Origin of the sequence: Mesorhizobium sp. RIZ17 (genome assembly GCF_051127865.1) — a bacterium.
In the GTDB taxonomy this organism is placed as follows: domain Bacteria; phylum Pseudomonadota; class Alphaproteobacteria; order Rhizobiales; family Rhizobiaceae; genus Mesorhizobium; species Mesorhizobium humile.
Genome location: NZ_CP147861.1, coordinates 1,077,819 through 1,132,750 on the forward strand (window position 1 = coordinate 1,077,819; position 54,932 = coordinate 1,132,750).

Sequence of the window (54,932 nt, forward strand, 5' to 3'; positions counted from 1 at the left end):
CACGCTTTATGAAGGCGTCGGCACGGTCGATGCCATCGACACCGCCATGCGGCTCGGCGCCAACCATCCGATGGGACCGCTGCAGCTTGCCGACTTCATCGGCCTCGACACCTGCCTGTCGATCATGCAGGTGCTGCATGAGGGCCTGTCGGATTCGAAATACCGCCCCTGCCCGCTCCTGGTGAAATATGTCGAAGCCGGCTGGCTCGGCCGCAAGACCGGCCGCGGCTTCTACGACTATCGCGGCGACCATCCGGTGCCGACGCGCTGATCTTGCCCGGCTGAAGGCTTTCGGCGCGGCTCAGGACGCCGCGGCGAGCGCCAGAGGCGGCACTTCTTTCGAAATTTCGTCGGGCAAAGCTTCGTCGGGCGCGGCGGAAACGCAGCCGCGGCCGGCCGCTTTGGCGGCATAGCAGGCGGCGTCGGCGCGGGCGATGATCTCGTCCACTTCGCCGCAACCGGCGCGGATCGGCGCGAGCCCGATGCTGGCGCCGATCGAATGCGAGCGCCCGTCCCAGCTGAAATTGAGGTTGCGGATGGCGTCGATGACTGAGCGCGCCGCGATCGGCCCGCGCGCCGCGGCGCCCGATTTGAGGATGACGGCGAACTCGTCGCCGCCGAGCCGCGCGACGATGTCTTCCGGGCCGAGCACGTTGCGCAAGGTATCGGCCACGCTCTTGAGCAGCGCATCGCCCGCGGCATGGCCGCCGGTGTCGTTGACCGCCTTGAAGTGATCGAGGTCGACGAACATGAACTGATGCTCGCCGCCATTGCGGCGGCACTGGTCGACCAGCTCCTCCATGGTGCGGATGAAGCTCGAGCGGTTGGCGAGCCCGGTCAGCGCGTCATGGGTGGCGGCGTAGGCCAATTGGCGCTGCAGGGCGCGCGCGTCGGTGAAATCCTGGAAGACGATGACGAGACCGCAGAACTCCTCGCGGTCGTTCATGATCGGCGACACCACCTGGCGGATGCTGCAGCGCGTGTCGTCGCGCCGCACAAGAACCGCGCGTGTGTTCTGGTCGCAGTGCGGGCGTTCGCTCGCCGAAGGACGCGTCAGGCCGATCCTCTGCCCGCTTTCCTCGTCGACGGCCCAATAGACATGGCCGAGCACCTTGCCCATGGCCTCGCCGACCTCGACCCCGGTGAGTTTTTCGGCGACCGGGTTCATGAAGGTGACGCGGTTGGCGGCATCGGTGCAGATCACCGCGTCGCCGATCGACTGCAACGTTACCCTGAGACGCTCTTTCTCGTCGGCCAGCATTGCCGCCGAAACCATCAGCCGCGCTTCGGCCTCCTTGCGCTCGGTGATATCGGTCAGGCTGCCGATGGCCCGGACCAGACGGCCCTGGCCGTCGCGCTCGATCGCCTTGCCGCGGTCGAGGATCCAGACCCAGTGGCCGTCCTTGTGCCGCATCCGGAACTCCGCCTCGAAGAAGGCCGTCTCACCGGCAAGATGCGCGCGATCCGCCTCGGCGACGCGTTCGCGATCGTCGGGATGGATCATCGCCAGCCAGCGGTCGGGATCGCCGTCGAGCTCGCCGTCGGCATAGCCCAACATCTTCACCCAGGTTTCGGAATAGGTCGTGCCACCGTTGCGCATGTCGAGGCTCCAGATGCCTTGTCCGGCACTGGTGAGCGCGAAATTCCATCGGGTCTCGGCCTCGGCGATGCGCGCCTCGGCCTGCTTGCGCGCGTCGATGTCCTCGATCTGCGATACCAGGTAAAGCGGCTTGCCGGTGTCCTCGTCGCGGATGACCGAGCCGGCAAGCTGCGCCCAGACCGGGGTCCCGTCTTTCCTGAGGTAGCGCTTTTCGAAATGGTAGGAGCTGATCCGGCCTTCCCGCACATTCATCATCGTCTCGCGACCGATCGAAAGATCGTCCGGATGCGTGATCTGCGGAAAGGACAGCGCCTCGATCTCCCCGCGGCTGTAGCCCAGCATCGCGGCGAAGGCTGGATTGGCCTGCTTGATGCGCCCGTCGAGACCGACGATGGCGACGCCGATCGCCGAATCCTCCATGGCGCGGCGGAAGCGCTGCTCGCTCTCGGCGATCTGACGGCGGTCATCGACGATGCGGTGAATGAACAGCGCCGACAAAAACAGCGTCGCGGCGGTGATGGCGACGGATATCTGCAGGCAGAGCCTCAGCGCGTCGGCGCCCAATTCAAGGCGCGGCAGCAGGATCGACGCGGCGGTGACAACCATGCCGACCGCCAGCAGACCTTGCGCAGCGTGCCCGTCGGCACGGAGCCCTTTCCAGTTCAACCACGCCACAATGCGATCCCACCCAATACGCACGTTCCCACAACCCTGGCGGATCGGTTTTAAGGAATGGTTGCGTGGACGGCGGCGATCCCTCCGCTAACCGGCAAACAATTGCCGGCATGATTAAGGTACCGTTTCCAAACCGTACCAAAGGATCGGTGCGCGTCGGCTACCAGCGCACGAAAAGCCGCCCGCCGATGGCCCCGAGCAGCGTGAGGAAGGCGATCGCGATCGTATACCAGGTGGCGACGAAGAGCGGCGAATCGTCGAAGCAATGCGCGGCATAGAAGGTTGCCGCGAGCCCGCCTGCAAGCAGGCCGGCGACCGCCCCCGCAAGCACCGGCCGGGTCGGCGCGCCATAGCGCAGCATGCCGAGGAAGATCGCCAGCGGACCGATGCCGATCAGCGGGATGAAGGTCATGCAGATCATCATGTTCGAGCCGACGAGCCGCTTGCCCCAATCAGCCTGGGGCACGACAAACAGCTCAAGGACCACCGCCAGCACGACCAAGAGCGGCGCGGCAATCATCCAGGCCATCGCCCGCCTGGTCGAAGCACCCGGCATCGACAGCGCGCGGATCAGCGCGAAGGCGCTGACGGCGAGCACCAGCGTGAACACGAATTTGGACATGAAGCGCATCGTGTGCATGGCCGGCATGATGTCGGGACGCGGCCCGATGGTGGCAAAGAAGACCGCCGCCGCGATCGTCACGGCCACGCCGACCGCCAGCCACCAGGCCTTGCCCATCGGCATCGCCTTGTCGCGGGCATCGGCGTCGAGCGCCTTGATGAGATCCTCGGTCCTCATGTCACTGTCGTCCAAATCTTTTGGCGATCGCGGCGAGGCCGCGATGCAGCGACACCCGCACCGCCGTCTCGCTGATGCCGAGCTTGGCCGCCGTCTCGCCGATCGACTGCCCGTCGACCGAGATCGAGGAGACCACAGAGCGCTGCGCCGCCGGCAACCCGTCGAGCGCCCGGTTGATGTCGCGCTCGCTGACCGTTTCCGTCTCCGGCTCGGCGAAGGTTTCGGCGATCTCGTCGATCTCGACCTCGATGCGCCGCCCGCGCCGGCGGAACGCGTCGATCAGCTTGAAGCGGGCGATCGCATAGACCCAGGGCAACACCGGCGCATCCGACCGCCAGGTGTGGCGTTTGACATGAATGGCCAGCAAGGTTTCCTGCACGACATCCTCGGGGTCGACTCCGCCCTGAACGATCTTGCGCCGGACAAAGCCGCGAACGAGGGCGGCGATCCGGTGCAGAAAGTCGGCATAAGCCCTTTCGTCTCCCGCGATCGCGGCCCTGAGCAGCCGGGAAAGCTCGGCCTCGTCCTTGCCGGTCACAAGAGTTCACCCCCGATGTTCGCGTCTCGGCCCTGGTTTGTTACGTGGCCGACGAAATAATGTCCAAGCCAAACTACCGCAAAATCACGAAAGTTTGCGGCACGGCGACCGATTGAAGCAGGGTCACAATGTTGACTACAATAATCAGGTATTGATAGGTGCAGCCGTGCCCGAAACCCTGTCTCCAGATTTGAGGACGATGCCCATGAAGATTGCCCTTTCCACGCTCGCCGGCGCCGCGCTGGCGCTCGGCCTGATTTCCGCCCCGGCCATGGCCGAGGAGCAAGGCATCATCGTCTACAATGCCCAGCATGAGAGCCTCGCCAAGGAATGGGCCGCGGGCTTCACCAAGGAAACCGGCATCAAGGTCACGCTGCGCAACGGCGGCGACAGCGATTTCTCCAACCAGATCGTCGCAGAGGGCGCGGCCTCGCCGGCCGATGTGTTCCTGACCGAGAACTCGCCGGCCATGGCGCTGGTCGAGGCGGCCGGCCTGTTCGCGCCGGTCGACGCCGATACGCTGGCCCAGGTTCCGCAGGAATACCAGCCGTCGAGCGGCAAGTGGGTCGGCGTCGCCGCCCGCAGCACCGTCTTTGCCTACAACAAGGACAAGCTCAAGGAAGACCAACTGCCGAAGTCGCTGCTCGATCTTGCCGATCCGGGCTGGAAGGGCCGCTGGGCCGCCTCGCCGTCCGGCGCCGATTTCCAGGCGATCGTCAGCGCGCTCCTTCAGATCAAGGGCGAAGCCGCCACCGCCGACTGGCTGAAGGCGATGAAGGCGAACTTCACCGCCTATAAGGGCAACTCGACGGTTATGAAGGCGGTCAATGCCGGCGAGATCGAAGGTGGCGTGATCTACCACTATTACTATATCGGCGATCAGGCCAAGACCGGCGAGAACAGCAAGAATGTCGGCCTGCACTATTTCAAGAACCAGGATCCGGGCGCGTTCGTCTCGGTGTCGGGCGGCGGCGTGCTGGCTTCCAGCAAGCATCCGAAGGAAGCCCAGGCGTTCCTGAAGTGGGTGACCGGCAAGGGCGGCCAGGACGTGCTGAAGACCGGCACCTCGTATGAATATGCCGTCGGCAAGGGCGACGAGTCCAACCCGAAGCTGGTGCCGTTGGCCGACCTGCAGGCGCCGAAAGTCGATCCGGCGACGCTGAATTCCAAGAAGGTCATCGACCTGATGACGCAAGCCGGCTTGCTTTAGTTCACGTTCGTCCTAAAAGGGCGAACGACCGTGCTCCCGCGGCAATTCGCCTTCCGCGGGAGCGTTTTTGTTTGGAGATCGCTGCGTCGAATGACGATCGGCTGCGCCTCGAGCCGCTTACGCGGCTTATCAGATCGCTTCCGCCATGCGGCGCCGGCGACATGGTGGCGCGCCTGATGCAGTCGGCGATAGACATGATGCCGGCAAGACTGCCTGCGGCCGGGATGAAGAAGCGCCGGTCCACCTCTTGGATCACGCTCGCCGCCGCCCTGGTCGCGCTTATCGCGCTGCTGCCGCTCGCCTTCATCGTCTGGGTCGCGATCCAGACCGGCTGGGACACCGTGGTGGCGCTGATCTTGCGGCCGCGCGTCGGCGAATTGCTGGTCAACACCGTGCTCCTCGTCGCCGTCACCGTGCCGATCGCCATCGTGCTCTCGGTGGCGCTGGCCTGGCTGACCGAACGCAGCGACCTGCCGGGCAACCGCTGGTGGTCTTGGCTTTCGGTCGCGCCGCTCGCCATCCCTGCTTTCGTTCACAGCTATGCTTGGATCAGCTTCGTTCCGGGCCTGCACGGGCTGTGGGCCGGCGTGCTGGTCTCCGTCATCGCCTATTTCCCGTTCCTCTATCTGCCGATCGCCGCCGCGCTGCGTCGGCTCGATCCGGCGCTGGAGGATGCGGCCGCGGCGCTTGGTCTTGATCCGTGGCGGGTTTTCGCGCGGGTCGTGCTGCCGCAGCTCAGGCTCGCCATCTGCGGCGGCTCGCTGCTGGTCGGCCTGCATCTTCTGGCCGAATACGGCCTCTATGTCTTCATCCGCTTCGACACCTTCACCACCGCGATCGTCGACCAGTTCCAGTCGACCTTCAATGGCCCTGCCGCCAATATGCTGGCCGCCGTGCTTGTGGTCTGCTGCCTTTTCCTGCTCGCCCTCGAGGTGATGATCCGCGGCGAGGAACGCTATGCCCGCGTCGGTTCCGGCGCCGCGCGCCAGCAGCAGCGCGCTCGCCTCGGCCGCGCCACCTTGCCTTGCCTGCTTTTGCCGGCGGGCGTCGCGCTGCTGTCGCTCGGCGTACCCTTCGTCACGGTCGGCCGCTGGCTGCTCGCCGGCGGCACCGATGTCTGGCGTTGGGACGAGATCGGCCTGGCGCTCGGCCAGACGCTGTTCCTCGCCATTGCCGGCGCGGTGCTTGCAACGCTGGCCGCCATGCCGATGGCCTGGATCTCGATCCGCGCGCCGGGGCCGCTGCAGCGCCTGCTCGAGAGCTGCAACTATATCGTCGGCGCGTTGCCGGGCGTGGTCATCGCGCTGGCGCTGGTGACGATCACCGTGCGCGTCGCGCTGCCGCTCTATCAGACGCTGTTCACCATCCTGTTCGGTTACGCGCTGATGTTCCTGCCACGGGCGCTGATCAGCCTGCGCGCCTCGATCGCACAGGCGCCGGTGGAGCTGGAACGCGCCGCTTCCAGCCTCGGCCGGTCGCCGGTCAAGGCGCTGTGGTCGACGACCATCCGCCTGTCGGCGCCGGGCGCGGCGGCCGGCATGGCGATGGTGGCGCTCGGCATCACCAACGAGCTCACCGCCACCCAGATGCTGGCGCCCAACGGCACCCGCACCCTGGCGATGGCCTTCTGGTCCTACAGCGGCGAGATCGACTACGCCTCAGCCGCCCCTTACGCGCTGATCATGGTGGCGATGTCGTTGCCGATGACCTGGTGGCTCTACGTCCAATCGAAGCGGATGGCTGGACGATGAGCTTTCTCGAACTCAGCGGCGTCGCGAAAAACTATGGCCCGGTGGCGGCGCTCGCCGGCGTCGACCTTAAGGTGGAAAGCGGCAGCCGCACCGCGATCGTCGGACCGTCCGGCTGCGGCAAGACCACCTTGCTCCGGCTGATCGCCGGCTTCGAGGCGCCGGACCGCGGCCGTATCGCGCTCGACGGCAAGGTGCTCGCCAATGGTGGCGCGGCTGTGCCGGCGCATCGCCGCGGCATCGGCGTGGTGGCACAGGACGGCGCCCTGTTCCCGCATCTCAGCATCGCCGACAATATCGGTTTCGGCATGGCCCGCAGCGAGGACAAGCGCATGGAGCGCATCGTCGAGCTCGCCTACATCGTCGGGCTGGACAAGGCGATCCTGAAGCGGCGGCCGCACGAGCTTTCCGGCGGCCAGCAGCAGCGCGTGGCGCTTGCCCGCGCCATGGCGATGAAGCCCAGGCTGATGCTGCTCGACGAGCCGTTCTCGGCGCTCGACACCGGGCTTCGCGCCTCGATGCGCAAGGCGGTGGCCGAGCTTCTGGAAGAGGCAGGCATCACCACCATTCTGGTCACGCACGACCAGGCCGAGGCGCTGTCCTTCGCCAGCCAGGTGGCGGTGATGCGCGAAGGCCTGTTCTCGCAGGTCGGCACGCCGCGCGAGCTCTATTTCCAGCCCAGGGACAGGATGGTCGCCGAGTTCCTCGGCGACGCCATCATCGTGCCGGCCAGGATCGCGGACGGCTTTGCCGTATCGCGGCTCGGCCGCATCGCGGTCGACACCAAGGAACGGCGCGATGTTGCGCGCATCATGCTGCGGCCCGAGCAGGTCCTGCTCAAGCGGACCTCGCGCGAAGGCATGTCCGGCACGCCGGACATGCTGTTCGGCGAAGTGACGGACTGCGAGTTCGCGGGCTCGGTCTGCACCGTCGCCGTGCGGCTGCTCAACAGCCCGGATCCGCCCGATGCCGCCGCCATCGGCAACACGCCGCTCGTCCTGCGCCGGACAGGCATGGACGCGCCTGCTGTCGGCGAGATCGTGCGCCTCACCGTCACCGGCAAGGCGCATGTGTTTGCTTGATCTCCGTCTTGAGAATAATGCAATTATGCATTATTTTTAGCGCTAGAGCAATTCCTGGAAAAGTGTGAGCGGTTAAGTTCGGCGTCTTCGCCGTAACCTTCCGTCAGGAATTGCGTCAAAACAGGAGATAGAGTGGTTCGCCGTTTCCGTGAAACGGTGAACCGCTCTAGCAGGCCACATCATGACGACATTGACGGTTACAGCACGAGGCCAGGTCACATTCCGGAAGGACGTGCTCAAGCACCTCGGCATCCAGCCCGGCGACAAGATCAGGCTTGATCTTCTACCCGGTGGGCGAGCGGAGCTGAAAGCTGACCAGGGCAAGGGCTCCTGGCAAGAGCTGAGCGGAATGCTCAAGGGCAAAACGAACGGCGCACGGCTTTCGATCGAGGAGATCAACGATGCGATCGCCGACGCCGGCGCTTTGGGCGGGATGCGCGGTATCGAGCGCAAGTGAAGATCAGCCTCGACACCAACGTGCTGTTGCGCCTTGTCGTCGGGGATGACCCAACGCAGCAACAGAAAGCAGCCCAGGCCCTGGAGGGGGCCGAATTGGTCGCGATCAGCGTTCAAGCGCTCTGCGAGTTTGTTTGGGTGCTGGATAGAAGTTACCGGGTTGCACGGCCTGATATATCCGCCTCGATCCGCCGCATCCTCGACATGCGCAACGTCGTGGCCAACCGCCCAACGATCGAAGCGGGCCTGGCCGTGCTCGACGCCGGTGGAGATTTCGCCGATGGCGTGATCGCGTTCGACGGTCAGTGGCTCGGTGGCGAAACCTTCGTGTCTTTCGATAGGAAAGCGATCAAGCTGGTCGAAGGACAGGGAACGCCCACACTGTTGCTTGAGTGATCTACCGCACCCGCTGCCCCGTCGCCGGCGACCACAGCGGCCATTGCTCCAGGAAATCGTGGCTGTGGATGACGACGCGAGTGCCGTCGATCAGGATGATCGAATAGGCGGGCGGCGCCTGCTCGACCACCTCATCGCCGACCAGGTCGAGCATGAAGCGGGCATGCAGGCCGCGCTGCACCGAGAACGGAATGCCGGCGACGGTGCCGGCGATATCGCGGTGGACATGGCCGAAGAAGATGTAGCGGACATTGCCGTGGCGGGTCAGCACATCGAGGAGCCGCTGCGGCTGTTCGAGGCCCAGCGGGTCGAGCAATGTAAGCCCGAGCTCGACCGGCGGATGATGCAGGAAGATATAAGCCGCCTTGCCCGCCGTCTCGCCAAGCCGTGCATCGAGCCAGCCAAGTCGGTTGTCGCACAACTCGCCGGTGACGCGGCCCTCCGCCAGGCTGTCGAGAAAAACCAGGCGCCCTTCCGGCGTGTCGAAAACCGACTGCGCGAAGCCGTTGCCATCGGTTCCATTCTCGGGAAAGGCGGCGATGAGATTGGCGCGCCGGTCGTGGTTTCCGGGCAATAGACGGTAAGGCACGGTGAGCCGGCTCAGCGCCCCCTTCAGGTCGGCATAGCTCTCGGCCTCTCCGTCATCGGTCAGGTCGCCGGTGAAGATGCACAGCGTGGCATCTCCATGCCGCGCATTGATATGATCGATGCATCGATCGAGTCGCTCATTCAGGTTCGCGCCGTAGCGCATCTCGCGCCGACGACCGAGATGGACGTCGGTGACGTGGATGATTTTCATTGCATGAACCCTCAAATCAAATTCACAACGTCGCCGGGGCCGGTTCCGGCACCGAAGCCTTGAACACGTCGAGCCTGCCACCCGTCTCCGAGGAGAAGAAGTGCAGGTCCGATTCGGCGAACTGCAGGCCGACCGTGCTGCCCGGTTCGGGGTGGACGGTCTCCGACGTCACGATGGAGAACGGCGCACCGTCGAGATCGACATAGATGACGCGGCCGGCGCCCAACTCCTCGATGAGGTCGACGGTCGCCGTGAGCGCCCCCGGCGTGCCCGGCGCCACCATGCGTACCGCCTCCGGCCGGACGCCGACCGCGACTTTCGCGCCGACGGGCAGGCCCGTGCGCGACACGTTGAGCTTGCGGCTGTCGCCCAGCAATGACAGGCCGTCGAGCGTGACGGTCCCTTCGAGCATGTTCATCGCCGGCGCGCCGACGAAGGTGGCGACGAAGCGGCTTGCCGGCCGGCTGTAGACTTCCGCCGGCGTGCCGACCTGCTCGACGCGGCCGCCATTCATCACCACCAGCCGGTCGGCCAGCGTCATCGCCTCGACCTGGTCATGCGTGACGAAGACCGAAGTGGCGCTGAGGCGCCGGTGCAGCTTGCGGATCTCGGAGCGCATCTGCACCCGCAGCTTGGCGTCAAGATTGGAGAGCGGCTCGTCGAAGAGGAACACCTTCGGCTCGCGGATCATGGCGCGGCCCATGGCGACGCGCTGGCGCTGGCCGCCGGACAGTGCCATCGGCTTGCGGTCGAGCAGGTGCTCCAGCTCCAGGACGCGCGCCACCGCCTGGATGCGCTGGGTGCGCTCGGCCGACGCAACTCCGGCCACCTTCAGCGAATAGCCGATGTTCTGCGCCACGCTCATATGCGGATAGAGCGCGTAGTTCTGGAACACCATGGCGCAACCGCGCTCACGCGGCTCGAGCTTGTTGACCACCGTGCCGTCGATCGCGATCGTGCCGTCGGAAATCTCTTCCAGCCCCGCGATCATCCTGAGCAGCGTGGACTTGCCGCAACCGGACGGACCCAGGATGACGACGAACTCGCCCGAGGCGAAGTCGAGGTCGACGCCGTGCACGACCTGCGTCTTGGCGTAGTTCTTCTTGACGCCGCGAATGGTTATGGAGGCCATTTTTGTCTCCCTATTTTTCGGTAGCGATCAGGCCGCGCACGAACCAGCGCTGCATCAGCACCACGACGATCAGCGGCGGCAGCATGATGATCAGCGTGCCGGCCATGGCGATATGCCATTCCGGCGCGCCGCCGACATTCGGGATGAGCTGCTTCAGCTCGGTCACCGCCATCGCGTGCGACTGGTCCGTGGTGATAAGCAGCGGCCACAGATACTGGTTCCAGGCCCACAGGAACATGATGGTGCCGAGCGCCGCCATGTTGTTGCGCGACAGTGGCAGAAGGATATCGACGAAGAAGCGCAGCGCGCCGGCGCCGTCCATGCGCGCGGCCTCGGTCAATTCGTCCGGCACGGTCAGGAAGAACTGCCGGTAAAGGAAGGTGCCGGTGGCGGTCGCAATCAACGGCAGGATCAGGCCGCTATAGGAATTGAGCAGTCCCAGGCTGAGCTGGACCTGAACGCCGGACACCTTCTCGATCACCCAGGACAGCCCTGTCAGGTCCATGATCGTCTGATAAGGCTCGAGCACGTTGGCGACCACCGCGTAGGTCGGCACGATGCGCACTTCCAGCGGCAGCATCAGCGTGATGAAGATCAGCCAGAAGATCAGCATGCGGCCGGGGTAGCGGAAATAGACGATCGAGAAGGCGGTCAACGCCGAGATGATCACTTTGCCGGCGGCAACGCCGAACGCCATGATGAAACTGTTCAGCAGCTTCGGGCCGAGATCCGCGGTCGTCCACGCTGTCTTGACGTTGACCCAGAAATCGCTGCCCGGCAGCAGCGACATCGGCACGTCGTTGACGTCCTTCAGATTGTGCGAGGCGGCAATCGCCACGATGACGAACGGCGCCACGCAGAATACAAAGCCGACGAACAGGATGAGATGCGTGAAGAAGTTGAGGATCGGGGTGCGTTCGACCATGGCCCGCCTCAACGATAGTGCACGCGCCGCTCGATGAAGCGGAACTGGACGATGGTGAGAGCGATGATGAGCAGCATCAGGATGATGCTCTGCGCGGCCGCGCCTGAATAATCCAGGCCTTTGAAGCCGTCGGAATAGATCTTGTAGACCATCAGATTGGTGGCGTTGGCCGGCCCGCCGGCGGTCATGATGTCGACGATGCCGAAGGAATCCTGAAAACTCTCGGTGATGTTGATGACCAGCAGGAAGAAGATCGTCGGCGTGATCAGCGGGAACTGGATATCCCAGAAACGCCTGATGACGCCGGAGCCGTCCATCGCCGCCGCCTCGATCAGCGAACGCGGGATCGCCTGGAAGGCGGCGAGGAAGAAGATGAAATTATAGCCGACATATTTCCAGGAGAAGGCGATGATGACGGAGGCCATCGCGTCGGCGCCGTCGAGACCGGGATCCCAGAAGCCCGGCCAAACCTTATTGACGACGGCCATGAAGCCGGCTTCCGGCGCCAGGATGAAACGAAAGGCCAGCGCCAAAGCGGGCGCGGCGATGCCGTAGGGCCAGATCAGCACCACGCGATAGAGCCATGAGCCGGCAAGTTGCCGGTCGGTCAGGGCGGCGAGCACCAGCGCGATGACCATCGCAAGGCCCGTGCTGATGCCGGCGAAGATCATGCTGGCGGTGATGGAATTCCAGTAGTCGGCGTTGGACAGGATCGAGCGGAAATTGTCGAGCCCGACCCAGATGTTGCCGCCGCCCCAGGGCTGCTGCAGCGTCAGCGACCAGTAGACCGCCTGGCCGGCCGGCCAGTAGAAGAAGGTGAAGATCAGCAACAACTGCGGCACCGCAAACAGGATGCCGATCGTCCATCTGCCGAAAGTGACGCGTTTTTCCATCGATCCGCCGATGCAGTGGAACCATCAGCCCGCCTTCGCGGGACAAACTAGATATGAAATGGCCGCCCGTCGAATCTCGACGGGCGGCCGTTCCGCTATCCGGGATCAGGGCAGGGTCTTACCCGGATAGGTCTGCTGGAAGCGCTCGAGGATCGCGTCGCCATTCTTGACCAGAGTGTCGAGGCCTTCCTGCACGCTGACCTTGTTGGCGAAGATCGCCTGCATCTGCGTGCCGAACTCGGCGCGGATCTGGGTGAAGTTGCCGAGGCGGACGCCGCGGGTGATCTCGGTCGGCTCCGACGCGGTCAGGCTCTCGATCGCGACTTCACGGCCCTTGTAGGGGGCCTTGTCGTAGAAGCCGTTGGACTTCATGAACTCGAAACCCGACTTCGTCACCGGAATGTAACCGGTGTTGGTCGACCAGAACAAAGCGGTCTTGGGGTCGTGGATGAAGTTGAGGAAGGCCGCCGCGCCCTTGTATTCGGCGTCCGACTTGCCCGACAGCACCCACAGCGAAGCGCCGCCGACCAGCGAGTTCTTGCGCTCGGTGCCGGCATAGACCGGCAGCTCGGCGACGTCCCAGTTCATGCCTTCCTTCTGGGTGCGGCCGACCGTGCCGTGATCGCCGACCGAGGTCAGGATGAGCTGGCAGGTGCCGGTGGCGAAGGCCTGCACCATATCCTGGCCGAGGTCCTTCGACTTGATCTTGACCAGGCCGGCGTCATACCACTTCTTGAGGTCGGTGACGTACTGGACGAACTTGGTCTTGTTGACTTCGAGGCGCGCGTCGAGACCGTCATAGCCGTTGTTCTTGGTGGCGACCGGCTGGTTGTGCAGCGCCGAGAACTGCTCCATCAGCTGCCAGCTTTCATTGGCCGAGATGTTGATCGCCATCGGGCAATCATAGCCTGCGTCCTTCAAAGCCTTGAGGTCGGCGCCGACGTCTTCCCAGGTCTTGGGCGCTTCGGTCTTGCCGATCTTGGCGAAGGCGTCCTTGTTCCAGTACATCAGCGCCGTCGATGAGTTGAACGGGAAGGACAGCATCTCGCCCTTCGAGGTCGCGTAGTAGCGCGCGATGCCGGGGAAATAGTCGCTGTAGTCGATCTTGTAGCCGTTCTCTTCCATCAGCTTGTCGGCGGGCTTGTAGGCGCCCGACAGCATCATGGTGGCGGTGCCGACGTCATAGACCTGGACGACGGTGGGCTGCTTGCCGGCCCGGAAAGCGGCGATCGTGTTCTGCAGCGTGGCGTCGTAGTTGCCCTGGCTGGTGCAGACGACTTCGTAGTCCTTCTGGGAGCCGTTGAAGTTCTTGCACAGCGTATCGACGACGCGGGCGAGATCGCCCGAAAGACCGAACCAGAAGTCGAATTTGACCGGCTCCGCAAAAGCAGGAACCGCAAGCGCGGTGCTGAGCGCGCCGGCGGCAAGGGCAGCGAAGCCCCGCTTGATGATCGTCATGGTTTTTCCCTCTTGAATGGCAGTGTGACAAGGGTTTTGCGCAAGTCCTTGCCCGCTCTCATAGAGAAGGTATGTGACAGTTCTGTTGTGCCCCCTGGATCGGCAGGCGGCCACTGTGGACAGCCAGTCTCTCCTCCCCTGGCAGCGGTCGCGCCGGCATGAAAACGTCACATCGGCGCTCTAGGAAGCTAGGGCGCCTCGAAGCGGCGAAAAGACCTTCCGTGATTAACCGGCTAAATGGATGACAAGAGACATGCTGGTCCCGCAGCTCACGCACGTGCCCGTCGCCGCCCGCAACGCCATGCGGGACGGGCCCCGCGACAGCGCCACCCATCTGCGCCACGCCGCCGCCGTTCCCGCCCTCGGTGAAATCGAGATCGGCGGCCAGGCGTCGCGTGGGAGCGCCGGCGAGAGCCTGACCGTCCTGGCCTGGAACGTCGAGCGGCTGCGTCATGTCGATGCCATCGCCGCAACGATCGCCGGCCGGGCGCCGGACGTCGTGCTGCTGTCGGAGGTCGACAAGGGCATGGCGCGCTCCGGCAACGGCCATCTGTTGAGCCGGCTTGCCGATCGCCTAGCTCATTCCTACGCCTATGGCGTCGAGTTCCTGGAACTCGGCACCGGCAACGAGACGGAGCAGGCGGCAAATGGCAGCGCTGAGAACAGCGAGGGCTTCCACGGCAATGCCGTAACCAGCGCCGTTCCGCTGCTGCGGCCTTTTCTCATTCGCCTGGACGCCGCCGGCGCCTGGTTCCTGCCGGAGCACGGCCAGCCGCGCATCGGCGGCCGCATGGCGCTTGGCGGCCAGGTGATGGTCGGCGACCATCGGGTCACCGTCGCTTCGGTGCATCTCGAAAACCGCACGACGCCAGCCGGCCGCGCCGACCAGACGCGCCATCTGCTCGACGCCATCGACAGATATGACGCGGATGCGCCGGTCCTCATCGGCGGCGATTTCAATACGCTGACCGCCACCTATCCGGAACGCAATGACGATCCCGCCGCTTGGCTAGAGCGCGTCGCCGCCGAGCCGGACCGGCTGATGGATCCGGAGCGCCATGAGCCTTTGTTCGCGGTGTTTGCCGAGCATGGCTACGACTGGAAGACAGCCAATGCTTTCGACAAGCCCACCCAGCGGCGCGCGGCCGGCGACTTGACACCTGCCGGTCATATCGACTGGTTTTTCACCCGCGGCCTCGCGGCAAGCGCGCCGGCGACGCTGCCGGCGGTGTTGCCGGACGGCAGCCCGAGCGCCGATCACGAGGCGTTGGTGGTGACGGTGCGGGTGAAGTAACGGTCATCGGATGGGCACCGACCCGGCGGTCACGGTCCCACGGCCGCTTCCACCAGCCGCTTGGCGTCGGGGCTCGACCATTCGGCCGGGCCGTTCATATGCGCGATCAGGCAGCCTTCGCCATCGATCAGCATGGTGACCGGAAGCCCGAGCGCCAGCCCGCGCGTCTTCACTTCATTGAACAGCGCGATCGTCGGATCCCGGTAGAAGCCGAGCGTCTCGACGCCGATCTCCTTGAGGAACTTCTTCGGCTTCGTGTCGTCGCCGGTATCGACATTGACCGCGACGACCTCGAAGGCATTGCCGCCCTTTTCCTTCTGCAGCGCATCAAGGGCGGGCATCTCGGCGCGGCACGGCGCGCACCATGTCGCCCACAGATTGAGCAGCACCGTCTTGCCGGCATGATCGGCCAGCGTCATCGGCTTGCCGTCGGGGCCGTTGAAGGCCAGGCTCTTCAGCGATTGCGGCGGGTCGGCCGGCTGCAGGGCCGCGACCTGGCCGACGGCCTTCGCGGCGACCTGCTTGGCGCGCCCGGCCTTGGCCGCGCAGGCGGCATCGTCCTTGCCGGCGGCCGCGGCGACCGTCCCGGAGGCAGCGTTGTTGCCAGAACCGCTCTCGCTGACATATACCGCGACCGCGCCGGCCAGCACGCCCGCCACCAAAGCGGCAAGGATGAGGCGCGTAGCCGGAAAAAAGAATCTCTTGCCGTCTGCCATTTTCAAAACTGCTCCGGAGCACGGGTTATAGCGATGAGCGACAAGAAGGCCAGCAACCAGATGTGGGGCGGACGTTTTGCCTCGGGTCCGGCCGCGATCATGGAAGCCATCAACGCGTCGATCGGCTTCGACCGCAAGCTCTATGCGCAGGACATAGGCGGATCGATCGCCCATAGCCAGATGTTGGCTGAAACGGGCATTATTTCGGCGGCAGATCAAGAAAAAATCGCTCACGGGCTGAACACGATCCTGAAAGAGATCGAGGCTGGCACGTTCGAATTCTCGACCAAGCTGGAAGACATCCACATGAATGTCGAGGCCCGCCTTGCCGACCTGATCGGCGCGGCGGCCGGACGCCTGCACACCGCCCGCTCGCGCAACGACCAGGTTGCTGTCGACCTGAGGCTCTGGGTCAAGCAGGAGTGCCAGCGCGTCGCCCAGGCGTTGAAGGATCTGATCGCCGCGCTCCTGGAACGCGCCGAGGAGCATGCGGCGACCGTCATGCCCGGCTTCACCCATATGCAGGCCGCGCAGCCCGTGACTTTCGGCCACCATTGCATGGCCTATGTCGAAATGTTCGGCCGCGACCTCTCGCGCGTCAACGACGCCATCGAGCGCATGGACGAAAGCCCGCTGGGCGCGGCGGCCCTTGCAGGCACCAGTTTCGGCATTGACCGCCACATGACCGCCAAGGCGCTGGGCTTCCGCGAGCCGACGCGCAATTCCCTCGACAGCGTCTCGGATCGCGATTTCGCGCTCGAATTCCTGAGCCTCGCCGCGATCTGCGCGACGCACCTCTCTAGGCTCGCCGAGGAGATCATCATCTGGTCGACGCCGCAATTCGGCTTCATCCGCCTGTCGGATTCCTTCTCCACCGGCTCCTCGATCATGCCGCAGAAGAAGAACCCGGACGCCGCCGAACTGGTGCGCGGCAAGACCGGCCGCGTCAACGGCCATCTCATCGGCCTGCTGACCGTGATGAAGGGCATGCCACTGACCTACGGCAAGGACATGCAGGAAGACAAGGAAGCGGTTTTCGACGCCGCCGAGACGCTCGACCTGATGCTGGCGGCGACCGCCGGCATGGTGCGCGACATGACCGTCAACGCCGCCGCCATGAAGAAGGCCGCCGGCGCCGGTCACGCCACCGCGACCGACCTTGCCGACTGGCTGGTGCGCAATCTGGGCCTGCCCTTCCGCGAGGCTCATCATGTCACCGGCCGCGCCGTGGCGCTCGCCGAGGAGAAGAAGGTCGGGTTGGAAAAGCTCTCGCTGGAGGACCTGCGTTCGATCCATCCCGGCATCACTGACGGCATCTTCTCGGTGCTTGCCGTGCAGAATTCGGTGAAGAGCCGCACGAGCTTCGGCGGCACCGCGCCGTCGGAAGTACGAAAGCAGGTCCGCTACTGGAAAAAGCGGCTCGACAAGGCTTAGTGCATGTCGCCCAGAAGTGTGCAGCGGTTCTGGGACAACGACATGCATCAAAACAATTGCCGGGATGCAAAGCGCTGAAAACTCGGCTAAAAGCGCAGCACGCAATCAGTTTCGAACGGATGGATCGATGACCCGTAGCAGGATTTTGGTGACGCTCGCGCTGCTGGCGGCGGTTGTCACCGTCACGGCCTGCGGCAGGAAGACCGGCCTCGACACGCCCTATGAGGCGGCGGAGCAGGCGCGCAAGGATGCGGAAAAAGCCAAGCAGCCGGTGCCGCCCGAGCCGGAAAAACCGGTCAAGGACAGGAAGTTCATCCTCGATCCCCTGCTCTAGAGCCGATGAGATCGGCCCGATCTCATCGAGCTTCAACTTTTCGGAACCGAACCCTGTGAACCATTTCGATTACCGCGACGGCGTTCTCCATGCCGAGGATGTCGCCATCCCTGATATCGCAGCCGAGGTCGGCACCCCCTTCTATTGCTATTCGACGGCGACGCTGACCCGGCATTTCCGCGTCTTCAGGCAAGCTTTTTCCGGCCTCGACGCTCTGGTCTGCTACGCCATGAAGGCGAACTCCAACCAGGCCGTGCTGAAGACGCTGGCCAGGCAGGGCGCCGGCGCCGACGTCGTCTCCGAAGGCGAATTGCGCCGCGCCCTGGCCGCCGGCATTCCGGCCAGCAAGATCCTGTTTTCCGGCGTCGGCAAGACCGCGCGCGAGATGGACTTCGCGCTTTCCGCCGGCATCCTCTGCTTCAACGTCGAATCCGAGCCCGAGCTGGAGCTTTTGTCGGCGCGCGCCGTGGCGCTCGGCAAGCTGGCGCCCATGTCGCTGCGCATCAATCCGGATGTCGATGCCAGAACGCACAAGAAGATCTCGACCGGCAAGGCCGAGAACAAGTTCGGCATTCCGTGGCAGCGCGCGCGGCAGGTCTATGCCCGTGCCGCGCAACTGCCGGGCATCAAGGTGACCGGCATCGATACCCATATCGGTAGCCAGATCACCGAATTGCAGCCGTTCGACGATGCCTTCGCGCTGCTGGTCGAACTGGTCGGGGCGTTGCGTGCCGACGGACATGCCATCGAGCATGTCGATCTTGGCGGCGGCCTCGGCATTCCCTACCGCGTCGACAACAGCCCGCCGCCGCTGCCCGACGCCTATGCCGAGATCGTCAGGAAGCACGTCACCCGGCTTGGCCTGAAGGTGATGTTCGAGCCCGGCCGCCTGATCGTCGGCAATGCCGGCATCCTGGTGTCTGAGGTCATCTATGTGAAGGAAGGCGACGCCAAGAACTTCCTGGTCGTCGACGCCGCCATGAACGACCTGATCCGGCCGACGCTCTATGACGCCTTCCACGACATCCGGCCGGTGGCGCAGCCGCCCGCCTCCACGCCGCGCATGCAGGTCGACGTCGTCGGCCCGGTCTGCGAGACCGGCGATTTCATCGGCCTCGACCGCGACCTGCCGAGGCTGAAGGCGGGCGACCTGATCGCCGTTTCCACCGCCGGCGCCTACGGCGCGGTGCAGGCCGGGACCTACAACACACGGCTTCTGGTGCCTGAGGTTCTTGTCGACGGCGACCGCTTCCATGTCGTGCGGCCGCGCCAGACCTATGAGGACCTGCTCGGACTGGATTCGGTCCCCGACTGGCTGAAGTAACCGAGCGGCGACGAAGCGTTAGATTTTTTGCTGGATGAGCGCCTTGGCCTCGGCGATCCGGCCCTCGTCGCGGCGATAGAAGATCCATTGCTTGGTGCGCTTGGTGCTGAGCAGACCGGCCTGGGTCAGTACGCGCATGTGCTCGCTCAGCGTCGCCTGGGTGATGCCGAGCTTTTCGGCGATCAGCAGCGCGCAGACACCGTCCTCGACCAGGTCGCCATCGGCCTGGCGCGGAAAATGCGCGCGCGGATCCTTGAGCCAATCGAGGATCTGCAGCCTGCGCTCATTGGCGATCGCCTTGAAGATGTCGACCTCTTGCATTTAGCCATTTTGCTAAGTTACTAATTGAAGTCAATCCCGAGGAGCAGGTCATGTTGAACACCAGAACGATCACGCGCGAGCGCATCGCCGCTGTCGAGCCGCGCATCCGCCCCTATATCCGCCACACCCCGGTGATGCGCGTCGACATGGCGGATTTCGGCTGTCCCGCCTTTCCGGTCGACCTGAAGCTCGAATGCCTGCAGCATTCCGGCTCGTTCAAGGCGCGTGGCGCCTTCACCAACCTGCTCGAACGCCAGGTGCCCGAGGCTGGCGTGGTCGCCGCGTCCGGCGGAAATCATGGCGCCGCGGTCGCTTACGCCGCCATGAAGCTCGGCCACAAGGCCAGCATCTTCGTGCCCGAGGTCAGCCCGCCGGCGAAGCTCGCGCGCATTCGCGGCTACGGTGCGGAGCTAGTGGTCGGCGGCGCGCGCTATGCAGAGGCACTCGCCGCCAGCGAGGATTTTGCAGCCAGGACCGGCGCCCTGCAGGTGCACGCCTTCAACCAGGCGGAGACGCTGCTCGGCCAGGGCACGCTCGGCCTGGAGATCGAGGCCGACCTGCCTGAAATCGACACGCTGCTTGTCGCCGTCGGCGGCGGCGGCCTGATCGGCGGCATCGCCGCCTGGTTCTCGGGGCGCATCCGCATCATCGCCATCGAGCCCGAGGGAGCGCCGACACTTTACCGCGCCCTGGAGGCCGGCCATCCGGTCGATGCGCCCGCCGAAGGCATTGCCGCCGATTCGCTGGCGCCGAAGCGCGTCGGCGAAATGATGTTCCCGATCGCCGAGGCCTTCGTCGAACGCTCGATCCTGGTCAGCGACGACGACATCGTCGTGGCGCAGAAGGCGCTGTGGGACCGCGTGCGAATCATCGCCGAGCCCGGTGGCGCCGCGGCCTTTGCCGCCATGCTGTCGGGGCGCTATGTGCCGGCGGAGAGCGAGCGCGTGGCAGTGCTCGTCTGCGGTTCCAACACGAATCCGGCCAATTTCTGATCATAACCCGGCCAAACCGCTTCACGTTTTTGGAACCCGCCTCGCCTTTGCCGTGTTTGCTGGTATCCTTCTGCCGATGACGTCCGGGCTATTGTGCCCTGGCAGGAAGGGCCGATGACCGAACGACCCATTTCCAGCGGCGAACGCGGCCTGGCGGGGCGCTTGGCGCTCAGCCGCTTGGCAACGCGGGCCTCGATGCTCTTCGAGCGCGCCTGGCCGCTGGTGCTGCCGCTGCTGGTCGTCGCCAGCCTGTTCCTCAGCTTTTCATGGTTCGGCCTGTTCCCGCGTCTGCCGGACGCGGCGCGTATCGGCCTTCTGATCCTGTTCGCGCTGGCGGCGCTCGCGGCTCTCTATCCGCTGCGCTTCTTCCGCATGCCCTCGGCGGCCGAGGTCGACAGGCGCATCGAGGCGGCGAACGAATTGCTGCACAGCCCAGTGCAGGTGCAGACCGACCGGCCGAGCGGCACCGACAGCACCTTCTCGCAGGCGCTGTGGCGCGAGCACCAGAAGCGCATGGCCGAGCGGCTTTCCAACCTTGGCGCCGACCGGCCGCGCACCGGCGTGCCGGAGTATGACCGCTGGGGCCTGCGCGCCGTGGCGGGGCTGCTGTTCGTCACGGCTTTGGCCTTCTCCTTTGGACCCTTTGGCGGCAGGGTCAGCGACGCTTTTGTCGCCCGCGCCGCGCATGACGCGGTGCCGCCGCGCATCGACGCCTGGGTGACGCCGCCCGCCTACACCGGCAAGGCTCCGCTGTTCCTGACCGCCGATGCCAACCAGGCCGTCCAGACCTTCTCCGTTCCGCAGGGCAGCGACGTTTCGCTGCGCGTCACTGGCGGCTCGGGAGAGGAAACGCTGAGCTATGCCGATCAAGGCGGCAATGACCGCGCCATCGAGCCCACGGCGCCCCCCCTAGCATCCAAGGGGACCACGCCCGCCGCCAGCCAGACGGCGCCAAAGGTGCGCCAGTTCTCCGGCAAGCTGAACACCAACGGCACGCTGACGCTGAAATCCGGCGAGGGCGATCTCGGTCACTGGGCCTTCGCCGTCATTCCCGACAAGCCGCCGACGATCCGTTTCGTCGGCGAACCGAAGCGTGCCGTCAACGGCTCCATCGAGTTGAACTACCAGATCGACGACGACTATGGCGCGGCCTCAGGCAAGGCCGTTTTCGAGCTGTCGGACCCGCCGGCGGCCAAGGCCCATCCGCTCTACGGCGCGCCCGACATGCCGTTGACGCTGCCGCGCCGCGGCGGCAAGGCGAACGCCGCCAAGACGACCAAGGACCTGACCGAACATGTCTGGGCCGGCACCAACATCAAGCTGACGCTGAGCGTCACCGACGATGCCGGCCACACCGCGACCAGCGAAACCAAGACGCTTGCGATGCCGGAGCGGCCTTTCGCCAACCCGCTCGCCCGCGCGCTGATCGAGCAGCGCCGGCTGCTGGCGCTCGACACCAATGCCAAGCCGCGCGTCCTCGACCTGATGGACGCGATCACGCTCCGTCCCGAGGACACGTTCGACAACATGTCGAACTATCTCGCCATCATGAGCGCGAGGAGCCGGCTGAAGCTCTCCGAGAGCGACGACCAGCTGCGCAACGTCGTGTCCTATCTGTGGGAAATCGCGCTCGGCATCGAGGAAGGCAATCTGTCGGCCGCCGAGCGGCGGCTGCGCCAGGCGCAGCAGGCGTTGCAGGACGCCATCAAGAACGGCGCCAGCGATCAGGAGATCGAGAAGGCGATGAAGGAACTGCGCGAGGCGATGAACCAGTTCCTGCAGGAATTCGCCCAGCGCGCGCGGCAGAACCCGAACGCGCCGCAGATGCAGCAGAACGGCCGCGAGCTGCGCCAGAGCGATATCGATCGCATGATGGACCAGATCGAGAACCTGGCCAAATCGGGTGATCGCGACAAGGCCCAGCAGCTTCTCTCCGAGCTGCAGGACATGATGAACAACCTGCAGGCCGGCCGTCAGCAGCCGGGCGGCGAGCAGGATAGCGAGTTGCGCCAGCAGATGGACAAGCTCGGCGACATCATGCGCCGCCAGCAGGAAATGATGAACGACACCTTCCGGCTGGACCAGATGCAGCGCGGGCAGCGTGGCGAAGGCGGCGAGCAGCAGCAGCTTGGCGAGGACGGCGAGCAGGGCCAGTCCGACGACCAGCAGCAGCGGCCCGGCCCCGGCCAGGACCGCGATCCGCTGGGACGGCCGAAAATGTCGCCGAAGGATTTGGCCGATGCGCTGAAGCAGCTGCAGGAAGGCCAGGGCCAGCTGCAGAGCGAGCTCGACCAACTGAAGAAGGGCCTCGAGGGCATGGGCATGGAGCCCAATGAGGGCTTCGGCGAGGCCGGCAAATCGATGGGCAATGCCGAAAAATCGCTTGGCCAGGGCGATGGCGACCAGGCCGTCGGCCACCAGGGCCGCGCGCTCGAGGCGCTGCGCCGCGGCGCCAAGGACATGATGAAGCAGATGCAGGCCATGCAGGGCGACCAGGGCGGCAGCGAGCAGGGCGGCCGCCAGCAGGATGCCGACCGCGATCCGCTGGGACGGCCGCGCGCCACCAACGGCCCCGATGACGGCACCTCGGTCAAGGTTCCCGACGAGATCGACGTCCAGCGCGCGCGCCAGATCCTCGACGCGATCCGCAAGCGGCTCGGCAACGCGCTCAGCCCTGACATCGAGCGCAGCTATCTCGAACGGCTGCTGGAACTGAAGTAAGCTCGCCCAAAGCAATTCCAGGAAAAGTGTGAAGCGGTTTTCCGTCCGGAATTGCGTGAACCACTCAAACCCTTCCGGATTGCCGTCGCCTATGCCAAAGCTTGGAACCGTCACGCCGATCCTGCGCATGTTCGACATCGCCAAGGCGCGCGAATTCTATCTCGATTTCCTCGGCTTCGAAGTCCGCTTCGAACATCGCTTCGACGACAATGCGCCGCTCTACATGGGCATCGCGCGCGACGGTTGCGAATTGCATTTGAGCGAGCATCATGGCGACGGGTCGCCGGGCGCCCACATTCGCGTCGCAGTCGCCGATATCGTCGACCTGCATCGCGAGTTTATTGCCAAGAAATACCGCTTCAACAGGCCAGGCCTGGAGACGACGCCGTGGCAGACGAAGGAGGTCACGGTAATAGATCCCTTCGGCAACCACCTGACTTTCTTCGAGAGCGACTGAATACGGTCGATTGTCGTCCGGCCCGGCTGCCGATATCGTCGCCGCCAAGGGGATATGGCGATGATCGACTTCTGGTTTTCCATCGGCAGCACCTACAGCTATCTTTCGGTGATGCGACTGGCGGACATCCAGGCTGAAACCGGCATCGAGTTTCGCTGGCGGCCGTTCAACGTGCGCTCGATCATGATCGAGATGGACAACATCCCCTTCGCCAGGAAGCCGGTGAAGGCGGCCTATATGTGGCGCGATATCGAGCGCCGCGCCGCGATGTACGGGATGGTGCCGAAGCTGCCGGCGCCCTATCCGCTTGCCGAACTCGAGCGCGCCAATCGTGTCGCCGTCATCGCCGCGCGTGAAGGCTGGTGCGAGGCCTATGCGCGGGAGAGCTACCGTCGCTGGTTCGAGCTGGGCGAGCCCGCAGGGAGCGAGCCCAACATCTCGGCAAGTATCGAAAAGGCCGGGCGAGAACCCGAGCCCATCTTGCGGCAGGCCGACAGCGACGCCGCCAAGGCTGATCTCGCCGCCGCGACGGAACAGGCCAAGGCGCTGGGCATTTTCGGCTCGCCGAGTTTCCTCGTCGACGGCGAGCTGTTCTGGGGCGACGACCGTTTGGACGATGCCATGCGTTGGCTGAGGCAGATCGAAAGCGGCCCGCCGGATTAAAGCCCAACCGCCACGCTCGCCTGCCGGGTCAGCATGAAGGCCTCGCGGATCGCGTTCTCCATGCCGTCGATCGCCTCGCCGGTCGCCAGCGGATTGCGGTGCAGCACGACATTCGAGGAATCGATGTCGCCGAAACCGTCGGCGACCGTCAGCTCGCGGCAATCCTCCGGGATGTTGCTGCGCGAGATCGGCGCGATCGCCAGGCCCGAGGTGACCGCAAGCGTCAGGCCGCCATTGGTGTCGCTGGTGTAGGCGACGCGGTAATCGAGGCCGCGCTGCTGCAGCGACTTGATCGCGAAGTCGCGGCACCAGCCGTTGCGGCTGTAGAGCGCGATCGGCACCGGCCGTTCCTCATGCATGTGATGCAGCGTCGATGTCACCCACACCGTCGGATCGTGCATCAGCACCTCGCCGCCGGAAGAGCCCTCCCATTCGAACACCACGGCGAGATCGAGCTCGCCGGCCGCAAGCGCCCTCACCTGCGAATCCGAATGCGCGTAACGCACCGTGACCTCGACGCGCGGATGCCGCTTGGCGAATTCGCCCAGTGCCCGCGACAGGATCGACCGGCCATATTCGGCCGGGATGCCGATGCGCACCAGCCCGCCGAGCGGCGGCGCCACCAGCGAGGCGGCCGTCTCGTCGAGCAGAGAGACGATCCGGCGCGCGTTGACAATGAGCTCGCCGCCGCGGCGCGTCAGCGCCACCCCGCGCGAGCCTCGTTCGAACAGATCGTCGCCGACCATGTCCTCCAGCTTCTTCATCTGCATCGACACGGCCGATTGCGTGCGCCCGGCTTTCTCGGCCGCGCGGGTGAAATTGCCGGTTTCGGCCACCGCCACGAAGGTGCGCAGGAGGTCGCTGTCGAGCACGGGCTTCATCGATTCCGCCATAAGCAAATTTGATTGCAGGCATCATTCCAATTCGTTTGCAAGATGTCAAACGCCGCGGGATAGTCCCCATACCCATTGGATATGCGACCGCGAAATCGGCCGCGGACCAATCGAAGAGTCCTCACTCGTACCCGCTGCCTGAAAATGGTAGCGGGTTCTTTTTACGAGCGTGATCCCGAAAGGCGTGAACCGGTTTTCGGAGAAGATCACGCTTCAACAAAGAGCTAGATCATGGTGGCGGTTCACCGAAACGTCATCCTGATCTGGAGCAATTCCAGGCCCAGCGGTTTTCCGTCCGGAATTGCGTGAAATGAATACCCTAACGGCTCGCGGGGGGCCGACACTGATGCAGAACCGGATGGTGCTAGGCATTCTGAGCCTCTGCCTCGGCGTGCTGGTCTTTTCACTGCAGGATCCGCTGGTGAAAGCGGTGTCGAGCGGCTATCCGGTGACCCAGGTGATGGCGATCCGCGCCATCGTCGCGCTGCCGATCCTGATCGTTCTCGTCCAGGTCGATGTCGGGCTGAAGGCGGTGCTGTCGAAGCGGGCAGGCATGCTGACGCTGCGCGCCTTCATCCAGTTCTCGTCCTATACGGTCTACTATCTGGCGATCGCCGCCCTGCCGCTGGCCGACGCGGTGGCGCTCTATTTCATGGCGCCGTTGTTCATCATGGCGATGGCCGGTCCCTATCTCGGCGAGCGCGTCTCGTGGAAGACGCTGGCGACGGTGCTGATCGGCCTGGTCGGCGTGCTGGTGATGGTGCGTCCGGGCGCCGGCGTGTTCGACTGGGCAGCACTGCTGTCGCTGGGCTCGGCGTTCCTCTACGGCTTCTCGCAGTTGATGGCGCGCCGCATCGGCGACACTGAATCATCGACGGTGATGGCCTTCTACCAGAACGGTGCCTATCTCAGCGGCGCCGTCGCCGTTGCGGCCGTCTTTCATGTGGCCGGCATCACCCATGCGGCGCATCCGAGCGTCGAATTCCTGGTACGGCCATGGGTATGGCCGACGATGCCGGATTTCCTAAAGATGGCCGCCTGCGGCTTCGTCGCTTCCGCCGGCATGATCCTGCTCTCGCAGGCCTACCGCATGGCGCCGGCCAACCGTGTCGCGACGTTCGAATACACCGGCATCCTGTGGTCGCCGCTGTGGGGCTTCCTGTTCTTCGCCGAGGTGCCGCGCGAAACGACCGTGCTCGGCGCGGCGCTGATCATCGGCGCCGGCCTGCTTGCGCTCGGCGGCGGGCGTCGGCGAGGCGCCGCGCCGGCAGCCGGTGCGGTCTCAAGCGAAGCAGCTTAGCGCCTTGCCGACGCGGGCGCGGATCTCGGCCAGCGTGAACGGCTTCTGCACGACATCGAGGATGATGCCGTTGAGTTCCTCGGCGCGCTCGCGCTGGTCGGCATAGCCGGTCATCAGCATGATTCTCATCGCCGGAAACTCTCTCGCCGCGGCCGTCGCCATTTCGATGCCGTCCATTTCCGGCATGCGGATGTCGGACACCACCAGATCGTAGCCGCCACGCGCTTGCCGGATCAGATCCAGCCCCTGCGCGCCGTCGGTGGCGACGGTGACATTATGGCCGTCGCGCTCAAGCGCGCGGGCGGCGAGGGTGCGGACGGACTCATCGTCCTCGACGATCAGAAGCTTTGCCATGCCGAGATAGATGCCGCCGAAACGTTGACGTTTTCTGAAAATTCTAACGAACGGCGGCTTTTCGGGGTGAGCTCAACGCCTCTTCAGGCGTCGCCCTTCACCACCCCGACAAACGGCAGCTCGCGGAACGCATGGGCGACATCCATGCCGTAGCCGACGACGAAATAGTCCGGGCAGTCGAAGCCGACATAGTCGGCGTTGAGCGCGGTCTGGCGGCGCATGCGCTTGTCGAGCAGCACGGCGATGGCGCAGCTCTTGGCACCGCGCGAAAGCATCAGGTCGCGCGTGTAGGAAAGCGTCTTGCCGGATTCCAGTATGTCGTCGATCAACAGCACGTCGCGGCCGGCGACCTCATTGTCGATGTCGCGCAGCACCCTGACCTCGCCGCTCGTCGTGCCGGCGCCGTAGCTGGAAATGAAGATGAACTCGACTTCCGGCGACAGGCCGACATCATGCATGGCGCGGATGAGATCGGCGGCGAAGACGAACGAGCCCTTGAGGATCGAGATCACCAGGAGGTCATGGTAATCGCGCCCGGCGATTTCCTTGGCGAGCTCGAGATTGCGGCGCGCGATCGCCGACGCCGAAAACAGGACCTCGATGTCCTTGCCACGCACAACTGGCATATTTTATCCCCTCAAAATCGGCGGCAACGTCGATAGGCGGGCTGAGATTCAGGTCAAGGCCGGCCTCACGTGAATATCGGCACACCTAGCCGGCGAAGATTACGGATACTGTCCTGACGCCGTCTTTAGGCACATCGAGGCGGCTGGAAAAGCCGAATCTTTCGCCGGGAGCCAGCGAGCGGTTGGATGTCCCCAGCCTGTAGCGGATGATGTTGGCGTTGTTGTCGGTGACGCGGATTTCGAGCGGCGGCAGCGCCTCCGACCTCATCCCGTCATTGGCCGCCTCGCCATCCACGAACAGCACCGGCTTCAGGCCCGATGCATCGATGCGCGACGTCACGCCGGAAATGGTAAGCGCGCTTGCCGGAGCTGCGGTCGTCCAGAAGGGGCTCTGCCGGACCAGCGCGTGACCGCCCGACACCCAAAACGAGATCAGCGCGATGCCGACGCCGGCGATCCAAAACGCCGGGCCGCCACGCGAGGGCCGCGACGGCGTCGCCTCCGGTTTGCGCAGCATGCCCATGCCGCCGATCGACGGCGTCGAGGGAATCTGCGGCATCCGCGCCGCCGGCGCCGCGGCAAAACGCGGCAGCACCACATAGTCGGCATCGACGATGTCGGCCGCATCGAAAATGACGCGTTCCGGCGCGGCATTTGTTGCCGGACCGGTCATGATTTCGCCGGAAACAGGGCGCGCGGTTCTGTCGTCAGCCATTACGGCACCAGTGCAGTCTTCGTTTCTTTTGCGTAAACGGAATTGGTTAACGCTTCCCCACCGGAATGGCTTGATGCACGCTGAACGTTGCAAAATTAACCGCCGGTTAACCATGCCGGCCGATGGTCTGTTAAAGTAGATTGTGGCGCGTCGCCGCCGAAAGTTTCAGGTCGCCGAACGTGATCCGCTTCGAAAATGTCGGCCTCCGCTATGGCATGGGTCCGGAGATCCTCCGCGACATCTCCCTGCACATTCCGGAGCGCTCCTTTCAGTTCCTGAGCGGCCCCTCGGGCGCCGGCAAGACGACCTTGCTGCGCCTTTTGTTCATGTCGCTGAAGCCGACGCGCGGCCTGATCACCATCTTCGGCAAGGACCGCTCGCGCATTTCGCGCGGCGAACTGCCGCTGCTCAGACGCCGCATCGGCGTGGTGTTCCAGGATTTCCGCCTGCTCGACCACATGACGACCTACGAGAATGTCGCGCTGCCCTTGCGCGTGCGCGGCCGCGAGGAGGCGAGCTACCGCACCGACGTCACCGAGCTTTTGAAATGGGTCGGCCTCGGCGACCGCATGCATGTCCTGCCGCCGGTGCTTTCGGGCGGCGAGAAGCAGCGCGCCGCGATTGCCCGCGCCTTGATCGAGCAGCCCGAGATCCTGCTTGCCGACGAGCCGACCGGCAATGTCGACCCGCCGCTGGCGCGCCGGCTGCTCAGGCTGTTCATCGAATTGAACCGGCTGGGCACAGCCGTGGTGATCGCCACCCACGACCTTGGCCTGATGGAGCAGGTCGACGCGCGCCGCATGATTCTGGCCGGCGGAAGGTTGGACGTCTATGACTGACTTTCCGGCCGATCACCTGCACGATGAAGCCGACGCCGAGGCGCCGGTGACGGTCCGGCGTATCCAGCGCAAGACGGCGCCGATCGTGCCGGCGCAGAACATCGCCGGACGGGCGCTGGTGCTGGTCATCGCCATCATGACCTTCCTGTCCTGCCTCACCTTCGGCGCGGTGACCCTGGTGCGCGATACCGCCTCCGTCTGGGAAAACCAGATCTCGCGCGAGGCGACGATCCAGATCAAGCCGGCCGACGGTCTCGACATGGAGGCGGCGCTTGTGCAGGCCACGCAGATCGCGAGCGAGTTCTCCGGCGTGAAGGGCACCAAGATCATCGACCGCGACGCGACCGCGCGCCTTTTGGAGCCATGGCTGGGCAGCGGCCTCAACATCGACGAACTGCCGGTGCCGCGCCTCATCATCGTCACCATCGACGAGGCCAGCCCGCCGGACTTTGCCGCCATGCGCGCCGCCATCACGCCGAAGATCCCGACCGCCGCGCTTGACGACCACCGCACCTGGGTCGACCGGCTGGTCGCCATGGCGCACACGACGGTGACGATCGGCATCGCCGTGCTGGTGCTGATGCTGTCGGCGACCGTACTGACGGTGGTGTTCGCCACGCGCGGCGCCATGGCCGGCAACGGCCATATCATCGAGGTGCTGCATTTCGTCGGCGCCGAGGCGCGCTTCATCGCGCGCGAGTTCCGCTGGCATTTCCTGGTCACCGGCATGAAGGGCGCGGCCGCCGGCGGCGCCCTGGCGATCGCCGTCTTCATCGTCTTTTCCTGGTGGTCGTCACGCAATATGGCCACGCCCCAGGCCGACCAGGCGACCGCTTTGTTCGGCAATTTCGCCATCGGTTCGGCTGGCTATTTCGGCGTCGGCCTGATGGTGCTGGTGATCGGCGTGCTGACCGCTGCCACCTCGCACGCGACCGTCGTCGCCTATCTCAGCGACATCGATGTGCGCCAACCGGATGCGGGCTGATCCATGAGCTCAATCCGAAAACCGGCGCAAAGCGCTGTATACACACAAGACAACGATCACACGTGGGACACCTGCCGTAACGCAATGTGCGCCGTCTCACCTATCAACGGCCGCATTTCGGAGTTAACCATTAGAAGTTTTCAGGATTAACCTGGGGATGATGGAAGCGCGGGATTCGATCGATACGGTTGGACGGATGCCGGCGATGCGTGCGCGCAACGCTGCCCCCGCCAGGCTTGGTCGTCTGCGGCCTGCCCTGCGCGTCTGCGGATTCGTGGTTCTTGCCGCACTGGTGCTTTTTGCCGGCGGCTTCGGATGGTTCGCCGACAAGGTCAGCCACATGACCACTCCGCTCAATCCAGCCAAGGCCGACGCCATCATCGTGCTCACCGGCGGGCAGTCGCGGCTCGACGCGGCGATGGACCTGCTGGCCTCCGGCAAGGGTGAACGCTTGCTGATCAGCGGCGTCCATCCATCGGCCACCAAGCGTCAGTTGCAGGCGGCAATGGGCGGCGACAAGCAGCTCTTTTCCTGCTGCGTCGATATCGACCGCGCCGCGCTCGACACCATCGGCAATGCCGAGGAAAGCGCCAAATGGGTGGAGAACCACGCCTATGGCAGCATCATCGTCGTCACCAACAATTACCACATGCCGCGCAGCCTGCTCGAGATGGGCCGGCTGCTGCATGGCGCGCGCCTCGAGCCCTATCCGGTGGTCAACACCAATCTCGGCAATGGCGGCTGGCTGACCAAGCCGGAAGCCCTGCGCGTGCTGCTTACCGAATACAGCAAATATGTGCTGTCGCTGGCGCGCGGCTTCCTGCCGGTGCGCGCGACGCCCGAGAGCGTCACGCTGGCCGAAGCATCGACTGTGGTGAAGAACTAAAGCTAGAGCGGTTCACCGTTCACGGAAACGGCGAACCGCTCTATCTCTTTTGTTTTTACGCAATTCCGAACGGACAACCGCTCACACTTTTCCTGGACTTGCTCCAGCCGCCACATCACCGCGCAGGCGCGCAATCTCCTGCTCCAGGCCGGCGATGCGCCTGTCGCGCTCGGCAAGGGCGGCCGCGACATCCGCCGCTTCGAAACGCTGCGGGATATGCTGCGGGCAATTGCCATCCCAGGCCGTGACCGTGAACAGGATCGCCTGCTCCGGCCGCGCCTTGTAGTCTGCCGGCATCAGCCTTGCCGTCAGCTCCGGGTCATTTTCGACGACACGCGCCCTGCCCCAGACCTTGATGCGCTGCCTCAGCATGTAGTCGATCAGGAACAGGAAGGCCTGTTCGTTGTCCTCGAGATTGCCCTGGGTGATGAACTGCCGGTTGCCGGAAAAATCCGCCAAGCCGATCGTGTGCTCGTCCAGCACCTTGAGGAAGCCGGCCGGCCCGCCGCGATGTTGGATGTAAGGCTGGCCTTCAGCATTGGCCGTCGCCAGGAACACGCTGGTCTGCGCTTCGATGAAGGCGGCGAGGTCCGGCGTGATCGCTGCCCGCCAGCCGCCGCGCTGCTCGACGCGCGCATAGGAATCGCGCGACCCCTTGCGGGACTGGATGGCCTTCACGGTCGGGGTAAAGGCGACATCGCTGGTGAAGGCGCGGGCATTCATGGCAGGATTCTCCAAGGCCGAGAAAAGCTAACAGTGAGTTGTGTCAGGCGGCCTGACGGGATTGAACGACAGGGAAGTCGATCTCGGTATCCGCAACCTTGTTGATGTAGTTTGTCCAGACGTTGAGAGCGACATGCTGCACGATCTCTATGATCTGCCCGTCGTCGTAGCCGGCACGTCTCACCGCATCGAGGTCGGCTTGGCCGATATGGCCACGCTCGCGCGCGACCTTGGCCGCGAACTGGACGGCCGCCGCCGCCTTGCTGTCGTTGGAACTCCCTTCCCGGTTAGCAATCATCTCCGGATCGTCCAGACCGGCAAGGTTCTTGCCCAGGTAGGTATGGGCGGAAAGACAGTAGGTGCACTCGTTGATCTCCGCGACGGCCAGTGCGATGCGCTCTCGGGTCGGCGCCGGCAGTCGGCCCTTGGATAGTGCCGCCGACATTCCAAGATAACCCTCCAGCGCCGCCGGGCTGTTGGAGACCAGCCGAAACAGATTCGGCGCGATACCGAGTTGTTTCTCGACGGCCTTGAGCATCGCCTGCGAGGCGTCGGGTGCGGCGGCAATGGTCTGCGGCGTGGGGATGCGGGGCATTTGAACTCCTGTTGGTTGGTGACTGGAGTAAAATGCGTCCTTCCATATGCAAACCGTAGATGGCATATTCGCAATCCATCCTTCCATTTTCCGGAAGAATAATGGATCGCCTCGACGCCATGTCCCTGTTCGTTGCCACGGTGGAGGCCGGCAGCCTTTCAGCCGCGGCGCGCCGCGCCGGCGTGCCGCTGGCGACCGTCAGCAGAAAACTCTCCGAACTGGAGAAGCATTTGAAGACGCGCCTGCTCAACCGCTCGACGCGGCGCCTGACGTTGACCGAGGCCGGCCAGTCTTATCTCACCGCCTGCCGTCGCATCCTCGACGAGGTGGGAGAGGCTGAGCGCATTGCTGCCGGCGAATATTCAAGCCCGACCGGAGAGCTGGTGATCACCGCGCCGGTCGTCTTCGGCCGCCTGCATGTGCTGCCTGTGGTCACCGGCTTTCTCGCCGTCTATCCGCAAGTGGATGTCCGCCTGACCCTGGCGGACCGGATCACCCAGTTGGTCGAGGAGCATATCGACCTTGCCGTGCGCATCGGGGAACTGCCGGATTCGGCCATGGTCGCAACACGCGTCGGCTCGATCCGCCGCATCGTCTGCGCAAGCCCGGCCTATCTTGCCGAGCACGGCACGCCGGCTGAGCTGCGGGACCTTGCCGGCCATAACTGCATCACCTTCGAAGGTCTTGCTTCCCTGGCGACGTGGAGTTTCGTCACCGGCAGGAGCGAAACCGCGATTGCGGTCCGCTCGCGCCTGCAGGTCAACACCGCCGAGGCGGCGATCGATGCCGCGGTTGCCGGGCTTGGCCTGACGAAAGTGCTCTCCTACCAGGCGGATGCCGCGGTGCGCGCCGGCGCGTTGCGGGTGGTGCTGGAGCCGTTCGAACCGCCGCCCTGGCCGGTGAGCCTCGTCCATGCCGGCCAGGGCCGGCTGCCGGTGAAGCTGCGCGCCTTCCTCGATTTTGCAGCACCCCGCCTCAAGGAACGGCTGGCGCGGTCATTGTAAGCAATTCCAGGAAAAGTGCATCGCGCTTAGGTTCGGCGACTTCGCCGTAACCCTCCGTCCGGAATTGCGGCAAACAAGAGTGGCTGGCATTCGACCACCGTGCCGTTTCCTTTTTGCCGCCGCTTGGTGTAACCAACGCAAACTTCCTCACGGGCCCCTTGCATGCTCATCATCCGCTCGCTGGCGTTCAACCTCGTCTTCTATCTTAGCCTGATCGTCCAGATGATCTTCTGGACGCCTTTCTACTTCCTAGCGCCGCGCCACCGCGCCTGGTTCGTGCCGAAATTCTGGTCGCGCACCTCGATGTGGCTCTATGACAAGATCGCCGCGACGAAGAGCGAGATCACGGGTGTCGAGAACCTGCCGGAGGGGTCCTTCATCCTGGCGCCGAAGCACCAGTCCTTCTGGGATGCGATCGCCTTCTTCCCCTATCTCGACGATGCGCTTTACATCCTGAAGCGCGAGTTGACCTGGATCCCCTTCTTCGGCTGGTACATCATGAAGATGCGCATGATCCCAGTCGACCGCGGCAGCCGTTCGAAAGCGCTGAAGGCGGTCGTCGTCGCGACAAGGCAGGAGATGGATCGCAATCCGCGCCAGCTCATCATTTATCCCGAAGGTACGCGCCGCCCGCCGGGCGCCGAGCCGTCCTACAAATACGGCATCGTCGAGATCTATTCGCAACTGGGCGTGCCCGTGGTGCCGGTCGCCCATGTCGCCGGCCTCTACTGGCCGCGCCGCAAATTCTTGCGCTATCCCGGCACCATCAAGGCCCGCTTCCTGCCGCCGATCCCGCCTGGGCTCGGCAAGGACGAATTCATGCAGCGGCTGATCGGCGAGACCGAAGCCGCCTGCGACCAGATGCTCGTCGAGGCGGCGCAGGCGCCTAACCCGCCGCCCATGCCGCCGACGGCGGTGAAGCGGCTGGCCGAGCTCGGCGTGACCGCGAAGGCCTGATCGGCTAGAGCAATTCCAGGAAAAGTGTAAGCGGTCAGGTTCGGCGACTTCGCCGTAGCCTTCCGTCCGGAATTGCGTAAAAACAAAGAGATAGGGCGTTTCACCGGTTCCGTGAAACGGTGAAACGCACTATCGCAGCGCCGCCAGCAGAGTCGTCAGCACCAGCATGGCGGCAAACACCAGATTGATGATCCGCGAGGCCAGCGGGTGGCGCAGGAAGCGCGCGAAAGCCGTTCCGGCAAGCAGCCAGACCACATGGATGGCGACGATCATAACAGCAAGCACCAGCAGCCTGGTGGAAACGCCGAGCGTATCGGCCTGCGACGCAGCGCCGGCGAACACGGCGCCGATCGCCACATAGGCTTTCGGATTGGCGACGGCGAGCATGAAACCGCCGGGAAAATCAGGCTTCGTCGCCATGCTGCCGCGCTCGGCCAATGGCGGCGCTGTCGCTATCTTGAAGGCGAGAAAAAGGATGTAGGCCGCCGAGGCGATCGCCAGCACCGGCGCGAGAACCGGCAGCGAGGTCAGCATGCCGAAAATCCCGGTCGCCACCGCCAGAAGCACGGCGATCGTGCCGACCGCCACGCCGGACGTGTAACCGAGCGAAGGGCGTAGACCGAAAGCGGCGCCGACCGCGGTGACGCTGATGGTAGCGGGTCCCGGACTGCCCATGACGACCGTCGCCGCCAGAACCAGCGCCAGCACTTGCTGCCAGGGCTGCGTTTCGCTCAAGATGCCACCGGCCAAGCCGAACCCTCCTGCTGCCGCGATGCGACAGGACTTACGAGGGTTTTGTCATGGCCGTCTTGGACGATCGTGCGGAGGCTATGAGCTGGCCCGATCCAATGCCGCGATATCGTCGGCCGAAAGCTTGAGGGAAGCCGCACGGATCAGGCTGTCCATCTGGGCCGGCGTCGTGGCGCTGGCGATCGGCGCGGTGACGCCCGGCCGCGCGATGATCCAGGCCAGCGCCACTTCCGCTTGCTTGGCCGAATGGCGCTCCGCCAGCGCATCGAGCGCGGACAGGATGCGCATGCCGCGCTCGTTGAGATACTCGGCCACATCCTCCCCGCGTTCGCTTTGGCCGAGATCGGCCTTGCTGCGGTATTTGCCACTCAGGAATCCCTTGGCCAGGCTGAAATAGGTGATGACGCCGATATCCTCGGCCTTGCAGAGGTCGAGCAGCGGTCCGTCGAGCGACGAGCGATCGTACAGATTGTATTCGGGCTGCAGCACCTCGTAGCGCGGCAGGCTGCGCAGGCTGGCGACGTCGAGCGCGGCCCGCAGCTGGCCGGCATCGAGATTGGAGCAGCCGGGATAGCGGATTTTGCCCTTTTCGAGCAGCCGCTGATAGGCGCCGAGCGTCTCCTCGTAAGGCGTGGCGGGATCCGGCCAGTGCGACAGATAGAGGTCGATGACATCCGTTTGCAGCCGCTTCAGCGAAGCGTCCACCGCCTTTTCGATATAGGCGGCGGACAGGTCCTTCTTGCCCTGGCCCATGTCGGAACCGACCTTGGTGATGACGACCACCTTGTCGCGGTTGCCGCGGCTTTTCATCCAGTTGCCGATGATGGTTTCCGATTCGCCGCCCTTGTTGCCGGGAACCCAGCGAGAATAGGCATCGGCCGTATCGACGGCGTTCAGGCCCGCGCCGACGAACCGGTCGAGCAGATCGAAGGAAGTCTTCTCGTCGGCAGTCCAGCCGAAGACGTTGCCACCCAGGACAAGCGGCGCGATGGAAAGGTCGGTGCGACCGAGACGGCGTTTCTGCAAGACTGATCTCCGTGGTGCTGAACGGGCCTGATGGCCAAGGGATGGGTTGCCGCTAAGCTAGGTCGTGTCCGGCGGAGGTCAAAGGCATGGTTTTGCTTTTTGATCGGACCAGACCCTCACAAAGATGCGACCTGGCGGCCCACCTCCTCCAGCCAGTGATCGCGAATGCCGAGCGCCTCGAGATGCTCGAGCGTGCTCAAGACATAGTCCTCGTTCCGGCCGGATTGGCCGACTGCGCCGCGAACGACGTTTGCGGCGTGATCGGCATCGAGCGAGCCGGCATATTGCTCATGCTGCCGGTCGACAATGTAGGTGACCGCCTCGACCGGACCGCCCCCTCCTCCCCCGCCGCCATCCAGCCGGATATCCAGCATGCGTTCGAGATAAACGCTGGTCACCAGCTCGCGTTCGCGCAGGTAGGAAAGCACCTCGTCACGTAAATTGCCGGGAACACGGTAGGCGAGGCCGATGCAGGAGCCGCCCCGGTCGAGGCCAAGCACCAGGCCCGGCCGGCGGCGTGTGCCGCGATGCACGAAGGAATAGACGCAAAGCGAGCGCCGGTAGCCGTAAAGCCGGGCGCGGCGCGTCTCGACATGGGCAAATCCCGGCCGCCAGATCAGCGACCCATAGCCAAAAACCCAAAAATCGCCCATATCGCCAAGCCTGATCGCATTCGAGTGAACGACACCGCACCGCCAAGGTGCTTCTTCTGTCCCCCGCTTGTTTGCGTGAGAGTAAATGCCCGCTCGCACATCAGGGGTTAACGAGAGCCGCAGCATGACGTCAAGTGACGAGCGATCGCCCAAACCTCGCCGCCGGCTGTTCTGGCTTGCCGCGTTCCTTGTCGTGCTGTTCGCCATCTACAGCGGCGGCTGGTTCTATCTCGCCGATAGGCTCAAGACCGAGGCCGACCAGGCGGTGGCGCGGCTGGGCAGCAAGGGGATCGCCGCCGGCTGCGCCAACCTCGCCGTCAGCGGCTATCCGATGAGCTTCACGGTTTCCTGCGACAACATCGCCTATGAAGACGACACCCGGAAGGTCGCGGCCTCCACCGGAAGCTTCAACGCTGTCGCCGGGATCACTGGGCCTTTGTCACCCGTTGCCGACCTGCGCGGGCCGCTGCGGACGATGGCGCCCGGCATGCCGCCACTGTGGATCGATTGGGACCAGCTGCAGGCCAATGTCAAAGTGTGGTGGCCGCTGCCGCGGAGTGTCTCGCTGCGGGCTGAAGGCCTGAACGGTCAGACCGACCCGCAGGACGACACGGATCCGATGCAATTGTTCAGCGCCGGCAAGGCGGCCGGCCAACTGCAGCCGGCCGGCCAGGACATCAATTATGTCGGCAGCTTCGGCGACCTGGAGATCAATGCGGATGCCATCGACGGACGCGTCTTGCCCGCCTTGGACGGCAGCGGCGAGGTCACGGTGAAAAACGGCGTGGCCTTGATCGCGGCACCACCCAAAAGCCTGCGCGGCCAGTCGATCGACATCGCCAAGCTCGACCTGTCGTCCGGCACGGCGCGCATCACCGTGTCCGGACCGGTCTCCGTCGACACGGAAGGGCTGATCGACGCAAGCCTGACGATCAAGCTCAAGGACCCCAAGGCGGTAGCGTCCATCCTTGGCGGCGCCATGCCGGAGCACAAGAGCGAAATCGAGCAGGGCTTTGCCGCCATCGCCATGCTTGGCAAGGAGCCGTCCCTGCCGCTGAAGATCGTCAAGGGCAAGGCCTCGCTGGGCTTCATCCCGCTCGGCAAGATCAAGCCGTTGGAGTAACGCAGCAATGCCGCCGCCGGTCAGACTGCTCAGCGTCGGCGCCTTCACCCTCGACACGATCCTTCGCGTCGAGACGCTGCCCGCCCATCAAGGCAAATTCATCGCCAACGACGGCGTCCAGATCGCCTCCGGCATGGCGACGAGCGCCGCCTGCGCCCCGCGCCGCCTCGGCGCCGAAGTGTCGCTTTGGGCGAGCGCCGGCGACGATCCGGTCGGCGACCAACTGATCGCCGACATTCAGGCCGAAGGCGTCGATTGCAGCCTTATCCGCCGCGTGGCCGGCGCGCGATCGGCGCTGGCCGCGATCCTGGTGGATGCGCATGGCGAGCGCGTCATCGTTCCCTTCTACGACAAAAAGGCGCAAGCCGACCCTGAGGCGCTGCCGCTCGCCGACCTCTCCGCCTTCGATGCCGTTCTGGTGGATGTCCGCTGGCCGGGCGCCGCGGCGCTGGCTTTGAGCGCGGCCAGATCGATCGGCCGCCCGGCGATCCTGGATGCCGACACGGCACCCGTCGAGGTGCTGGAGCGCCTGCTGCCCTTGGCCTCGCACATCGTGGCGTCCGAACCGGCGGCGCGCATCGTCTGCGGCCACGCGCTCGACCCCGAAAGCGCCTGCGCCGACCTCGCCTCGCGCACCGATGCCTTCGTCGCGGTGACCGGCGGTGCGGCCGGCACCTGGTGGCACGACCGGGTGGCCAAGCGCGTGCGCCACGTCGAGGCGCCGAAGGTCAAGGCGGTGGATACGCTCGCCGCCGGCGACGTCTTCCACGGCGCCTTCGCCGTCGGCCTCGCGGAGGCCATGCCCGTGGAAGAAGCCCTGCGCTTTGCCAGCGCCGCCGCCGCGCTCAAATGCCTGCGCTTCGGCGGGCGGCTCGGCGCGCCGGACCGGGCCGAGACCCTGGCGATGATGGCGGCGCACTGGCCGTCATCGGAGCAAGGCTAGCGCGCAAGATTATCTCGCTTATTTCCGCGAAATCGGCACAAACGCTGGGGATTGGCGGAGGGCGCTCAACCTCGTCATTCCAGGGCGGAGCAGCCGCGAAGCGGCGTCGCGGAGACCCTGGAATCCATTCCGTGACCTGAGCCGTGGAATGCGGCGGAGCAGAATTCTGCACCGCCGCCGCACTCGGAAGTCACGGAATGGATCCTCGGGTCTGCGCGCGTCGCTTCGCTCCTTGCTCCGCCCGTGGATGACGAACGACCGGGCGTTTTGGCCAATCTCGAAAGTAGCCGACCGGTGAAAATCCGGTGCGCAAGCTTAAGGCTTGCTTGGGTGTTCGACCGCCTGGCGGCCAAAGTCCGGCACGTCGATATCCTGGCCGGCCTCGATGATCGAGCGGCGGATGGCGCGGGTGCGGGTGAAGAGGTCGAAGAGCTTTTCACCGTCGCCCCAGCGGATCGCCCGCTGCAGCGAGGCCAGATCCTCCGAGAAACGCGCCAGCATCTCCAGGATCGCGTCCTTGTTGTGCAGGCACACGTCGCGCCACATGGTCGGGTCGGAGGCGGCAAGGCGGGTGAAGTCGCGGAAACCGGAAGCGGAATATTTGATGACTTCGCTCTTGGTCACCGCTTCCAGGTCGTCCGCCGTGCCGACGATGTTGTAGGCGATGATATGCGGCAGGTGCGACACGATCGCGAGTGTCATGTCGTGATGCTGCGGGTCCATCGTATCGATGTTGGAGCCGCAGCGCCGCCAGAATTCAGACAGCGTCTCGAGCGCCGCTGGATCGGTGCCCGGCAGCGGCGTGAAGATGCACCAGCGGTTCTCGAAGAGATCGGCAAAGCCGGCATCCGGTCCGGACTTTTCCGTGCCGGCCAGCGGGTGTCCGGGGATGAAATGCACGCCTTCCGGCACATGCGGCTGCATTTGCGCGATCACCGAGGCCTTGGTCGAGCCGACGTCGGTCAGGATGGCGCCTTTCTTCAGCGCCGGCGCGATCTCGGCCGCGACCTCGCCGGACGAGCCGACGGGCACCGAGACGATGACGAGGTCGGCATCGCGCACCGCTTGCCCAGCATCCGTCGTGTAGGAATCGCCAAGGCCAAGCTCCTCGGCGCGCTTCAGCGTCGATGCACTGCGCGTCGCGATGGCGATGTGCGTGGCAAGCCCCTCGCGGCGGATGACACGCGCAAGCGACGAGCCGATCAGGCCGATGCCGACCAGCGCTATTTTCTCGAACATCGGTGATGCCATGGCGTTCTAGCTTTTCAGGAAGGTCTTGAGCGCGTCGATGACGCCGCGATTGGCCTCTTCGGTGCCGATGCTCATGCGCAGCGCGTTGGGGAAGCCATAGCCGGTGACGCGGCGCAGGATGTAACCGCGCTGGCTGAGATAATCGTCCGCTGCCGCCGCTGAATGCCTCTTGCCGTCGGGAAAATGGATCAGCACGAAATTGCCGACGCTGGGCGTGACGCGCAGGCCAAGCCCGGTCAGCTCCGCGCTGAGCCAGGCCAGCCATTTCTCGTTATGCGTCACGCTGCGCTCGATATGGGCGCGGTCGCGGATCGCGGCGATGCCGGCCTCGATCGCGGTGGCATTGACGTTAAAGGGGCCTCGCACGCGGTTGATCGCATCGACGATATGCGCCGGCCCATACATCCAGCCGATGCGCGCGCCGCCGAGGCCGAGTTTTGAGAAAGTGCGGGTCATCACCACGTTTTCGGAGCTGCCCGTCAGCTCGATGCCGGCTTCATAGTCGTTGCGCCGCACATATTCGGCATAAGCCGCATCGAGCACCAGGAGCACGTTCTTCGGCAAGGCCGCGTGCAGCCGGCGCACTTCCTGGAACGGCACATAGGTGCCGGTTGGATTGTTGGGATTGGCGAGGAACACGATCCGCGTCGCCGGCGTCACCGCGGCCAGGATCGCGTCGATGTCGGCGCGCTCGTCGGTTTCCTTGACCGCCACCGGCTTGGCGCCCGCCGCCTGGATGTAGATCTTGTAGACCATGAAGGCGTGCTCGGTGAACACGGCCTCGTCGCCCGGCGCCAGATAGGTCTGCGCCAGGAGCCCGAGGATCTCGTCGGAGCCGTTGGAGCAGATGATGTTTGCCGGATTGAGGCCATGCACTTCGGCGATCGCCTCGCGCAGCCGCCGCGCCGTGCCGTCGGGATAGACGTCGAGCTTCGCCGCAACTTCGCGCGCGGCTTCGATCGCCTTCGGCGAAGGCCCGAGCGGATTTTCGTTCGACGACAGCTTGTAGACTTTTGTCACGCCGGCGGGCGCGGTGCTTTTTCCCGGCACATAGGCCTCGATGTCCATGATGCCCGCGCGGGGCGTCGGACGGGGCTGATCCTGCTTCATGTCACAAATCCGTCGAGAGGGCCTCTTCAAGGCCGCAGCGGAAATACAGGCCACGGGCTGGAATGTCGAGTGCTAGGGCTTGGCGCCGCGAAGCGGCTACCCGTTGACGAAGCGCGGCGCTGGTCCTAGAAGAGCTGCCAGACTTCCGTGGTGATTTGGCCGGTCGGCTTGCAGCCACGTTAAACAACTCGCTAAAGGGCCGTTTGCAACCTGTAACCGGCTTTGCGACGGCAATGCCGGTTTTTTATTGTCCGCTGCCGGCCGGACACCGCATCGGGACGAGACCGATCGGGACAGGATGAGGACGGACATGGCCGCTCAGCGCGCTGCAAGAACCAAGGACGAGGTCGACCATCCGTCGAGCCCGGTGCTGCAGTTCGGCCCCGACAAGCCGCTGAAGCTCGACGCCGGCACTATCCTTTCGCCTTTCCAGATCGCCTATCAGACCTACGGCACGCTCAACGACGCGCGCTCCAACGCCATCCTCGTCTGCCACGCGCTGACCGGCGACCAGCACGTCGCCAACACCAACCCGGTGACCGGCAAGCCCGGCTGGTGGGAGGTGCTGATCGGCCCCGGCAAGATCATCGACACCAACCGTTTCTTCGTCATCTGCTCCAACGTCGTCGGCGGTTGCCTCGGCTCGACCGGCCCGGCCTCGACCAACCCTTCCACCGGCAAGCCCTACGGGCTCGACCTGCCGATCATCACCATCCGCGACATGGTGCGCGCGCAGGCGATGCTGGTCGATCATTTCGGCATCGAAGAGCTGTTTTGCGTGCTTGGCGGCTCTATGGGCGGCATGCAGGTTCTGGAATGGGCGGCGAGCCATTCCGAGCGCGTGTTCTGCGCCCTGCCGATCGCCACCGGCGCCCGCCATTCCTCGCAGAACATCGCCTTCCACGAGGTCGGCCGACAGGCCGTCATGGCCGATCCGGAGTGGCATGGCGGCAAATATCTCGATTTCGGCAAGCGGCCGGAAAAGGGCCTCGCCGTCGCGCGCATGGCCGCTCACATCACCTACCTTTCGGAAGCCGCGCTCCACCGCAAGTTCGGCCGCAACCTGCAGGACCGCGAGGCGCTCACCTTCGGCTTCGACGCCGATTTCCAGATCGAAAGCTATCTGCGCCACCAGGGCATGACCTTCGTCGACCGCTTCGACGCCAACTCCTACCTCTATCTGACCCGCGCGATGGACTATTTCGACCTTGCCGCAGATCACGGCGGGCGTCTCGCCGACGCCTTCGCCGGCACGAAGACGCGCTTTTGCCTGGTCTCCTTCACCAGCGACTGGCTGTTCCCGACCGAGGAGAGCCGGTCGATCGTGCATGCCTTGAACGCGGCGGGCGCTTCCGTCTCTTTCGTCGAGATCGAGACCGATCGCGGCCACGACGCCTTCCTGCTCGACGAGCCGGAGCTGTTCGCGGCCATCAACGGCTTCATCGCGTCGGCCGCCCGCGCCAGGGGCCTCAACCTATGACCCCGAACCGAAGGCCAGCGAACGCAAAAAGTTGCAGACTTTTCGGGCCGGGATCATGCGCCTTGCAGAAGGCGAAGCCATGACCGTCAATCGCGCCCAGCGCGTCGACCTCGACGTCGTCGCCGATCTCATCCCGCCCAGTTCGCGCGTCCTCGATGTCGGCTCGGGCGACGGCCTGCTTCTGGAATTGTTGCAGGAGACCAAGCAGGTCGACGGCCGCGGGCTGGAATTGTCGCAGCGCGGCGTCAACGAATGCGTGGCGCGCGGGCTATCGGTCATCCAGGGCGACGCCGACACGGATCTGAAATTCTACGCCGACAAGGGCTTCGACTTCGTCGTGCTGTCGCAGACGTTGCAGGCGACGCGCAACCCGAAGGTCGTGCTCGACGAACTGCTTCGGATCGGCAACCGCGCCATCGTCTCCTTCCCCAATTTCGGCCACTGGCGCGTGCGCTTTTCGCTGCTGGTCAAGGGCAGGATGCCGGTCACCAAGGATCTGCCCTACTCCTGGTACGACACGCCCAACATCCACTTCTGCACCATCCGCGACTTCGTCAACCTGTGCGAGGAGCTCGGCGCGACCGTCGAGAAGGCGACCGCGCTCGACGCCAACGGCCAGAAGATCGGCCTGTCGATGCCCTGGTGGTTCTGGAACTTCTTCGGCCAGCAGGCGGTGTTTCTGCTGAGGCGATGACGGAATGCGTCTCTTTCGCCGGCCCCCAGCAGTGGTGGAAATCCCGCCGAACATTCTGTCCGAAGTACGGGCGGGAATTCTCGTCTGCACATCACCGCGGAGCGGCAGCAATCATCTCGCGGGATTGATGGCTTCCGCCGGGCTGGGCCATCCGCTGGAATGGTTTGGCGGGCGACGTCTGCTGGAGTTGCCGGGTTACCCGCGAGATCCCCGCGCACAGCTTCTGCGTGCGCTGACCGAGGGACGGTCCTCTACCGGTGTCTACGCAATCAAGCTCTTTGCGAGCCAGTTCACACAACTGGCCAAGAAGGTGAAGCTGCCGGCCAGCCTTCCGAATTTGAGCTATGTACGCTTAACCCGTGACGATCTGCTCGGTCAGGCGATCTCATGGGCACGTGCGCGTCAAACCCGCGAATTCCGATCCAGCGAGATCAGCCATGTACCGCCACGCTATGACGGCCATGCAATCGCAGAGTCCCTGGAAAAGATTTTGATGGAGAACGTGACATGGGACGGTTGGTTCGCGAAGAACGGCCTGTCCTTCCTCCCCCTGACTTACGAGCAGCTTCAGCGCGATCCGGCAGGGAGCCTGACCAAACTCGCGCAGCTCGTGAATGTGGAGCCCAACTGGGAGACCAACCTCCGGTCAGGTCTCGAAATCCAGCGAGATGCAATCAATGAAGAATGGCGAAAGCGTTTCCTGTCCGAATATGCCGACCCGTCCAGCTTCCGATACCGAATGATAAAATAGCCCATCTAACAAATTCCCAGTGCACAATTGCATCTCGATGATTTGACAGCATGCTGTCAGGGCTATAGCCACTACTTTTGATTAATTGGCTGTGTCGCGATGGCTGAACATCCTGCCTATTCTGTCGTCATGGAGATGGAGAATGCCAAATCCATCGATTGGGATGAGATTGGGCTTGGGCTCAAAGCCTTGGCGCGCGAGATCGCCCAGGTTTCCGCTACCGGATTTGCGAGGCCGAAGGTCATTATCTCGCATGGCGGCCTCGAAACTGACGCCGTCTCATTGCGAAGCCGCGTCGGAGCCGAAGCGCCCCAATTGGCGCAGGTTGCCGACCTGGCCTTCGCTGCCTGTCCCGGCGGCAGATACTACGACCTCAAGAACAACGGCATTCCTTGGAGCGAAGGAAGCGTCCTTGTTTTTCTCGATTCCGACACAGTTCCGGAACGAAGCTGGCTCTCAACCCTGCTGAAGCCCTTCGACGACCCTGAAACCATCTGCGTCAATGGGCACACCTATCTTTCCCATGATGACTTCTTCTCGCGGACCTTCGCGTTGATCTGGTTCTTCCCGATGGCTGAGGGAGACAAGAGATTTGCCTCGAAGCGTGCTATCAATGCCAACAACATCGCTTTCCGGCGCGACTGGATATCCAGCCACCCGTTTCCAGCACACAACGGCTTCAAGGTCTCCTGCACGCTCCTGATGCATCAGCTTTGGGGTGAAGGCCACAAAATCGTCAACGTGGACGCGCGCGTCCACCACTATTCCCCGCGCGGCTGGCGGTTCTTCTTTTGGCGCGCGCTGGTGACCGGCAGGGATGCCGATCGAAAATTCGTCGAGCTCCACTCCCCCAGCCGCGCCCGGCGCATCGTCAAATCATTCACGCGCTGGGGGACAATGTCGTGGCGCACGCTGCGGCGCGTGGTGAATCACGCGCCGCAGACCGGCATGCCGGTCTGGCAAATTCCCTTCGCGGCGATCGTCGGCCTGACGTTCTACACATTCGCGTTTCTCGGCCATTTCAGCCTGGCGGCAGGGCTCGTTCGCGACAAGGTTGAAATCGTGCCCGACTATGTCGTGCACAGTTAGCCAATTCCAAGCACATCCGTAGCCTTGTGCGGATGCTCGACGCCGTCAACGAAGATCACGTCGGATTCAGAATTCTCGGTGCGCAGCGGGAGGATCGCCTGATAAGCCGGCGACCGGTACCAGTCCCTCACATGCCGCCTGTCGGCGAATTCGATGACGATCAGGTGCCTGGGCCAGCTGTTTTCGACGACCTTGACGTCGCCGCCATGGACGACAAAGCGCCCACCGAACGGCGCCAGCGTGGCGTCGATCTTCTCCAGATATTCGATCATCCAGGGACCCGGCGTGACTTGGCGCATATGGGCAACGGCGTAAGCGGTCATGATCCTGCTCCTTCATGGGATCGAAGCCGATCGGCCGGCCTCGTGGGGTCACCATGCAAAAGCCAGGTAGTCTGGTCGATTACCTTGGACGTCATCGAGACAAAGCCGGCCTCTGACCTCGCCCAGCGGGCAGTTACGCCAGGCGAAACGCCGATAGTGTTGCCATCAGACCGCAAGGTTACGGAAAACCCGCTGATTTCGGCATTTCTTGGCGAGCGCGGCGTGACACAAGGGTGGCTTTTTTGTAGCGTCGACCGCAAATCAGAGGTGGACACCAAGATAGCCGTCGACTTTCCGACAGATGCCAGATCCGACCGGTAGCGGCAGCCCGATGTCGAACCAGGACGTTCCGCTGATCTCAGTGATCACGCCGACCCACAACCGGCGCAGCCAGGTCGTGCGCGCGGTGGAAAGCGTTCTGGCGCAGACACTTACCCGCTTCGAGCACATCGTGGTCGATGACGGTTCGACCGACGGGACGGCCGCCGCGCTAGCCGAAATCCGCGACCCGAGGCTGATCTATGTCGGCGCCAAATGGCGCGGCGCCAATGCGGCGCGCAATGCGGGCATAGAGCGCGCGCGGGCGCCGGTCGTGACGTTCCTCGATTCGGACGATGTCTATCTGCCGGACCGGCTGGAGCGGACGCTGACGCGCTTCCACGAAAACCCTTCGCTCGAGGTGTTGATCAGTTCCTTCCTGTCGCTGAAGGGCGGCCGCAGCACCAAATGCATCAATCGCGATGCCTTTCTCGACAAGAGCACGCTGCAGCGCGCCCTGGTCGCGCAGACCATCTTCATTGCCGGCTCGGCGATCACGGCAAGGCACGAGTCGCTGCTGGCGATCGGCGGCTACGACAGCGACGTGACGCGCATGCAGGATCGCGAATTGCTGCTGCGCTTTGCCCAGCGCAGCGGCGCCTTGCTGTCCGAGGACATCGACTGGAAGAAGTACAATTCGGAGAATTCGATCTCCGGCCGCCGCGACGGCTATGTCGAGGCCTACGCCAATCTGATCGACAAGCATCCTTATATTGCCGATCGCTATCCCGAAGTTCCACCTTACATGATCGCGCGGCAGATCATCGCCGATATCCTCAAGGGCAGGTTGCCGCAGGCCTTTTCGGGCTATAACGCCAACCGGTCGTCCAAGTCGCTCGGCTACTCGCCGGCCGAACTCCTGCGCGGCTATGTCGTCGGCCGCCGCTGGCGGCGCGACTGCTACGATGAGTTCCGCGCCAAATACGGCGCCCGGGCGGTCTGAAGCAGCGGCCGGCTACCTGTCGAGCTCCGGAAAGTAGGGATCGGAATACCGGTGCCGCAGGCGTTCGCCCAGCAGGCAGTCGACAGGCGTCGGATCCTCGGCGCGAATGGCTCTGGCGTCGGTGAGGCCACTCACCTCCTGGATCAGCTTGCGGCGTATGGCGGTCGAGAATTCCGACGCTGCATAAATCGGCAGAACGAAGGAGCCGGCGCCTCCGGTCACGCAGTCAGCATAATAGCGGTCGAGATGGCTGACGCTCGGCGACGGGCTGATCAGGATCGGCAGGCCGTTGATGACGATGCCCCTGGCGACCGCGGCATCGCGGATCGCGGCGACCGGCAGCCCGGTGTTGTTCGGCCCGTCGCCCGATATGTCGACGACACGGCGCGGCGCCGAAAAGCCGGCGCTCTCCAGAAGCCCCGCGCCGAAGCCGAGCGCGCCGGAGATCGAGGTGCCGCGAAAGCTGCGGAACGGCCGCGCGGCGATCTTTTCGGCGAAGGCGTAGGCGCTGTCTTCGTTGTCGATGACCTGCCAGGCTATGACCCCGTCGTCGCGCACCACGCCCGCCCATTCGAAATAGGCGAGCGCGATGCGGCCCCTGGAACCCGATCGCACGGCATTGATGAAATCGGGGTGGCGCAACGCTTCGACATAGCCGGCGCGCTGCAGGGCGAACTCCTCCTCATCCATCGACTGCGAAATGTCGACGGCAAGCACGAGCTCGACATCCACGGGCGCGCCGTCGCCGATTGGCGGCAACGGCGCTGCCTCGGCGCAGGTTAGGCAGGCAAGCAGGCTGAGCATCTCGAGCATGGCCGCGAGCGTCCTGACGACGCCGTCCACTCTTCCCGGCGATCGCGGCGAAATAAAGCTATTTCTTCTTGGCGCGGGCAGCGGCTGGTGGCGGCTCGATCGCCCCGGCCCGCACACGCACGGGCTTCAAAGCCGGAGCCCCCGTATCCTTCACGATGTTCAAGGAGCGCGGAAAGAACTGGGGGTTGTGCAGGCCGCGCCCGATATTGAGGATGGCGGCATCGGGCAGGCGGGTCTGCAGCATGGCCAGCACCCGCCGCAGCGACGGACCGTCGAATGCGTCCAGAGCCTCGTCGATGATCACCCATCTTGGTTTGCGCACGGCGATCCGGGCGAAAGCCAGCGCGCGCTGCTCATCATCGCCCAGTTCACGCTCCCAACGCCCGCTGCGGTCGAGCGAGGATGACAGCCGCTCGAGGCCGACCTCGGCAAGCACCGCCGAAATTTCGGCATCGCTGGCCGGCGCAGATCCGTTCGGATGGTCGAGGACCTCGCGCAACGTGCCAGCCGGGAAGTATGGAACGCGCGGCACGAAGATCGGGGTCTCTCCCGCCGGCAGGCCGATCAGCCCGCTCCCCCACGGCCACAGGCCGGCAATGGCGCGGAAGAACAATGTCTTGCCGGCGCCCGGCTCGCCGGTGACCATGATGCGCTCGCCGGGATGAATCTCGACTTGCGGGTCCGCGAGCTTGGTGCAGCCTTCCGGAGAAGCCACCTGGAGTTTCTCGAAGGTCAGGCTGCCATTGGCGTTTTCTCTGAACTCGATGCGTCTTTCCGTGCCGTGCAGCACATCGGTTTCTTCCAGCGCGATCCGGAAATCGGCCACACGCATCAGCGTCGCGCGCCAGTCGGCGATGCTGCCGATGTTGTTGATGAACCAGCGCAGGGACGAATGGACCTGGTTGAAGGCGCCGACCGCCATCATCAGCCCGCCGAACGAGATGTCGCCCGAGAAATAGACCGGTGAAGCCACCAGGATGGGCGCCACCACCGTTATCCAGCCATAGGTGTCGGTCACCCAGGACAGGTTGATCTGCGCGGTGAAGATGCGCCGCATGGCGCCCAGCACCGTGCCGAGATCGAGCTCGAGCCGGCGCCTGGCATCGGGCTCGCCATGATAGAGCGCTATCGCATCGACGTTCTCGTTGACCCGCACCATGGAGGAGCGCAGTTCGGCTTCGCGGGTATAGCGCTCGCTGTTGAGGCTGATCAGCGGGCGCCCGACCAGCCAGCTCAGCCACGAGGCGATGCCGGCATAGAGGAACGCGGCCCAGACCATGTAGCCCGGTATCGCCAGCGAATAGCCGCCGACGTGAAAGACAAAGCCGGAAGACAGCTCCCACAGCACGCCGATGAAGGAGACGAGCAGGATGAACGACTGCAGCAGGCCGACGCCGAGATCCGTCGACAGGTCCGACAGGTGAGCGGCATCCTGCTGCATGCGCTGGTCGGGATTGACGCCGATGGCGCCGGCATTGGCCAGCCGGAAGGCACGCGCCGGGCGCATCCATTGATCGATCAGGTCGAGCGTCAGCGCCTCGCGCAGCCGCAAGCGGATCATCTGGTTGAGCCAGGTCTGGCCGATATTGAGCACCAGAAGCCCGCCGGCGATCATCGCGAAGACCAGAAGCTGGTGCAGGAAATCAGCCATGTCGCGCCGGGCCAGCGCGTCGTAGAAAGGCTGGTTCCAGCGGTTGAGCAGGACCTGTCCGATTGAGGTTGCGACAATGACCGCGACGATGCCTATGGAGACCCAGGTAAGCTGCCTGCGCACAGGCGAGGATTTCAGCCCCTGCTTGATCGTCGCCACCTGGTCGGCGAGGCTGCTCGCCTCGACCGAGACGGCGGCCTTTTTTGGGCCCGGCTTTCTATCGGTCTGGTCGTCCATGAAGGATATTCCTGGTTTCCGCGGCGGTCATGAATACCGCGCTGGGCGGGCATGCCTCAGATAGGGTGACGATCGAAGCGCGATGCAAGGCGCGGCGGCGATCACGAACGCGTCACTTGGCCGGGCGCGGCGTCGACCGCCGGCCAAGCCGCGTCGCCCCCTGCGGCGAAAAGACCGGCACGAAGACGCGGCGAGAGGCGCGCTGCGCGACCGGCACACCCTGATAGAGCCGCTTCTGCGCCTCGACGACGATGACGCCGGAAAAGATCGGCCAAAACCGCCGGCCGGCTTTCTCCAGCACATTGTGGAACCGCATCATGAAACGCCGCGGCGACGGCGGGAAGAACAGCGCATCGCTCCATGTCGCCGGGGTGAAGTTCGCCTCGCGCAGCAACTCGGTCAACTGGCCGCGCGAGAACGGCCGGCCGTTGCCGAAGGGCGTGTGCTCGAACCGCGCCCAGACGCCGCGCCGGTTGGGCACGACGATGACAACCCTGCCCGCCGGCGACAGCACGCGCCAGATCTCGTTCAGCGTCTCGCGCGGGTTTTCGACATGTTCGAGCGAGTGCACCAGGAGCATGCGGTCGATGCAGGAATCGACCAGCGGCAGCTCCTCGTCGAAGACCAGCGCCGTCGCCGCCGGCCCCGACACCGGCCACACCACCGCGCCCTGCGTCGCCGGCATGAAGGCAAAGACCCGCTCGGCATCGGTACCGAAGCGTTCCAGCCATGGCAGCGTGTAGCCGAGGCCGACCAGCCGCTCGTTGGGAACGGTTGCCCATATGGACGAAAGCGCCATGGTGATCGAATGCTCGGCCAGGCGTCCGAGCGTGGTCGAATAGAAGGAACGCAGGTCGACGATATCTGAATGCATGCGCGGGACGGTAGCTGCGAAGGGGCTCAAGTTCAACAAAGGCGGCAAGTTCGACAAACCCGGATGACATCGGCGGCCGGCCGCCCTATGTCTGCGACGACAAATGGAGACATGCGATGGCGGTCGAAATCGAGCAGTTCATGTGCCGCACCGACAATTTCGGCGTACTGGTCCATGACCCGAAAAGCGGACAGACGGCCATCATCGACGCGCCGGAAGAGGCGCCGATCCTGGCGGCGATCAAGCGCACCGGCTGGACGCCGACATTGATCCTCACCACGCATCATCATGCCGACCATGTCGAAGCCAATCTGGCACTGAAGGAGCGCTTCAAGCTTCGCATCGTCGGTCCGGAAGCCGAGAAGGCGAAAATCCCGGGCATCGACGACACGGTCGGCCAGGGCTCGGTCGTGCGCCTTGGGGAGGAAAGGATCGAGGTCATCGAGACGCCCGGCCATACCGCCGGTCACGTCTCCTACCACCTGCCGGCCTCGAAGGTGGCTTTCACCGCCGACACGCTGTTTGCGCTGGGTTGCGGCCGCCTGTTCGAATGCAAGCCGCCGGTCATGTATGAATCGCTGAAGAAGCTGGCGGCGCTGCCGGCGGAAACCGCCATCTATTGCGGCCACGAATACACCTTGGCCAATGCCCGCTTCGCGGTGTCGGTCGACCCCAGCAACCCGGCGCTGAAGCAGCGCGCGGCAAGGATCGAGGCGCTGCGCGCGGACAACAGGCCGACGCTGCCGACCACCATCGGCGAGGAACTGTCGACCAACCCGTTCCTGCGCTGGCACGATCCGGCGATCCGCAAGCATCTCGGCATGAAGAACGCATCCGACGCCGAGGTGTTTGCCGAGATCCGCAAGCGCAAGGATAATTTCTAATGCGTGTCGCCCAAAAGTGCATAGCGGTTTTGGGACAACGACACGCATCAAATGCAAAATATGTCGCTCAGCGTTTTTGGGATAACGACACGCATCAAGGCAAAGGATGCGAATGACCACCAGCGCCGCCGAGATCATCGCAACGCTAGGCCTCAAGCCGCATCCCGAGGGCGGCTGGTATGCCGAGACCTTTCGCGACGCCGCCGGCTGCCCGCGCGGTCATTCGACCGCGATCTATTTCCTGCTCGAGCAAGGCCAGCTTTCGGCCTGGCATCGGGTGAAGGACGCGGCCGAGGTCTGGCATTTTTATGCCGGCGCGCCGCTGGCGCTGTCGATGCATGAGGAAGGCGCGGGCATGGTCATCGAGCAGGTGCTGGGCACGGTCCTTGCCGCAGGCGAGCGACCGCAGATCGTCGTGCCGGCCGGCTGGTGGCAATCGGCGCGCAGCCTCGGCGAATGGACGCTGGTCGGCTGCACCGTGGCGCCGGGCTTCGATTTTGCCGCCTTCGAGCTGGCCGAGCCGGGCTGGCAGCCCAAGACGTCCTAACCGGCCACGCCCAATAAAAATCCCAGCGTGATCGCCAGCTGGGCGGCGTAGTAAAGAACCCAGACCGCATGGCGCATCCAAACGCGATGCGGCGAGATCGCCGCGAGCAGGAAGCGCTCGGTTGCCAAGAGCCCGTCCGAGGCGATGAACAGCACCGCGCCGGCAATCACCCAGACCTTGTCTGTGGTGAGCGCCGAAATACCCATGACGAGGATCGCCGCCACATAGACGGCGACCGGGATCCGCAGCTGCGGGCCGACGCGGCGCCAGAGCGCGGCAAGCATGACGATGCTGAATGCGGCCATGGCCAGCGCAATCGCGCCACGCCACGATTCGGCGCTCAACAGGCCGAGCCCGCCGCCCGCCTGCAAGAACAGCGCGACATAGGCGATGTGGCCGGCCAGAAAGCTCGCCAGCCCGCCGAGAAATGCCTTCTCGCCGTCGCGCGAGAGGAAGGCGTCGCCGACGGCGCTCAAGCCCAGCGCCGCGACGAGCGGCAGCGGACCGCCCTGCATGGCGGCAAGCACGGCCAGCGAGCCCACGGCAAGCGTCTTTGCCGCCGTGCGCGTCCATTTCGGAGGCATGTCGAGCGCAAAGGCGTAGATCACGGCCGCGACGAACGAGAACAGCAGCGTCGCGTTCGCGTTGGCCTCGATGCCGCCGGGAAACGGCATCATGCGTTGACCTCTTTGGCCGCCGGCTTGCGCATCAACAGCGACTTCGCCGCGAGCACGGCGCCGCCGGTGATGAGCACGCACGCGGCGAGGATGCGCAGCGACGGCTCGGCGACGCCGGCAGCGATCAGCACCAGCGTCGACAGAAGCGGCGCGGCGTAGCTCGCGGCGCCCAGCACCTGGATGTTCCCGCGCTTGACGCCGATGTCCCAGGCATAGAAGGCTGCGCCCACCGGCATCAGGCCGAGCCCGATGACGGCCAGCCACTGTCCAGGGCCATCCGGCAGCACCGTCTTCTCAAGCAGAAGATGGCAGGCCAGCGAAAGCACCGACGTCGCCGCGCAGAACCAGGTGACGATCGAGGTCGGCACCGAGGGGAAGCGCCGCGACAGCAGCGAATAGGACGACCACAACAGCGCGCAGACGGCGGCCATCGCGTAGCCGAAGGCATAGCGCACGTCGAAGGCAAGCGCGCCGCCCTTGGTAACGATCAGGAACGTGCCGGCAAGGCCGAGCAGCGCGCCGACGACATGGTTCCAGGCCAGCCGTTCGCCCGGCATCAGCGCCGAGCCGAGCACGATCAGCAGCGGCCACAGATAGGCGATCAGGCTCGCCTCGACCGCCGGCGCGTTGCGCAGCGCCGTAAAGTAGAAGAAGTGGTAGCCGAACAGCCCAGCTATGCCGATCACCCAGACCTGTGGCGGGATTCTCTGGCTCCGGTCGGGAGCCGGCATCACGAGCCGCGCCACGAGGCCGACGCAGGTGCCGATGGCGAAGGTGATGGCCGACAGCAGGAACGGCGGCACTTGGCCCGAGGCGTCGGTGAGCAGCGCCAGCAGCGCCCACATGGCGACCGCCGAGAACCCGATCAATGTTGCGCGCCCCATCCATTCCCCCGCCGGCGCGCGGTGGCGCCTGACCTAATCGACTGCTTCGAATCGTCTCGCGCTGATGGTCAACGGACCGATCTGGGTCCCGACCGTCGCGTGGATCGGCGCATATACGCTGGATTTGCCGAGCCGCGCAAACGTCACCATCATCCGGCTCCTGTTCTTCAGGAACTCCAGCGCCTTGCGGCCCTTGCGGTAGCCCGCGACCGGCTCGAAGTTCATCCTGCAGGTCACCGTGTCGCCCTTGTAGCCAGGCACCGAGATCGAGCCTTTCGAGGCGTAGGTCAGCGCCAGGTTGGCGCGCATCTCGCCGTCATAGAATTTGACTGTCCGCCCGCACACCTTGTCGAGACTGTCGGCATAGATGACGGTCGCCGCCATCGGATCGAGCACCGACTTCAGGTCGCCGGCGCCGAGCGGCACCCAGGACTTGGGATCGCGCTTTTCCGGCGCCGGAACGACCTTGGTCGAGGTGACGTCGCCATTGCCAAAACGGATGTCAACCAGCGACGCCTTCTTGCCGGAGGTGTAGTCGGCTCGGAACGCCTGCGGCACCATTTTCTGACCTGAAATCGTGCCCTTGGACGAGATCGTCCCACGCGTATCGTCAAAAAGCTTGGCCAGTCCTGCGGCCGAGACGCTGCCGTCGATCGAGTAGACGCCGTTCTCATAACGGCTGGAAAACGTTGACTTCGCTATCGAAAGGCCAAGGAAGGATACCGTATATTCGCCCTTGAAGGATTGTGGGCTGGACGCGGCGAAGCTTGTTGCCGGCACGGCAAGGGCAAGCAAGGTGGCAAATGCATGAGATGGACGGAGCATGGCGGCTGGCGAATCCCTGGCGGTTCGGCCGGAACGCAGCGGCTCCAGCCTGGCATATCCCTTCGCGAATGGCTTATAGTGTGAAATCCGGCCTTTATATGGAGCGTGACTTGCTGCCGGCGGCGTGCCGGAGCTTGACGCAGTTGTGAAATGCCACTATGGAACGCCAACTTTTCCAAAGGCCGCCTGACCGAGACCGCGCGCCGCCCGGCGCGGGCAGTATGGTTTGGCAGGTTTAGAAACTGAAGGTTAGACAAATGTCCCGCACCTGCGAACTCACTGCCAAGGCAGTCCAGACCGGCAACAATGTGAGCCACGCCAACAACAAGACCAAGCGTCGCTTCCTGCCGAACCTGGTCAATGTGACGCTGATTTCCGAAGCGCTGAACCAGAACGTTCGCCTGCGCATTTCGGCCAACGCGCTGCGTTCGGTCGAGCACCGCGGCGGCCTCGACGCCTTCCTGGCCAAGGCCGACGTCAAGGAATTGTCGCAGCGCGCCCGCCTGCTCAAGAAGCAGATCGCCAAGAAGCTTGCCGAGCAGTCGGCCGCTTAAGGCAGCTTTCAGGCGGGGGACGACCGCCTCGAGCACCGCGCAAACCGGTGCTCGAAACAAGAGCGAGCGTCGCCATGACGCTCGGCTGGTTCCATTACCCAGGATAAAAAAATGAATTTCCTGACGCGATATCTGCCCTTCGTGGCCGCCATGGCGCTTGTCGTCGTGGCGTCGAACATCCTCGTGCAGTTCCCGATGCAGGGCCAGGTCGGCGGCCTGGAGCTGGCCGACGTGCTGACCTGGGGCGCCTTCACCTATCCCTTCTCCTTCTTGGTCACCGACCTCGCCAACCGCCGCTACGGCCCGGCCGTGGCGCGCAAGGTGGTGTTCGTCGGCTTTATGACGGCGGTGACCTGCTCGATCCTGATCCCGCCCTTCCTGTTCCGCCACGGGCTGATCGAATTCGAGACCGCCGCCGACCGATTGGTGCGCATCGCCGCCGCTTCGGGCGCCGCCTTCCTCGCCGCGCAATTGCTCGACGTCACCGTCTTCAACCGGCTGCGCCGGCAGAGCTGGTGGCGCGCGCCGATCATCGGCACGCTGGTCGGCTCGGTGTTCGACACGATCGTCTTCTTCGGCATCGCCTTCTCCGCCGCCTTTGCCTTTGCCGGCCCCAACGACAGCTTCGCGCTGGAGACCGCGCCGCTGGTGGGCGTGCTGCCGGTCGAGACGATGCGCTGGGTGTCCT

Annotated in this window: 59 protein-coding genes and 1 riboswitch (2 of these 60 cut by a window edge); of the genes, 31 read left to right on the forward strand and 28 right to left on the reverse strand. The window is 64.6% G+C overall.

The genetic code is table 11. The features are described 5' to 3' along the window. On the forward strand, positions 1-271 hold the 3' end of the coding sequence (locus WDX12_RS05280) for a 3-hydroxybutyryl-CoA dehydrogenase (protein WP_320296715.1). Its footprint begins 608 nt before the window's first position; only the last 271 of its 879 coding nucleotides appear in the window; its start codon lies off the left edge, out of view; the stop codon is at positions 269-271. Between the two features lie 30 nt (positions 272-301). On the opposite strand, the gene WDX12_RS05285 is transcribed toward WDX12_RS05280, so the two are convergent. The 3 genes from WDX12_RS05285 to WDX12_RS05295 all read right to left on the reverse strand — a co-directional run bounded on the left by WDX12_RS05285 (position 302) and on the right by WDX12_RS05295 (position 3,612). Next, on the reverse strand, positions 302-2,206 hold the full coding sequence (locus WDX12_RS05285; RefSeq protein WP_434724173.1) for a PAS domain S-box protein: 1,905 nt from the start codon (positions 2,204-2,206) through the stop codon (positions 302-304). Positions 2,207-2,435: 229 nt separating this feature from the next. After that, complete coding sequence (locus WDX12_RS05290; RefSeq protein WP_320296713.1) at positions 2,436-3,074, reverse strand: NrsF family protein; 639 nt, start codon at positions 3,072-3,074, stop codon at positions 2,436-2,438. 1 nt (position 3,075) lies between these two features. Further along, positions 3,076-3,612 (reverse strand): sigma-70 family RNA polymerase sigma factor, encoded by a 537-nt coding sequence (locus tag WDX12_RS05295; protein WP_320296712.1) that lies wholly within the window; start codon positions 3,610-3,612, stop codon positions 3,076-3,078. Positions 3,613-3,817: 205 nt separating this feature from the next. Here WDX12_RS05295 and WDX12_RS05300 point away from each other — a divergent pair, with 205 nt between their 5' ends. From WDX12_RS05300 to WDX12_RS05320, 5 genes are all read left to right on the forward strand, one after another. Next, the gene (locus WDX12_RS05300) at positions 3,818-4,822 is read left to right on the forward strand and encodes an iron ABC transporter substrate-binding protein (RefSeq protein ID WP_434724174.1); all 1,005 of its coding nucleotides are present in this window, start codon (positions 3,818-3,820) and stop codon (positions 4,820-4,822) included. A gap of 176 nt (positions 4,823-4,998) precedes the next feature. After that, positions 4,999-6,573, forward strand: a complete 1,575-nt coding sequence (locus tag WDX12_RS05305) for an ABC transporter permease (protein WP_434725573.1) — start codon at positions 4,999-5,001, stop codon at positions 6,571-6,573. After that, on the forward strand, positions 6,570-7,652 hold the full coding sequence (locus tag WDX12_RS05310) for an ABC transporter ATP-binding protein (protein WP_320296710.1): 1,083 nt from the start codon (positions 6,570-6,572) through the stop codon (positions 7,650-7,652). Before WDX12_RS05305 ends, WDX12_RS05310 begins: the two co-directional genes overlap by 4 nt. Before the next feature lie 181 nt (positions 7,653-7,833). Then, positions 7,834-8,109 (forward strand): AbrB/MazE/SpoVT family DNA-binding domain-containing protein, encoded by a 276-nt coding sequence (locus tag WDX12_RS05315; RefSeq protein ID WP_320296709.1) that lies wholly within the window; start codon positions 7,834-7,836, stop codon positions 8,107-8,109. After that, a complete protein-coding gene (locus WDX12_RS05320) occupies positions 8,106-8,504 on the forward strand; it encodes a type II toxin-antitoxin system VapC family toxin (RefSeq protein WP_320296708.1) in 399 nt (132 codons plus the stop codon). Before WDX12_RS05315 ends, WDX12_RS05320 begins: the two co-directional genes overlap by 4 nt. Before the next feature lies 1 nt (position 8,505). Here the strand turns inward: WDX12_RS05320 and WDX12_RS05325 are convergent, their stop codons facing one another. The 5 genes from WDX12_RS05325 to WDX12_RS05345 form a co-directional block, all read right to left on the reverse strand. Then, a complete protein-coding gene (locus tag WDX12_RS05325) occupies positions 8,506-9,303 on the reverse strand; it encodes a phosphodiesterase (RefSeq protein WP_434724175.1) in 798 nt (265 codons plus the stop codon). 22 nt (positions 9,304-9,325) lie between these two features. After that, entirely contained in the window at positions 9,326-10,435 is a 1,110-nt protein-coding gene (gene ugpC / locus WDX12_RS05330) for a sn-glycerol-3-phosphate ABC transporter ATP-binding protein UgpC (protein WP_434724176.1), read from the reverse strand. A 10-nt stretch (positions 10,436-10,445) separates the two neighbouring features. Beyond that, positions 10,446-11,360, reverse strand: coding sequence for an ABC transporter permease subunit (locus WDX12_RS05335; protein WP_320296705.1), 915 nt, complete (start codon positions 11,358-11,360; stop codon positions 10,446-10,448). 8 nt (positions 11,361-11,368) lie between these two features. Next, positions 11,369-12,253 (reverse strand): ABC transporter permease subunit, encoded by an 885-nt coding sequence (locus tag WDX12_RS05340; RefSeq protein ID WP_320296704.1) that lies wholly within the window; start codon positions 12,251-12,253, stop codon positions 11,369-11,371. Positions 12,254-12,358: 105 nt separating this feature from the next. Beyond that, a complete protein-coding gene (locus WDX12_RS05345) occupies positions 12,359-13,711 on the reverse strand; it encodes an extracellular solute-binding protein (RefSeq protein ID WP_434724177.1) in 1,353 nt (450 codons plus the stop codon). A gap of 253 nt (positions 13,712-13,964) precedes the next feature. Here WDX12_RS05345 and WDX12_RS05350 point away from each other — a divergent pair, with 253 nt between their 5' ends. Beyond that, positions 13,965-15,005 carry an endonuclease/exonuclease/phosphatase family protein gene (locus WDX12_RS05350; RefSeq protein WP_434724178.1) on the forward strand — a complete coding sequence of 347 codons (1,041 nt, stop codon included), beginning with the start codon at positions 13,965-13,967 and terminating at the stop codon, positions 15,003-15,005. Between the two features lie 29 nt (positions 15,006-15,034). Here the strand turns inward: WDX12_RS05350 and tlpA are convergent, their stop codons facing one another. After that, positions 15,035-15,721, reverse strand: a complete 687-nt coding sequence (tlpA, locus tag WDX12_RS05355; protein WP_434724179.1) for a thiol:disulfide interchange protein TlpA — start codon at positions 15,719-15,721, stop codon at positions 15,035-15,037. 33 nt (positions 15,722-15,754) lie between these two features. On the opposite strand from tlpA, the gene argH reads away from it, so the two are divergent. The 3 genes from argH (at position 15,755) to lysA (ending at position 18,813) form a co-directional block, all read left to right on the forward strand. After that, positions 15,755-17,155 (forward strand): argininosuccinate lyase, encoded by a 1,401-nt coding sequence (argH, locus tag WDX12_RS05360; protein WP_434724180.1) that lies wholly within the window; start codon positions 15,755-15,757, stop codon positions 17,153-17,155. Between the two features lie 127 nt (positions 17,156-17,282). Then, entirely contained in the window at positions 17,283-17,489 is a 207-nt protein-coding gene (locus WDX12_RS05365; RefSeq protein ID WP_127253283.1) for a lipoprotein, read from the forward strand. 55 nt (positions 17,490-17,544) lie between these two features. Then, entirely contained in the window at positions 17,545-18,813 is a 1,269-nt protein-coding gene (gene lysA, locus WDX12_RS05370) for a diaminopimelate decarboxylase (RefSeq protein WP_434724181.1), read from the forward strand. Positions 18,814-18,831: 18 nt separating this feature from the next. Here the strand turns inward: lysA and WDX12_RS05375 are convergent, their stop codons facing one another. After that, positions 18,832-19,134: an ArsR/SmtB family transcription factor gene (locus WDX12_RS05375; RefSeq protein ID WP_434724182.1), complete on the reverse strand. Its 303-nt coding sequence runs from the start codon at positions 19,132-19,134 to the stop codon at positions 18,832-18,834. Positions 19,135-19,184: 50 nt separating this feature from the next. Between WDX12_RS05375 and WDX12_RS05380 the strand changes: the two genes are divergently transcribed. From WDX12_RS05380 to WDX12_RS05395, 4 genes are all read left to right on the forward strand, one after another. Then, a complete protein-coding gene (locus WDX12_RS05380; protein ID WP_434724183.1) occupies positions 19,185-20,126 on the forward strand; it encodes a threonine/serine dehydratase in 942 nt (313 codons plus the stop codon). A gap of 114 nt (positions 20,127-20,240) precedes the next feature. Continuing rightward, positions 20,241-22,847, forward strand: coding sequence for a TIGR02302 family protein (locus WDX12_RS05385; RefSeq protein ID WP_434724184.1), 2,607 nt, complete (start codon positions 20,241-20,243; stop codon positions 22,845-22,847). 91 nt (positions 22,848-22,938) lie between these two features. Further along, the gene (locus WDX12_RS05390; RefSeq protein WP_434724185.1) at positions 22,939-23,304 is read left to right on the forward strand and encodes a glyoxalase superfamily protein; all 366 of its coding nucleotides are present in this window, start codon (positions 22,939-22,941) and stop codon (positions 23,302-23,304) included. A gap of 60 nt (positions 23,305-23,364) precedes the next feature. Next, positions 23,365-23,967: a 2-hydroxychromene-2-carboxylate isomerase gene (locus WDX12_RS05395; RefSeq protein WP_434724186.1), complete on the forward strand. Its 603-nt coding sequence runs from the start codon at positions 23,365-23,367 to the stop codon at positions 23,965-23,967. Here WDX12_RS05395 and WDX12_RS05400 read toward each other — a convergent pair. Further along, positions 23,964-24,848, reverse strand: coding sequence for a LysR family transcriptional regulator (locus WDX12_RS05400; protein ID WP_320296693.1), 885 nt, complete (start codon positions 24,846-24,848; stop codon positions 23,964-23,966). The genes WDX12_RS05395 and WDX12_RS05400 overlap by 4 nt on opposite strands. 358 nt (positions 24,849-25,206) lie before the next feature. On the opposite strand from WDX12_RS05400, the gene WDX12_RS05405 reads away from it, so the two are divergent. Next, positions 25,207-26,160: a DMT family transporter gene (locus WDX12_RS05405; RefSeq protein ID WP_320296778.1), complete on the forward strand. Its 954-nt coding sequence runs from the start codon at positions 25,207-25,209 to the stop codon at positions 26,158-26,160. On the opposite strand, the gene WDX12_RS05410 is transcribed toward WDX12_RS05405, so the two are convergent. The 3 genes from WDX12_RS05410 to WDX12_RS05420 form a co-directional block, all read right to left on the reverse strand. Then, entirely contained in the window at positions 26,143-26,514 is a 372-nt protein-coding gene (locus WDX12_RS05410; protein ID WP_320296692.1) for a response regulator, read from the reverse strand. The genes WDX12_RS05405 and WDX12_RS05410 overlap by 18 nt on opposite strands. Positions 26,515-26,597: 83 nt before the next feature. Next, positions 26,598-27,140, reverse strand: coding sequence for a hypoxanthine phosphoribosyltransferase (gene hpt / locus WDX12_RS05415; protein WP_095816886.1), 543 nt, complete (start codon positions 27,138-27,140; stop codon positions 26,598-26,600). An 85-nt stretch (positions 27,141-27,225) separates the two neighbouring features. Next, complete coding sequence (locus WDX12_RS05420) at positions 27,226-27,855, reverse strand: hypothetical protein (RefSeq protein WP_434724187.1); 630 nt, start codon at positions 27,853-27,855, stop codon at positions 27,226-27,228. Between the two features lie 179 nt (positions 27,856-28,034). Here WDX12_RS05420 and ftsE point away from each other — a divergent pair, with 179 nt between their 5' ends. From ftsE to WDX12_RS05435, 3 genes are all read left to right on the forward strand, one after another. After that, a complete protein-coding gene (gene ftsE / locus WDX12_RS05425; protein WP_027167480.1) occupies positions 28,035-28,694 on the forward strand; it encodes a cell division ATP-binding protein FtsE in 660 nt (219 codons plus the stop codon). After that, entirely contained in the window at positions 28,687-29,679 is a 993-nt protein-coding gene (locus WDX12_RS05430; RefSeq protein WP_434724188.1) for a cell division protein FtsX, read from the forward strand. Before ftsE ends, WDX12_RS05430 begins: the two co-directional genes overlap by 8 nt. Before the next feature lie 205 nt (positions 29,680-29,884). Next, positions 29,885-30,565: a YdcF family protein gene (locus WDX12_RS05435; RefSeq protein WP_320296689.1), complete on the forward strand. Its 681-nt coding sequence runs from the start codon at positions 29,885-29,887 to the stop codon at positions 30,563-30,565. An 81-nt stretch (positions 30,566-30,646) separates the two neighbouring features. Here WDX12_RS05435 and WDX12_RS05440 read toward each other — a convergent pair whose 3' ends face one another. Together WDX12_RS05440 and WDX12_RS05445 are read right to left on the reverse strand one after the other, a co-directional pair. Further along, the gene (locus WDX12_RS05440) at positions 30,647-31,288 is read right to left on the reverse strand and encodes a pyridoxamine 5'-phosphate oxidase family protein (RefSeq protein WP_434724189.1); all 642 of its coding nucleotides are present in this window, start codon (positions 31,286-31,288) and stop codon (positions 30,647-30,649) included. A gap of 43 nt (positions 31,289-31,331) precedes the next feature. Further along, a complete protein-coding gene (locus WDX12_RS05445) occupies positions 31,332-31,883 on the reverse strand; it encodes a carboxymuconolactone decarboxylase family protein (RefSeq protein WP_320296687.1) in 552 nt (183 codons plus the stop codon). A 101-nt stretch (positions 31,884-31,984) separates the two neighbouring features. Between WDX12_RS05445 and WDX12_RS05450 the strand changes: the two genes are divergently transcribed. Both WDX12_RS05450 and WDX12_RS05455 read left to right on the forward strand, forming a co-directional pair. Next, positions 31,985-32,887, forward strand: a complete 903-nt coding sequence (locus tag WDX12_RS05450; RefSeq protein WP_434724190.1) for a LysR substrate-binding domain-containing protein — start codon at positions 31,985-31,987, stop codon at positions 32,885-32,887. 162 nt (positions 32,888-33,049) lie between these two features. Next, positions 33,050-33,844, forward strand: a complete 795-nt coding sequence (locus tag WDX12_RS05455) for a lysophospholipid acyltransferase family protein (RefSeq protein WP_434724191.1) — start codon at positions 33,050-33,052, stop codon at positions 33,842-33,844. 129 nt (positions 33,845-33,973) lie between these two features. Here WDX12_RS05455 and WDX12_RS05460 read toward each other — a convergent pair whose 3' ends face one another. The 3 genes from WDX12_RS05460 to WDX12_RS05470 all read right to left on the reverse strand — a co-directional run bounded on the left by WDX12_RS05460 (position 33,974) and on the right by WDX12_RS05470 (position 36,273). Further along, on the reverse strand, positions 33,974-34,594 hold the full coding sequence (locus WDX12_RS05460) for a LysE family translocator (RefSeq protein ID WP_434724192.1): 621 nt from the start codon (positions 34,592-34,594) through the stop codon (positions 33,974-33,976). A gap of 78 nt (positions 34,595-34,672) precedes the next feature. After that, positions 34,673-35,620 carry an aldo/keto reductase gene (locus WDX12_RS05465; RefSeq protein WP_434724193.1) on the reverse strand — a complete coding sequence of 316 codons (948 nt, stop codon included), beginning with the start codon at positions 35,618-35,620 and terminating at the stop codon, positions 34,673-34,675. A 116-nt stretch (positions 35,621-35,736) separates the two neighbouring features. Next, positions 35,737-36,273: a gamma-glutamylcyclotransferase gene (locus tag WDX12_RS05470; protein ID WP_320296682.1), complete on the reverse strand. Its 537-nt coding sequence runs from the start codon at positions 36,271-36,273 to the stop codon at positions 35,737-35,739. 124 nt (positions 36,274-36,397) lie between these two features. Here WDX12_RS05470 and WDX12_RS05475 point away from each other — a divergent pair, with 124 nt between their 5' ends. Beyond that, on the forward strand, positions 36,398-37,396 hold the full coding sequence (locus tag WDX12_RS05475; RefSeq protein ID WP_320296681.1) for a DUF2125 domain-containing protein: 999 nt from the start codon (positions 36,398-36,400) through the stop codon (positions 37,394-37,396). Positions 37,397-37,403: 7 nt separating this feature from the next. Further along, positions 37,404-38,339 (forward strand): sugar kinase, encoded by a 936-nt coding sequence (locus tag WDX12_RS05480; RefSeq protein WP_434724194.1) that lies wholly within the window; start codon positions 37,404-37,406, stop codon positions 38,337-38,339. Between the two features lie 315 nt (positions 38,340-38,654). On the opposite strand, the gene WDX12_RS05485 is transcribed toward WDX12_RS05480, so the two are convergent. Further along, a complete protein-coding gene (locus tag WDX12_RS05485) occupies positions 38,655-39,590 on the reverse strand; it encodes a prephenate/arogenate dehydrogenase family protein (protein ID WP_434724195.1) in 936 nt (311 codons plus the stop codon). 6 nt (positions 39,591-39,596) lie between these two features. Continuing rightward, positions 39,597-40,700 carry a histidinol-phosphate transaminase gene (gene hisC / locus WDX12_RS05490; RefSeq protein ID WP_434724196.1) on the reverse strand — a complete coding sequence of 368 codons (1,104 nt, stop codon included), beginning with the start codon at positions 40,698-40,700 and terminating at the stop codon, positions 39,597-39,599. 137 nt (positions 40,701-40,837) lie between these two features. Then, a riboswitch (SAM riboswitch) is annotated at positions 40,838-40,915 on the forward strand. 95 nt (positions 40,916-41,010) lie between these two features. On the opposite strand from hisC, the gene metX reads away from it, so the two are divergent. The 4 genes from metX to WDX12_RS05510 all read left to right on the forward strand — a co-directional run bounded on the left by metX (position 41,011) and on the right by WDX12_RS05510 (position 44,714). Continuing rightward, a complete protein-coding gene (gene metX / locus WDX12_RS05495; protein ID WP_434724197.1) occupies positions 41,011-42,180 on the forward strand; it encodes a homoserine O-acetyltransferase MetX in 1,170 nt (389 codons plus the stop codon). A 79-nt stretch (positions 42,181-42,259) separates the two neighbouring features. After that, a complete protein-coding gene (gene metW / locus WDX12_RS05500; protein WP_320296676.1) occupies positions 42,260-42,874 on the forward strand; it encodes a methionine biosynthesis protein MetW in 615 nt (204 codons plus the stop codon). Between the two features lie 4 nt (positions 42,875-42,878). Next, positions 42,879-43,625, forward strand: coding sequence for a Stf0 family sulfotransferase (locus tag WDX12_RS05505; protein ID WP_320296675.1), 747 nt, complete (start codon positions 42,879-42,881; stop codon positions 43,623-43,625). Between the two features lie 135 nt (positions 43,626-43,760). Continuing rightward, a complete protein-coding gene (locus WDX12_RS05510; protein ID WP_434724198.1) occupies positions 43,761-44,714 on the forward strand; it encodes a glycosyltransferase in 954 nt (317 codons plus the stop codon). Here WDX12_RS05510 and WDX12_RS05515 read toward each other — a convergent pair. After that, on the reverse strand, positions 44,711-45,037 hold the full coding sequence (locus WDX12_RS05515; RefSeq protein ID WP_434724199.1) for a DUF1330 domain-containing protein: 327 nt from the start codon (positions 45,035-45,037) through the stop codon (positions 44,711-44,713). The two genes, WDX12_RS05510 and WDX12_RS05515, sit on opposite strands and share 4 nt — an antisense overlap. 301 nt (positions 45,038-45,338) lie before the next feature. Between WDX12_RS05515 and WDX12_RS05520 the strand changes: the two genes are divergently transcribed. Then, entirely contained in the window at positions 45,339-46,298 is a 960-nt protein-coding gene (locus WDX12_RS05520; protein WP_320327860.1) for a glycosyltransferase family 2 protein, read from the forward strand. Positions 46,299-46,310: 12 nt separating this feature from the next. On the opposite strand, the gene WDX12_RS05525 is transcribed toward WDX12_RS05520, so the two are convergent. The 3 genes from WDX12_RS05525 to WDX12_RS05535 all read right to left on the reverse strand — a co-directional run bounded on the left by WDX12_RS05525 (position 46,311) and on the right by WDX12_RS05535 (position 49,873). Beyond that, on the reverse strand, positions 46,311-47,102 hold the full coding sequence (locus tag WDX12_RS05525) for a DUF1194 domain-containing protein (RefSeq protein WP_434725574.1): 792 nt from the start codon (positions 47,100-47,102) through the stop codon (positions 46,311-46,313). 67 nt (positions 47,103-47,169) lie between these two features. Continuing rightward, positions 47,170-48,999 carry an ABC transporter ATP-binding protein/permease gene (locus WDX12_RS05530; protein ID WP_320296669.1) on the reverse strand — a complete coding sequence of 610 codons (1,830 nt, stop codon included), beginning with the start codon at positions 48,997-48,999 and terminating at the stop codon, positions 47,170-47,172. Positions 49,000-49,111: 112 nt separating this feature from the next. Continuing rightward, positions 49,112-49,873 (reverse strand): class I SAM-dependent methyltransferase, encoded by a 762-nt coding sequence (locus WDX12_RS05535; RefSeq protein ID WP_320296668.1) that lies wholly within the window; start codon positions 49,871-49,873, stop codon positions 49,112-49,114. A gap of 116 nt (positions 49,874-49,989) precedes the next feature. On the opposite strand from WDX12_RS05535, the gene gloB reads away from it, so the two are divergent. Continuing rightward, positions 49,990-50,757 carry a hydroxyacylglutathione hydrolase gene (gene gloB / locus WDX12_RS05540; protein ID WP_320296667.1) on the forward strand — a complete coding sequence of 256 codons (768 nt, stop codon included), beginning with the start codon at positions 49,990-49,992 and terminating at the stop codon, positions 50,755-50,757. A 112-nt stretch (positions 50,758-50,869) separates the two neighbouring features. Continuing rightward, entirely contained in the window at positions 50,870-51,304 is a 435-nt protein-coding gene (locus WDX12_RS05545; protein WP_434724200.1) for a cupin domain-containing protein, read from the forward strand. Here the strand turns inward: WDX12_RS05545 and WDX12_RS05550 are convergent. The 3 genes from WDX12_RS05550 to WDX12_RS05560 are packed head-to-tail and all read right to left on the reverse strand — an operon-like array spanning position 51,301 to position 53,690. After that, entirely contained in the window at positions 51,301-51,981 is a 681-nt protein-coding gene (locus tag WDX12_RS05550) for a lysoplasmalogenase (RefSeq protein ID WP_434724201.1), read from the reverse strand. The genes WDX12_RS05545 and WDX12_RS05550 overlap by 4 nt on opposite strands. Continuing rightward, the gene (gene yddG, locus WDX12_RS05555) at positions 51,978-52,865 is read right to left on the reverse strand and encodes an aromatic amino acid exporter YddG (protein WP_434724202.1); all 888 of its coding nucleotides are present in this window, start codon (positions 52,863-52,865) and stop codon (positions 51,978-51,980) included. Before yddG ends, WDX12_RS05550 begins: the two co-directional genes overlap by 4 nt. Positions 52,866-52,898: 33 nt before the next feature. Then, positions 52,899-53,690, reverse strand: a complete 792-nt coding sequence (locus WDX12_RS05560) for a DUF3108 domain-containing protein (protein ID WP_434724203.1) — start codon at positions 53,688-53,690, stop codon at positions 52,899-52,901. Between the two features lie 257 nt (positions 53,691-53,947). Between WDX12_RS05560 and rpmB the strand changes: the two genes are divergently transcribed. Together rpmB and WDX12_RS05570 are read left to right on the forward strand one after the other, a co-directional pair. After that, a complete protein-coding gene (rpmB, locus tag WDX12_RS05565) occupies positions 53,948-54,244 on the forward strand; it encodes a 50S ribosomal protein L28 (protein ID WP_095767449.1) in 297 nt (98 codons plus the stop codon). 111 nt (positions 54,245-54,355) lie between these two features. Further along, a protein-coding gene (locus WDX12_RS05570; protein WP_434724204.1) for a queuosine precursor transporter crosses the window boundary here: on the forward strand, positions 54,356-54,932 show its 5' portion. Its footprint extends 110 nt past the window's final position; the window shows 577 of its 687 coding nt (coding positions 1-577); the start codon lies at positions 54,356-54,358; the stop codon falls past the right edge of the window.

Coding starts and splice junctions, on each gene's coding strand:
- WDX12_RS05480 (WP_434724194.1), top strand. CDS start 37,404: ATGCCGCCGCCGGTCAGACTGCTCAGCGTCGGCGCCTTCACCCTCGAC.
- WDX12_RS05535 (WP_320296668.1), bottom strand. CDS start 49,873: ATGCATTCAGATATCGTCGACCTGCGTTCCTTCTATTCGACCACGCTC.
- WDX12_RS05405 (WP_320296778.1), top strand. CDS start 25,207: ATGCAGAACCGGATGGTGCTAGGCATTCTGAGCCTCTGCCTCGGCGTG.
- WDX12_RS05435 (WP_320296689.1), top strand. CDS start 29,885: ATGCGTGCGCGCAACGCTGCCCCCGCCAGGCTTGGTCGTCTGCGGCCT.
- WDX12_RS05440 (WP_434724189.1), bottom strand. CDS start 31,288: ATGAATGCCCGCGCCTTCACCAGCGATGTCGCCTTTACCCCGACCGTG.
- WDX12_RS05285 (WP_434724173.1), bottom strand. CDS start 2,206: ATGGTTGTCACCGCCGCGTCGATCCTGCTGCCGCGCCTTGAATTGGGC.
- hpt (WP_095816886.1), bottom strand. CDS start 27,140: ATGCCAGTTGTGCGTGGCAAGGACATCGAGGTCCTGTTTTCGGCGTCG.
- WDX12_RS05515 (WP_434724199.1), bottom strand. CDS start 45,037: ATGACCGCTTACGCCGTTGCCCATATGCGCCAAGTCACGCCGGGTCCC.
- WDX12_RS05475 (WP_320296681.1), top strand. CDS start 36,398: ATGACGTCAAGTGACGAGCGATCGCCCAAACCTCGCCGCCGGCTGTTC.
- WDX12_RS05315 (WP_320296709.1), top strand. CDS start 7,834: ATGACGACATTGACGGTTACAGCACGAGGCCAGGTCACATTCCGGAAG.
- WDX12_RS05455 (WP_434724191.1), top strand. CDS start 33,050: ATGCTCATCATCCGCTCGCTGGCGTTCAACCTCGTCTTCTATCTTAGC.
- WDX12_RS05395 (WP_434724186.1), top strand. CDS start 23,365: ATGATCGACTTCTGGTTTTCCATCGGCAGCACCTACAGCTATCTTTCG.
- WDX12_RS05450 (WP_434724190.1), top strand. CDS start 31,985: ATGGATCGCCTCGACGCCATGTCCCTGTTCGTTGCCACGGTGGAGGCC.
- WDX12_RS05400 (WP_320296693.1), bottom strand. CDS start 24,848: ATGAAGCCCGTGCTCGACAGCGACCTCCTGCGCACCTTCGTGGCGGTG.
- WDX12_RS05430 (WP_434724188.1), top strand. CDS start 28,687: ATGACTGACTTTCCGGCCGATCACCTGCACGATGAAGCCGACGCCGAG.
- WDX12_RS05365 (WP_127253283.1), top strand. CDS start 17,283: ATGACCCGTAGCAGGATTTTGGTGACGCTCGCGCTGCTGGCGGCGGTT.
- WDX12_RS05385 (WP_434724184.1), top strand. CDS start 20,241: ATGACCGAACGACCCATTTCCAGCGGCGAACGCGGCCTGGCGGGGCGC.
- tlpA (WP_434724179.1), bottom strand. CDS start 15,721: ATGGCAGACGGCAAGAGATTCTTTTTTCCGGCTACGCGCCTCATCCTT.
- WDX12_RS05340 (WP_320296704.1), bottom strand. CDS start 12,253: ATGGAAAAACGCGTCACTTTCGGCAGATGGACGATCGGCATCCTGTTT.
- WDX12_RS05510 (WP_434724198.1), top strand. CDS start 43,761: ATGGAGAATGCCAAATCCATCGATTGGGATGAGATTGGGCTTGGGCTC.
- yddG (WP_434724202.1), bottom strand. CDS start 52,865: ATGGGGCGCGCAACATTGATCGGGTTCTCGGCGGTCGCCATGTGGGCG.
- metW (WP_320296676.1), top strand. CDS start 42,260: ATGACCGTCAATCGCGCCCAGCGCGTCGACCTCGACGTCGTCGCCGAT.
- WDX12_RS05350 (WP_434724178.1), top strand. CDS start 13,965: ATGCTGGTCCCGCAGCTCACGCACGTGCCCGTCGCCGCCCGCAACGCC.
- WDX12_RS05345 (WP_434724177.1), bottom strand. CDS start 13,711: ATGACGATCATCAAGCGGGGCTTCGCTGCCCTTGCCGCCGGCGCGCTC.
- rpmB (WP_095767449.1), top strand. CDS start 53,948: ATGTCCCGCACCTGCGAACTCACTGCCAAGGCAGTCCAGACCGGCAAC.
- WDX12_RS05325 (WP_434724175.1), bottom strand. CDS start 9,303: ATGAAAATCATCCACGTCACCGACGTCCATCTCGGTCGTCGGCGCGAG.
- WDX12_RS05520 (WP_320327860.1), top strand. CDS start 45,339: ATGCCAGATCCGACCGGTAGCGGCAGCCCGATGTCGAACCAGGACGTT.
- WDX12_RS05305 (WP_434725573.1), top strand. CDS start 4,999: ATGCAGTCGGCGATAGACATGATGCCGGCAAGACTGCCTGCGGCCGGG.
- WDX12_RS05525 (WP_434725574.1), bottom strand. CDS start 47,102: ATGCTCAGCCTGCTTGCCTGCCTAACCTGCGCCGAGGCAGCGCCGTTG.
- WDX12_RS05290 (WP_320296713.1), bottom strand. CDS start 3,074: ATGAGGACCGAGGATCTCATCAAGGCGCTCGACGCCGATGCCCGCGAC.
- gloB (WP_320296667.1), top strand. CDS start 49,990: ATGGCGGTCGAAATCGAGCAGTTCATGTGCCGCACCGACAATTTCGGC.
- WDX12_RS05530 (WP_320296669.1), bottom strand. CDS start 48,999: ATGGACGACCAGACCGATAGAAAGCCGGGCCCAAAAAAGGCCGCCGTC.
- WDX12_RS05550 (WP_434724201.1), bottom strand. CDS start 51,981: ATGATGCCGTTTCCCGGCGGCATCGAGGCCAACGCGAACGCGACGCTG.
- WDX12_RS05485 (WP_434724195.1), bottom strand. CDS start 39,590: ATGGCATCACCGATGTTCGAGAAAATAGCGCTGGTCGGCATCGGCCTG.
- WDX12_RS05335 (WP_320296705.1), bottom strand. CDS start 11,360: ATGGTCGAACGCACCCCGATCCTCAACTTCTTCACGCATCTCATCCTG.
- ugpC (WP_434724176.1), bottom strand. CDS start 10,435: ATGGCCTCCATAACCATTCGCGGCGTCAAGAAGAACTACGCCAAGACG.
- argH (WP_434724180.1), top strand. CDS start 15,755: ATGAGCGACAAGAAGGCCAGCAACCAGATGTGGGGCGGACGTTTTGCC.
- WDX12_RS05375 (WP_434724182.1), bottom strand. CDS start 19,134: ATGCAAGAGGTCGACATCTTCAAGGCGATCGCCAATGAGCGCAGGCTG.
- metX (WP_434724197.1), top strand. CDS start 41,011: ATGGCCGCTCAGCGCGCTGCAAGAACCAAGGACGAGGTCGACCATCCG.
- WDX12_RS05505 (WP_320296675.1), top strand. CDS start 42,879: ATGCGTCTCTTTCGCCGGCCCCCAGCAGTGGTGGAAATCCCGCCGAAC.
- hisC (WP_434724196.1), bottom strand. CDS start 40,700: ATGAAGCAGGATCAGCCCCGTCCGACGCCCCGCGCGGGCATCATGGAC.
- WDX12_RS05545 (WP_434724200.1), top strand. CDS start 50,870: ATGACCACCAGCGCCGCCGAGATCATCGCAACGCTAGGCCTCAAGCCG.
- WDX12_RS05380 (WP_434724183.1), top strand. CDS start 19,185: ATGTTGAACACCAGAACGATCACGCGCGAGCGCATCGCCGCTGTCGAG.
- WDX12_RS05420 (WP_434724187.1), bottom strand. CDS start 27,855: ATGGCTGACGACAGAACCGCGCGCCCTGTTTCCGGCGAAATCATGACC.
- WDX12_RS05470 (WP_320296682.1), bottom strand. CDS start 36,273: ATGGGCGATTTTTGGGTTTTTGGCTATGGGTCGCTGATCTGGCGGCCG.
- WDX12_RS05390 (WP_434724185.1), top strand. CDS start 22,939: ATGCCAAAGCTTGGAACCGTCACGCCGATCCTGCGCATGTTCGACATC.
- WDX12_RS05410 (WP_320296692.1), bottom strand. CDS start 26,514: ATGGCAAAGCTTCTGATCGTCGAGGACGATGAGTCCGTCCGCACCCTC.
- WDX12_RS05560 (WP_434724203.1), bottom strand. CDS start 53,690: ATGCTCCGTCCATCTCATGCATTTGCCACCTTGCTTGCCCTTGCCGTG.
- WDX12_RS05300 (WP_434724174.1), top strand. CDS start 3,818: ATGAAGATTGCCCTTTCCACGCTCGCCGGCGCCGCGCTGGCGCTCGGC.
- WDX12_RS05445 (WP_320296687.1), bottom strand. CDS start 31,883: ATGCCCCGCATCCCCACGCCGCAGACCATTGCCGCCGCACCCGACGCC.
- WDX12_RS05310 (WP_320296710.1), top strand. CDS start 6,570: ATGAGCTTTCTCGAACTCAGCGGCGTCGCGAAAAACTATGGCCCGGTG.